The organism is Nonomuraea sp. NPDC050478, assembly GCF_044458265.1.
Classification (GTDB): domain Bacteria; phylum Actinomycetota; class Actinomycetes; order Streptosporangiales; family Streptosporangiaceae; genus Nonomuraea; species Nonomuraea ferruginea.
Genome location: NZ_JBITHT010000008.1, coordinates 257,779 through 312,405, shown reverse-complemented (window position 1 = coordinate 312,405; position 54,627 = coordinate 257,779). Strand labels below are relative to the sequence as shown.

Annotated in this window: 52 protein-coding genes and 1 tRNA gene (1 of these 53 only partly in view); 31 read left to right on the top strand and 22 right to left on the bottom strand. The window is 71.5% G+C overall.

The window, feature by feature from the left end; genetic code table 11:
* Nucleotides 1–37: 37 nt before the first annotated feature.
* Together ACIBF7_RS37235 and ACIBF7_RS37230 are read right to left on the bottom strand one after the other, a co-directional pair.
* Nucleotides 38–1,219 (bottom strand): hypothetical protein, encoded by a 1,182-nt coding sequence (locus tag ACIBF7_RS37235; RefSeq protein WP_187280929.1) that lies wholly within the window; start codon nt 1,217–1,219, stop codon nt 38–40.
* Between the two features lie 113 nt (nt 1,220–1,332).
* Nucleotides 1,333–2,967: a dolichyl-phosphate-mannose--protein mannosyltransferase gene (locus tag ACIBF7_RS37230; protein WP_271278179.1), complete on the bottom strand. Its 1,635-nt coding sequence runs from the start codon at nt 2,965–2,967 to the stop codon at nt 1,333–1,335.
* 85 nt (nt 2,968–3,052) lie between these two features.
* On the opposite strand from ACIBF7_RS37230, the gene rsmI reads away from it, so the two are divergent.
* Nucleotides 3,053–3,901, top strand: a complete 849-nt coding sequence (gene rsmI / locus ACIBF7_RS37225) for a 16S rRNA (cytidine(1402)-2'-O)-methyltransferase (RefSeq protein ID WP_271278180.1) — start codon at nt 3,053–3,055, stop codon at nt 3,899–3,901.
* Nucleotides 3,902–3,953: 52 nt separating this feature from the next.
* Nucleotides 3,954–5,498, top strand: coding sequence for a dolichyl-phosphate-mannose--protein mannosyltransferase (locus ACIBF7_RS37220; RefSeq protein ID WP_397199235.1), 1,545 nt, complete (start codon nt 3,954–3,956; stop codon nt 5,496–5,498).
* On the opposite strand, the gene ACIBF7_RS37215 is transcribed toward ACIBF7_RS37220, so the two are convergent.
* Complete coding sequence (locus ACIBF7_RS37215; RefSeq protein ID WP_364237304.1) at nt 5,392–6,888, bottom strand: hypothetical protein; 1,497 nt, start codon at nt 6,886–6,888, stop codon at nt 5,392–5,394. The two genes, ACIBF7_RS37220 and ACIBF7_RS37215, sit on opposite strands and share 107 nt — an antisense overlap.
* Before the next feature lie 187 nt (nt 6,889–7,075).
* Here ACIBF7_RS37215 and ACIBF7_RS37210 point away from each other — a divergent pair, with 187 nt between their 5' ends.
* From ACIBF7_RS37210 to ACIBF7_RS37195, 4 genes are all read left to right on the top strand, one after another.
* On the top strand, nt 7,076–8,311 hold the full coding sequence (locus ACIBF7_RS37210) for a glycosyltransferase family 2 protein (RefSeq protein WP_397199234.1): 1,236 nt from the start codon (nt 7,076–7,078) through the stop codon (nt 8,309–8,311).
* A 44-nt stretch (nt 8,312–8,355) separates the two neighbouring features.
* Nucleotides 8,356–10,137 carry a methionine--tRNA ligase gene (metG, locus tag ACIBF7_RS37205; protein WP_219549439.1) on the top strand — a complete coding sequence of 594 codons (1,782 nt, stop codon included), beginning with the start codon at nt 8,356–8,358 and terminating at the stop codon, nt 10,135–10,137.
* A gap of 4 nt (nt 10,138–10,141) precedes the next feature.
* Nucleotides 10,142–10,996 (top strand): TatD family hydrolase, encoded by an 855-nt coding sequence (locus ACIBF7_RS37200; RefSeq protein ID WP_271278183.1) that lies wholly within the window; start codon nt 10,142–10,144, stop codon nt 10,994–10,996.
* Nucleotides 10,997–11,078: 82 nt separating this feature from the next.
* Nucleotides 11,079–11,987: a resuscitation-promoting factor gene (locus ACIBF7_RS37195; protein WP_271278184.1), complete on the top strand. Its 909-nt coding sequence runs from the start codon at nt 11,079–11,081 to the stop codon at nt 11,985–11,987.
* On the opposite strand, the gene ACIBF7_RS37190 is transcribed toward ACIBF7_RS37195, so the two are convergent.
* Both ACIBF7_RS37190 and ACIBF7_RS37185 read right to left on the bottom strand, forming a co-directional pair.
* Nucleotides 11,984–13,174 (bottom strand): hypothetical protein, encoded by a 1,191-nt coding sequence (locus ACIBF7_RS37190; RefSeq protein ID WP_364237312.1) that lies wholly within the window; start codon nt 13,172–13,174, stop codon nt 11,984–11,986. The two genes, ACIBF7_RS37195 and ACIBF7_RS37190, sit on opposite strands and share 4 nt — an antisense overlap.
* Complete coding sequence (locus tag ACIBF7_RS37185) at nt 13,171–15,141, bottom strand: protein kinase (protein WP_397199233.1); 1,971 nt, start codon at nt 15,139–15,141, stop codon at nt 13,171–13,173. Before ACIBF7_RS37185 ends, ACIBF7_RS37190 begins: the two co-directional genes overlap by 4 nt.
* Nucleotides 15,142–15,232: 91 nt before the next feature.
* On the opposite strand from ACIBF7_RS37185, the gene rsmA reads away from it, so the two are divergent.
* The gene (gene rsmA, locus ACIBF7_RS37180) at nt 15,233–16,072 is read left to right on the top strand and encodes a 16S rRNA (adenine(1518)-N(6)/adenine(1519)-N(6))-dimethyltransferase RsmA (RefSeq protein WP_271278191.1); all 840 of its coding nucleotides are present in this window, start codon (nt 15,233–15,235) and stop codon (nt 16,070–16,072) included.
* A gap of 5 nt (nt 16,073–16,077) precedes the next feature.
* Here rsmA and ACIBF7_RS37175 read toward each other — a convergent pair whose 3' ends face one another.
* The 3 genes from ACIBF7_RS37175 to ACIBF7_RS37165 all read right to left on the bottom strand — a co-directional run bounded on the left by ACIBF7_RS37175 (nt 16,078) and on the right by ACIBF7_RS37165 (nt 17,464).
* Nucleotides 16,078–16,317, bottom strand: a complete 240-nt coding sequence (locus ACIBF7_RS37175; protein WP_397199232.1) for a DUF397 domain-containing protein — start codon at nt 16,315–16,317, stop codon at nt 16,078–16,080.
* A 113-nt stretch (nt 16,318–16,430) separates the two neighbouring features.
* On the bottom strand, nt 16,431–16,649 hold the full coding sequence (locus ACIBF7_RS37170) for a DUF397 domain-containing protein (protein WP_219549449.1): 219 nt from the start codon (nt 16,647–16,649) through the stop codon (nt 16,431–16,433).
* Nucleotides 16,634–17,464, bottom strand: a complete 831-nt coding sequence (locus ACIBF7_RS37165) for a helix-turn-helix domain-containing protein (protein WP_397199230.1) — start codon at nt 17,462–17,464, stop codon at nt 16,634–16,636. The genes ACIBF7_RS37170 and ACIBF7_RS37165 overlap by 16 nt, the downstream gene beginning before the upstream one ends.
* Before the next feature lie 193 nt (nt 17,465–17,657).
* Here ACIBF7_RS37165 and ACIBF7_RS37160 point away from each other — a divergent pair, with 193 nt between their 5' ends.
* On the top strand, nt 17,658–18,128 hold the full coding sequence (locus ACIBF7_RS37160) for an ATP-binding protein (RefSeq protein WP_397199229.1): 471 nt from the start codon (nt 17,658–17,660) through the stop codon (nt 18,126–18,128).
* Between the two features lie 188 nt (nt 18,129–18,316).
* A complete protein-coding gene (locus ACIBF7_RS37155) occupies nt 18,317–18,967 on the top strand; it encodes an NlpC/P60 family protein (RefSeq protein WP_397199228.1) in 651 nt (216 codons plus the stop codon).
* On the opposite strand, the gene ACIBF7_RS37150 is transcribed toward ACIBF7_RS37155, so the two are convergent.
* On the bottom strand, nt 18,940–19,878 hold the full coding sequence (locus ACIBF7_RS37150; RefSeq protein WP_397199227.1) for an arginase family protein: 939 nt from the start codon (nt 19,876–19,878) through the stop codon (nt 18,940–18,942). The two genes, ACIBF7_RS37155 and ACIBF7_RS37150, sit on opposite strands and share 28 nt — an antisense overlap.
* Nucleotides 19,879–20,023: 145 nt before the next feature.
* On the opposite strand from ACIBF7_RS37150, the gene ACIBF7_RS37145 reads away from it, so the two are divergent.
* From ACIBF7_RS37145 to ACIBF7_RS37125, 5 genes are all read left to right on the top strand, one after another.
* Complete coding sequence (locus ACIBF7_RS37145) at nt 20,024–20,503, top strand: Rrf2 family transcriptional regulator (RefSeq protein ID WP_271279492.1); 480 nt, start codon at nt 20,024–20,026, stop codon at nt 20,501–20,503.
* A 62-nt stretch (nt 20,504–20,565) separates the two neighbouring features.
* Entirely contained in the window at nt 20,566–21,753 is a 1,188-nt protein-coding gene (locus ACIBF7_RS37140; RefSeq protein ID WP_397199226.1) for an MFS transporter, read from the top strand.
* The gene (locus tag ACIBF7_RS37135; protein ID WP_397199225.1) at nt 21,750–22,145 is read left to right on the top strand and encodes a RidA family protein; all 396 of its coding nucleotides are present in this window, start codon (nt 21,750–21,752) and stop codon (nt 22,143–22,145) included. The genes ACIBF7_RS37140 and ACIBF7_RS37135 overlap by 4 nt, the downstream gene beginning before the upstream one ends.
* Before the next feature lie 107 nt (nt 22,146–22,252).
* Nucleotides 22,253–23,149, top strand: coding sequence for a 4-(cytidine 5'-diphospho)-2-C-methyl-D-erythritol kinase (locus ACIBF7_RS37130; protein WP_271279489.1), 897 nt, complete (start codon nt 22,253–22,255; stop codon nt 23,147–23,149).
* 89 nt (nt 23,150–23,238) lie between these two features.
* Nucleotides 23,239–25,035, top strand: coding sequence for an ABC-F family ATP-binding cassette domain-containing protein (locus ACIBF7_RS37125; protein WP_271279488.1), 1,797 nt, complete (start codon nt 23,239–23,241; stop codon nt 25,033–25,035).
* Here the strand turns inward: ACIBF7_RS37125 and ACIBF7_RS37120 are convergent.
* A complete protein-coding gene (locus ACIBF7_RS37120) occupies nt 25,032–25,739 on the bottom strand; it encodes a TetR/AcrR family transcriptional regulator (RefSeq protein WP_148029097.1) in 708 nt (235 codons plus the stop codon). The genes ACIBF7_RS37125 and ACIBF7_RS37120 overlap by 4 nt on opposite strands.
* A gap of 67 nt (nt 25,740–25,806) precedes the next feature.
* On the opposite strand from ACIBF7_RS37120, the gene atpB reads away from it, so the two are divergent.
* Nucleotides 25,807–26,580 carry a F0F1 ATP synthase subunit A gene (gene atpB, locus ACIBF7_RS37115; protein ID WP_148029098.1) on the top strand — a complete coding sequence of 258 codons (774 nt, stop codon included), beginning with the start codon at nt 25,807–25,809 and terminating at the stop codon, nt 26,578–26,580.
* A gap of 9 nt (nt 26,581–26,589) precedes the next feature.
* On the opposite strand, the gene ACIBF7_RS37110 is transcribed toward atpB, so the two are convergent.
* Nucleotides 26,590–27,087, bottom strand: coding sequence for a MarR family winged helix-turn-helix transcriptional regulator (locus tag ACIBF7_RS37110; protein WP_148029099.1), 498 nt, complete (start codon nt 27,085–27,087; stop codon nt 26,590–26,592).
* Nucleotides 27,088–27,155: 68 nt separating this feature from the next.
* On the opposite strand from ACIBF7_RS37110, the gene ACIBF7_RS37105 reads away from it, so the two are divergent.
* From ACIBF7_RS37105 to ACIBF7_RS37095, 3 genes are read left to right on the top strand one after another with little or no spacing between them, the layout of a single operon-like run.
* Nucleotides 27,156–27,914: a trans-aconitate 2-methyltransferase gene (locus tag ACIBF7_RS37105; RefSeq protein WP_397199224.1), complete on the top strand. Its 759-nt coding sequence runs from the start codon at nt 27,156–27,158 to the stop codon at nt 27,912–27,914.
* Nucleotides 27,911–28,258 carry a glyoxalase gene (locus ACIBF7_RS37100; protein ID WP_148029101.1) on the top strand — a complete coding sequence of 116 codons (348 nt, stop codon included), beginning with the start codon at nt 27,911–27,913 and terminating at the stop codon, nt 28,256–28,258. The genes ACIBF7_RS37105 and ACIBF7_RS37100 overlap by 4 nt, the downstream gene beginning before the upstream one ends.
* A 55-nt stretch (nt 28,259–28,313) precedes the next feature.
* Nucleotides 28,314–29,792, top strand: coding sequence for a CHAD domain-containing protein (locus tag ACIBF7_RS37095; RefSeq protein ID WP_397199223.1), 1,479 nt, complete (start codon nt 28,314–28,316; stop codon nt 29,790–29,792).
* Here ACIBF7_RS37095 and ACIBF7_RS37090 read toward each other — a convergent pair.
* The 4 genes from ACIBF7_RS37090 to ACIBF7_RS37075 are packed head-to-tail and all read right to left on the bottom strand — an operon-like array spanning nt 29,787 to nt 34,638.
* The gene (locus tag ACIBF7_RS37090) at nt 29,787–30,617 is read right to left on the bottom strand and encodes an NUDIX domain-containing protein (RefSeq protein ID WP_397199222.1); all 831 of its coding nucleotides are present in this window, start codon (nt 30,615–30,617) and stop codon (nt 29,787–29,789) included. The two genes, ACIBF7_RS37095 and ACIBF7_RS37090, sit on opposite strands and share 6 nt — an antisense overlap.
* Complete coding sequence (locus ACIBF7_RS37085; protein WP_271279481.1) at nt 30,610–32,670, bottom strand: RNA degradosome polyphosphate kinase; 2,061 nt, start codon at nt 32,668–32,670, stop codon at nt 30,610–30,612. Before ACIBF7_RS37085 ends, ACIBF7_RS37090 begins: the two co-directional genes overlap by 8 nt.
* Nucleotides 32,671–32,723: 53 nt before the next feature.
* Nucleotides 32,724–33,656, bottom strand: a complete 933-nt coding sequence (locus ACIBF7_RS37080; protein ID WP_148029105.1) for a TetR/AcrR family transcriptional regulator — start codon at nt 33,654–33,656, stop codon at nt 32,724–32,726.
* Nucleotides 33,657–33,699: 43 nt separating this feature from the next.
* On the bottom strand, nt 33,700–34,638 hold the full coding sequence (locus ACIBF7_RS37075; protein WP_397199221.1) for an acyl-CoA desaturase: 939 nt from the start codon (nt 34,636–34,638) through the stop codon (nt 33,700–33,702).
* Nucleotides 34,639–34,828: 190 nt separating this feature from the next.
* Here ACIBF7_RS37075 and ACIBF7_RS37070 point away from each other — a divergent pair.
* The 12 genes from ACIBF7_RS37070 to ACIBF7_RS37015 all read left to right on the top strand — a co-directional run bounded on the left by ACIBF7_RS37070 (nt 34,829) and on the right by ACIBF7_RS37015 (nt 46,163).
* A tRNA-Gln gene (locus tag ACIBF7_RS37070) sits at nt 34,829–34,900 on the top strand.
* Nucleotides 34,901–35,025: 125 nt separating this feature from the next.
* The gene (glmU, locus tag ACIBF7_RS37065) at nt 35,026–36,477 is read left to right on the top strand and encodes a bifunctional UDP-N-acetylglucosamine diphosphorylase/glucosamine-1-phosphate N-acetyltransferase GlmU (protein ID WP_397199220.1); all 1,452 of its coding nucleotides are present in this window, start codon (nt 35,026–35,028) and stop codon (nt 36,475–36,477) included.
* Nucleotides 36,474–37,451, top strand: coding sequence for a ribose-phosphate diphosphokinase (locus ACIBF7_RS37060; protein ID WP_148029108.1), 978 nt, complete (start codon nt 36,474–36,476; stop codon nt 37,449–37,451). The genes glmU and ACIBF7_RS37060 overlap by 4 nt, the downstream gene beginning before the upstream one ends.
* 144 nt (nt 37,452–37,595) lie before the next feature.
* Nucleotides 37,596–38,204, top strand: a complete 609-nt coding sequence (locus tag ACIBF7_RS37055) for a 50S ribosomal protein L25/general stress protein Ctc (protein WP_397199219.1) — start codon at nt 37,596–37,598, stop codon at nt 38,202–38,204.
* Nucleotides 38,205–38,265: 61 nt separating this feature from the next.
* Complete coding sequence (gene pth / locus ACIBF7_RS37050; RefSeq protein WP_148029110.1) at nt 38,266–38,850, top strand: aminoacyl-tRNA hydrolase; 585 nt, start codon at nt 38,266–38,268, stop codon at nt 38,848–38,850.
* 204 nt (nt 38,851–39,054) lie between these two features.
* On the top strand, nt 39,055–40,407 hold the full coding sequence (locus tag ACIBF7_RS37045) for a sugar transferase (protein WP_148034255.1): 1,353 nt from the start codon (nt 39,055–39,057) through the stop codon (nt 40,405–40,407).
* A complete protein-coding gene (locus ACIBF7_RS37040; RefSeq protein WP_397199218.1) occupies nt 40,407–41,171 on the top strand; it encodes a 3'(2'),5'-bisphosphate nucleotidase CysQ in 765 nt (254 codons plus the stop codon). The genes ACIBF7_RS37045 and ACIBF7_RS37040 overlap by 1 nt, the downstream gene beginning before the upstream one ends.
* 20 nt (nt 41,172–41,191) lie before the next feature.
* Entirely contained in the window at nt 41,192–42,106 is a 915-nt protein-coding gene (cysD, locus tag ACIBF7_RS37035; protein WP_148029112.1) for a sulfate adenylyltransferase subunit CysD, read from the top strand.
* Nucleotides 42,106–43,368, top strand: coding sequence for a sulfate adenylyltransferase subunit CysN (cysN, locus tag ACIBF7_RS37030; RefSeq protein ID WP_148029113.1), 1,263 nt, complete (start codon nt 42,106–42,108; stop codon nt 43,366–43,368). Before cysD ends, cysN begins: the two co-directional genes overlap by 1 nt.
* Before the next feature lie 154 nt (nt 43,369–43,522).
* On the top strand, nt 43,523–44,413 hold the full coding sequence (locus ACIBF7_RS37025) for a sulfotransferase (protein WP_271279213.1): 891 nt from the start codon (nt 43,523–43,525) through the stop codon (nt 44,411–44,413).
* On the top strand, nt 44,410–45,321 hold the full coding sequence (locus ACIBF7_RS37020; RefSeq protein WP_397199217.1) for a glycosyltransferase family 2 protein: 912 nt from the start codon (nt 44,410–44,412) through the stop codon (nt 45,319–45,321). Before ACIBF7_RS37025 ends, ACIBF7_RS37020 begins: the two co-directional genes overlap by 4 nt.
* Complete coding sequence (locus tag ACIBF7_RS37015) at nt 45,318–46,163, top strand: WecB/TagA/CpsF family glycosyltransferase (protein ID WP_364234539.1); 846 nt, start codon at nt 45,318–45,320, stop codon at nt 46,161–46,163. The genes ACIBF7_RS37020 and ACIBF7_RS37015 overlap by 4 nt, the downstream gene beginning before the upstream one ends.
* Before the next feature lie 12 nt (nt 46,164–46,175).
* On the opposite strand, the gene ACIBF7_RS37010 is transcribed toward ACIBF7_RS37015, so the two are convergent.
* The 6 genes from ACIBF7_RS37010 to ACIBF7_RS36985 are packed head-to-tail and all read right to left on the bottom strand — an operon-like array spanning nt 46,176 to nt 52,662.
* Nucleotides 46,176–47,093, bottom strand: a complete 918-nt coding sequence (locus tag ACIBF7_RS37010; RefSeq protein WP_148029117.1) for a sulfotransferase — start codon at nt 47,091–47,093, stop codon at nt 46,176–46,178.
* Nucleotides 47,090–48,349 carry a lipopolysaccharide biosynthesis protein gene (locus ACIBF7_RS37005; protein ID WP_397199215.1) on the bottom strand — a complete coding sequence of 420 codons (1,260 nt, stop codon included), beginning with the start codon at nt 48,347–48,349 and terminating at the stop codon, nt 47,090–47,092. The genes ACIBF7_RS37010 and ACIBF7_RS37005 overlap by 4 nt, the downstream gene beginning before the upstream one ends.
* On the bottom strand, nt 48,337–49,140 hold the full coding sequence (locus ACIBF7_RS37000) for a sulfotransferase domain-containing protein (RefSeq protein WP_219544107.1): 804 nt from the start codon (nt 49,138–49,140) through the stop codon (nt 48,337–48,339). The genes ACIBF7_RS37005 and ACIBF7_RS37000 overlap by 13 nt, the downstream gene beginning before the upstream one ends.
* Before the next feature lie 47 nt (nt 49,141–49,187).
* Nucleotides 49,188–50,087, bottom strand: coding sequence for a hypothetical protein (locus ACIBF7_RS36995; RefSeq protein ID WP_397199214.1), 900 nt, complete (start codon nt 50,085–50,087; stop codon nt 49,188–49,190).
* Nucleotides 50,084–51,352, bottom strand: coding sequence for a hypothetical protein (locus ACIBF7_RS36990; RefSeq protein ID WP_271279219.1), 1,269 nt, complete (start codon nt 51,350–51,352; stop codon nt 50,084–50,086). Before ACIBF7_RS36990 ends, ACIBF7_RS36995 begins: the two co-directional genes overlap by 4 nt.
* A complete protein-coding gene (locus tag ACIBF7_RS36985; protein WP_397199213.1) occupies nt 51,349–52,662 on the bottom strand; it encodes a Wzz/FepE/Etk N-terminal domain-containing protein in 1,314 nt (437 codons plus the stop codon). The genes ACIBF7_RS36990 and ACIBF7_RS36985 overlap by 4 nt, the downstream gene beginning before the upstream one ends.
* Before the next feature lie 343 nt (nt 52,663–53,005).
* Here ACIBF7_RS36985 and ACIBF7_RS36980 point away from each other — a divergent pair, with 343 nt between their 5' ends.
* A complete protein-coding gene (locus ACIBF7_RS36980; RefSeq protein ID WP_271279224.1) occupies nt 53,006–54,040 on the top strand; it encodes a glycoside hydrolase family 26 protein in 1,035 nt (344 codons plus the stop codon).
* Here the strand turns inward: ACIBF7_RS36980 and ACIBF7_RS36975 are convergent.
* Nucleotides 53,985–54,627, bottom strand: the 3' portion of a protein-coding gene (locus ACIBF7_RS36975; RefSeq protein ID WP_148029123.1) for a sulfite exporter TauE/SafE family protein. 239 nt of this gene lie beyond the right edge of the window; only the last 643 of its 882 coding nucleotides appear in the window; its start codon lies off the right edge, out of view; its stop codon occupies nt 53,985–53,987. The genes ACIBF7_RS36980 and ACIBF7_RS36975 overlap by 56 nt on opposite strands.

The following is a 54,627-nucleotide window of genomic DNA, read 5'->3' as shown; positions in this document are numbered from 1 at the left end:
CCGCCGGCGGGTGCCGGCGGCGTGGGGGAAGCTGGAGTCAGGTGGCGTTGACGTACTTTCTGGGGCGTAGCGCGTGGGCGCGTAGCGCTGCCAGGGCGGCGAACTGGCCGCCGCGGGTGAGCCGCACCGCCAGGGGGTCGGCGAAGGCGAGGTCGAGCGCCGCCAGTTGGTCGACGAGGCGGGCCAGCGCGGCCGCGACGTCGTCCGGTCCCGACGCGGGGTGCCAGCCCTCGCCGCCGACCACCTCCGCCACCTGCTCGCGGAGCTGGGCGGGGGACAGGAGCTCGCCGTCGGCCAGCAGCATGAGCGCGGCCTCCCTGGCCGACAGCTCGAACTCGTCGCCCCCGGCCAGCAGCAGCTTGGTCACCGCGTCCCACATCAGCTCCGGCGCGGAGAGCAGCTGCCGTCCGAAGCCGGTCACGGTCAGGCGGGTGCCTTCGCGGCTCAGCGCGCCCAGCTCGTGCTCGGCCAGCTCGCGCAGCCTCAGCGCCTCGGGTGACGGGGCCAGCCGGAGCGGGAGGGTGCCCTCGGACGCGGCCAGCGACAGCAGCCGGTGCAGCGCCGGGAGCGGCTGCGGGGTCACCGGCGCGTGCAGCCGCACCTCGAAGGGCTGGGCCAGCTTCCGCCTGGCCGGGCCGCGGCCCAGCACCCAGCGGTTGAGCCGCTCGCCCTGCACCCGGTGGAGCCAGCTGTCGCCGCCCAGGTCGGCGCGCGGCTCGGTGAGCCAGCGGCGGGTCAGCGCCACCCGGTCGACACTATCGCCGGCCAGGATGGAGAGCTCCAGGGCCGCCGAGCAGGCCACGTGGGCGCCCAGCTCCTCCGGCCCCATGATCATGCTCCACTGCAGCTCCGGCACGTCCGGCGGGAGCACGCCCGTCTCCTCCAGCGCCTCGTGGTAGGCGCGGGTGCCGGCGTCCTCGCCGTCGCGGGCGTACGCGCGCAGGATCCGCGTCGTGGTCTGCGAGGTGCACAGCGCCGCGTACCGTTCGAGGCCGCCGAGCTGCAGCAGCCGCCCGAGCGAACGCGCCAGCCGCTCGTGGTCACCCCCCACCTTGAGGGGCAGGGTGTACCAGAGGAACTCGCAGACATCGAGCTGCGTCACCGTCTCCAGCGGCTCGCCGCCGGTCAGCCACTCGACCGCGGTCCTGGCCTCGTCGGCGAGGTCCGGGTGGGACCGCTCCAACTCCGCCAGCAGCGCGGCGACGTCCGGTGCACTCATGCCTCGAAGTTTGCCGTATGGACCCCAGCCCTGACGATGACCGAATCCCGTGCGTATTGGGTCTAGCACAGCGACAACCCTATGAAATCACTATGTAATGGACGGTGACTGAACTAGATCCATCGTTTGTCGAAGAGCATCCTGACCTTCCACTCCGCGTAGGGGATCAGCTCGGCCGACAGTACAGGATGCAACCACCAGAAGTTGATCAATGCGAGCAAGGCGAACCCGCCGACCGCCGCCGCCCCGTACGTCCGCCTGGCCGGGATGCTGCCGTCGGCCAGTCTCGTGGCCGGGCCTATCAGCCATCCGGCACAGAGCGTGATCGCCAGGATCATGAACGGCACCATGGGGATCGCGTAGAACAGGAACATCGTCCGGTTGCTCGAGAACGCGAAGTAGAACCACGGCAGCCAGCCCATCGCGTAGGCGAGCAGCACCGCCCCGGCCCGCCAGTCGCGGGTGGCGACGTACCACGCGATCAGCGCCACCAGCGCGGCCAGCGCGCCGAACCAGATCACCGGCGTGCCGACCCCCAGCACCGCTTCCGAACAGGAGGAGGCCCCGCAGCCCGTCTTCTCGCCCTCGTAGTGGAAAGCCACCGGGCGCAGCAGCAGCGGCCACGTCCACGGCTCGGACATGTAGGGGTGGGACGTCTCCAGGCCCTCGTGGAAGGTGAAGACCTGCCACTGGTACTGGATCCAGGAGCGGGCCGAGTCGAGGATGAAGAAGAACGGGTTGCCCGACGAGGTGGCCTGGTCCCAATTGCGCCCGTAGCCGGTCGCGGTCGAGAACCAGCCGGCCCAGGTCACCATGTAGGACACGAACGGCACGGCGGCGAAGCCCACCAGCGCGTTGGGCACGTCCTTGGACAGCGCGCCGCCGTACGGGTTGCGGAGCCCGACGGCGCGGCGCGCGCCGAAGTCCCACATCACCGACATGGCGGCGAAGGCGACCGCGAAGAACAGCCCGGACCACTTGACCGACATCGCCAGGCCCAGGCACACGCCGGCCGCCATCCGCCACGGCCGCGCCCCCAGCCAGGGGCCCTGCGGCGACAGCGGCGAGGTCTCGTACCAGTCGACCAGCCGCTCGCGCGTCCTGTCGCGGTCGACGACCAGGCAGGCGAAGGCGGCCAGGACCCAGAACATGAGGAAGATGTCGAGCAGCGCCGTGCGCGACAGCACGAAGTGCAGGCCGTCGAGCGCCAGCAGCAGGCCGGCGAAGCAGCCGAGCAGCGTCGAGCGCGTCATCCGCCGGGCCACCCTGGCGAGGACGAGGATCGACAGCGTGCCGATCACGGCGGCGGCGAAGCGCCAGCCGAACGGGTTCATCCCGAACAGCCACTCGCCCGCGCCGATCATCCACTTGCCGAGCGGCGGGTGGACGACGTAGGAGGCGCACGGGTCGAGGCTGCCGTCGGCGCACTTCTGGAAGATGTCGGTGTCGCCCGCCAGGATCGCCTTGTCGGCGTCCTTGACCGTGGTGCGCTCGACGCCCCAGTTGATCAGCGAGAAGCCGTCCTTGGCGTAGTAGGTCTCGTCGAAGACCACCTCGTGCGGATGCCCCAGGCCGATGAAGCGGAGGATGCCTCCGAAGATCATGACGAGCAGCGGGCCGATCCAGCCCCACAGCACGCTGCCGCGCATCGCCGGAATCACCCGGTCACGCACGGAAAGCGCGCGGGGACTGCTCTCGTCAGACTCCGGGCCGCCGGAGGTCTGGTACGGGAAATCGGTCACCGCCATTCGGACATCGTACGGGTCTCAAGCCGGTGCTTCCCAAGAAACACGGCTCAATTCGGGCCGCCCCCGAGGCTGCCACAATGGCCGGATGACTGGTGAGGGCAGGCTCGTGCTGGCGGGGGCGCCGATAGGGCAGGCGGGCGACGTGTCGCCGCGGCTGCGCGAGGCGCTGGCGGGCGCCGACGTGGTGGCGGCCGAGGACACCAGGAGGCTGCGCAGGCTGACCGTCGAGCTGGGTGTGGAGATCGCCGGCCGGGTGGTGTCCTACTACGACGCCAACGAGGCGGCCCGCGCCGAAGAGCTGCTGGAGGCGCTCCTGGAGGGCCGCACGGTCGTGGTCATCACCGACGCGGGCATGCCGGGCGTCTCCGACCCCGGCTACCGGCTGACCCGCCTGGCCGTCGAGGCGGGCGTCACGGTCACCGCGCTGCCGGGCCCGAGCGCCGTCACCACCGCGCTGGCCGTCTCGGGGCTGCCCAGCGACCGGTTCTGCTTCGAGGGCTTCCCGCCGCGCAAGCCCGGCGACCGGGCCCGCCGCCTGGAGGCGCTGGCGCGCGAGGAGCGCACGATGGTGTTCTTCGAGGCTCCGCACCGGCTGGCCGCCTCGCTGGAGGCGATGGCCGGCGCGTTCGGCGCCGACCGCCCCGCGGCCGTCTGCCGCGAGCTGACCAAGACGTACGAGGAGGTGCGCCGCGGCGGGCTGGGCGAGCTGGCCGCGTGGGCGGAGGCGGGCGTCAAGGGCGAGATCACGGTCGTGGTCGCCGGCCACACCGCCGCGGACGAGGAGGCCGACCTGCCCGCGCTGGTGGCCGAGGTAGACCGGCGGGTGGCGGCGGGGGAGCAGCGCAAGACGGCCGTCGCCGACGTGGCCAAGGCGGCGGGCGTGCCCAAGCGGGAGCTCTACGACGCGGTTCACAGGCGTTCCGTCACCCCATAGTGTGCCCATGGTGAGGAACTGGGGGGTTTCGCGGCACCGCCTTGTCCCGCCGATGAGGGGAAGCGCGCTCTGGGGGTGGCTGGGGCCCCTCCTCGTCGCGATCTTCGGCGGCGTCCTGCGCTTCACCGGGCTCGGCCGGCCGCACGCGGTGGTGTTCGACGAGACGTACTACGCCAAGGACGCGTACGCCCTGCTCCGGTACGGGGCGGAGCGGGCCATGCTCGGCGACTCCGACAACCCCATCGCGGACAAGCGCCTCATCGCCGGCGATCTCGACATCTTCCGCCGGTGCGCCGACTACGACCAGTGCGCCTCGTACGTGGCGCACCCGCCGCTCGGCAAGTGGATGATCGGCGTGGGCGAGTGGCTGTTCGGGATGAACCCGTTCGGCTGGCGGTTCGCCGCCGCCCTGGTCGGCACGCTGTCGATCCTCATGCTCGCCCGGGTGGCGCGGCGGATGACCCGCTCGACGCTGCTGGGCTGCTTCGCGGGGTTACTGCTGGCGCTGGACGGGCTGCACTTCGTGCTGTCGCGGACGGCGCTGCTCGACATCTTCCTCATGTTCTGGGTCCTGGCCGGCTTCGCCTGCCTGGTGGTCGACCGGGACAAGGCCCGCGAGCGGCTGGTCGACTGGTGGGAGAGCGCCGCGGTCTCCACCACGGGGCCGCGGCTCGGGCTCCGGCCGTGGCGGATCGCCGCCGGCCTCTGCCTGGGCGCGGCGTGCGCGGTCAAGTGGTCGGGGGTCTTCTTCCTGATCGCGTTCGCGGTCCTCGCCTTCGTGTGGGACATGGGGGGCAGGCGTGCCATCGGACTGCGCGAACCGTACCGGGGGGCGTTCTCGCTCGACCTGCCGCCGGCGGCGGCCGCGTTCGCCGCCGTGCCCGCGTTCGCGTACGCGCTGTCGTGGACCGGCTGGTTCGTCACCGACGCCGGCTGGGGGCGCGGCTGGGACCAGGCCACCTCGTCCGGGCCGCTCTTCTTCGTCGTCGACTCGGCCCGGTCGTGGCTGAAGTATCACTTCCAGGTGCTCGGCTACCACAGCGGGCTGGACCTCCACCATCCCTACATGTCGGAGCCGTGGACCTGGCCGGTGCTCTTCAGGCCCGTGTCGTTCCACTACCCGACCGGCCTGCCGCCCTCCGCGTGCGGGGGCGACGCCTGCTCGCAGGCCGTGATCGGGGTCGGCACCCCCGCCCTCTGGTACGGGGCCGTGCTCGCCCTGCTGGGCTGCGTCGCCTGGTATGTCACCGGGCGTGACTGGCGGGCCGGGGCGGTGCTGCTGACCTACGCGGCGGGCTGGCTGCCCTGGTTCTACTACGCGATCGCGCAGAACCGGACCATGTACCTGTTCTACATGATCCCCCTGGTGCCGTTCATGGTGCTGGCCGTCACGCTCATGGCCGGGCTCCTGCTCGGCAGGGCCGACGCGCCGCCGCCGCGAAGGGCCGCCGGGGCGGCGGTCGTGGGGGCCTTCGCGCTGATCGTGCTGATCAACTTCTGGTGGCTTCACCCGGTGTTGTCGGCTGAGACCCTGACCCGGGCGGAGTGGTGGGACCGGATGCTGATGACCTCCTGGGTGACCCCCGCACCCAAGTGACGCCGTGGCGCAGCGTGATGGCCGCCGCGATGCACGCCAGCGGCACGGCGGGCAGCACGTACCGGTAGTCGAACTCGGCCGTCGCGGCCGGCGCGAGCAGCAGCCCGAACGCGCCAAGCCAGGGCAGGACCACCGGCCCGCCCAGCTTGCGCCAGCGCACCGCGATGCCGTAGAGGCCGATCAGCATGATGCCGCCCAGCACGATGCCCCGCAGGTAGAACACCTTCTGGTAGCCGCTCATGATCTCCGCCCAGGGCGAGACGATCCGCGTCTCCGGCGGCCCCTGCTCGTAGGCGAACGCGTCGGTGTCGGTGCGGCCCTGGTAGGACGGCCAGTTGGGCAGGCGCTTCGGGTTTCCGGTGCTGTCGAGCTCGTAGTACGGCTTGAACTCGTACATGTTGTAGGTCGCCGCGTCGGGGAAGCGCGGCCGGGCCCAGTGGAAGCTGCGCAGGAAGTCGCGGAGCACCACTTGCAGGTAGTCGCCCGGCTGGGAGGTGATCGCGCGCATCGCGAACGCGCTGGCCGCCTCGTTGGTGATGTCGGTGAACTTGACGCTGCCCCAGCGGTGGAGCACCTCGCCGGTGCCCTCGCCGTCGCCGCTGCCCTGACCCCACAGGTACCACTGCGCGTAGTCCTTGCGCTCGCTGACGGGGTCGTTGATGCACAGCAGGACCAGCTCGACCTCCTTGTAGGGGTCGATGCTCATCTTCTCGCAGTCGGCGAAGATCGCCGTGCGCATGTAGAGGATGAGCCCGTCGCTGTTGGTCATCGCGAACTTGCCGTACGCGGACGCGAACCAGCCCATGTAGGCCGCCACCGGGATGGCGCAGGTGGTCAGGACCGCCACGATCGGCTTCCACCCGGTGCGCTTGAGGAGCAGGTAGGCCAGCACGAGCACGAGGATCGGCAGGCCGATCGAGCGGGTCAGCCAGGTCAGCGCCAGCAGCAGGCCGACCACGGCGCCCATCCGCCACGACATCCGCCGGTGCCACAGCACCAGCGTGATCACCGCCACCACCAGCAGCGTGAACTGCGTGTCCGACATGATCAGCTGCTCGAGCTGGATCTGGTAGGCGTCGAACAGCACCGGCGCGGCGGCCAGCGTCGCCCCCCACTTGGGCAGCGCGAACTTCCGGCGCAGCAGCGCGTAGATCAGCACCGCCGTGGCCAGCCCCATCAGGTGCTGGGTAAAGGTCACCAGGGCGAAGCTGTGAAAAGGCTTGAGCAGGATCAGCCAGAACCCGTAGCCGTCGGGCCGGATCGGGTGCGGCCTCGGGTGCAGAGCAACCGACACATACTCGTACGAATCGTTGAACCACATGGCGGGCCCGTAGCCGAGCATGGTGAAGACCCGCAGCAGCGCACCCGCGGCGAAAGCTGCTGCGAACACCCGATGACGGCGCGGAAACGAGAGCACGCGCGCCATCCGGCCAGGGGCGGAGTGGTCCACAGAAGTGCCCTCCGCGACGCTCACCATGCTGTAAAGAATGCCAGTCGTTTGGATGACATGCCGCGACCATTGCCGGGCACACGGCATGATGGTGGGCTGTGAAGAGCCGTAACTGAAGGGTTGAGACGTGGAACTGACGGTGGTCATGCCCTGCCTCAACGAGGCCGAGACCGTGGAAGTCTGCGTGCGCAAGGCTCTTGCGTGCATGGAAGAGCACGGCATCGAGGGCGAGGTGCTGATCGCCGACAACGGCAGCACCGACGGCTCGCAGCAGCTCGCTCGCGACGCCGGCGCGCGTGTGGTCCACGTTGACGCGAAGGGCTACGGCAACGCGCTCATGGGCGGCATCCGGGCCGCGCGCGGCAAGTACGTGATCATGGGCGACGCCGACGACTCCTACGACTTCGGCTCCCTGATGCCGTTCGTGGAGCAGTTGCGCGACGGCGCCGACCTGGTGATGGGCAACCGGTTCAAGGGCGGCATCGCGCCGGGCGCCATGCCCCCGCTCCACCGTTACCTCGGCAACCCGGTGCTGTCGTTCGTCGGGCGGCTGTTCTTCCCGTCGAAGATCGCCGACTTCCACTGCGGGCTGCGCGGCTTCCGCCGCGACTCCATCCTCAACCTGGGCCTCCAGACCGGTGGCATGGAGTTCGCCAGCGAGATGGTCGTGCGCTCCACCCTGGCCGGCTACGACGTGCGCGAGGTGCCCACCACGCTCTCGCCCGACGGCCGCTCCCGCCCGCCCCACCTGCGCTCCTGGCGCGACGGCTGGCGCCACCTGCGCTTCCTGCTCCTCTACAGCCCCAAGTGGCTGTTCTTCTATCCCGGCATCGCGCTGATGATGATCGGCCTGGTGGCCGGCACCGCGCTGACGTTCGGGCCGGTCAAGATCGGCCAGCTGGCGTTCGACGTCGACACGCTCGTCGGCGCGTCGGCCGCGATGGTGATCGGCTTCCAGTCGGCGCTGTTCGCGCTGTTCACTAAGGTGTACGCGGCCGAGGAGGGGTTCCTGCCCGAGTCGCGGCGGGTGCGCAAGCTGATCAGCATGGTGACGCTGGAGCGCGGCCTGGTCTTGGGCGGCCTGCTCGCGCTGGCGGGCCTCGTCGGCCTGGTCATGTCGCTGGTCCACTGGCAGGTGCGCAGCTGGGGCGCGCTCGACCCGCGCGAGTCGCTGCGCATCGTGGTCCCGGCGGCCACCGCCCTCATCATGAGCTTCCAGACGATCTTCGCGTCGCTGTTCGTCAGCATCCTCGGCATCCGCCGCACCCGCGAGTCCTCCGTCGACGTGGCCGCCCGCGCCGCCGAGGAGGCGGCCGAGGCCCTCTCGCGCGAGGAGAGCGCCGCGGCCACGCCCCAGGTGTAGCGGTTCGGTTCGAGACGCGCGGCGGCGGCCCGTAGGCTTGGACCATGTCCCAGCACATTCTGACCGCCGTCGCGTGGCCGTACGCTAACGGCCCCCGCCACATCGGGCACGTCTCCGGGTTCGGCGTGCCTTCCGACATCTTCAGCCGCTACCAGCGGATGGCGGGCAACAAGGTGCTGATGGTCTCCGGCACCGACGAGCACGGCACTCCTATCCAGGTGCAGGCCGACAAGGAAGGCGTCACGGCCAGGGAGCTGGCCGACCGTTACAACCGGGTGATCGCCGAGGACCTCACCGGGCTGGGGCTGTCCTACGACCTGTTCACGCGCACGACCACGCGCAACCACTACGCCGTCACGCAGGAGATCTTCAAGGGTCTCCACGCCAACGGCTACATCTTCCCCAAGACCACGATGGGCGCCATCTCCCCGTCGACCGGGCGCACGCTCCCCGACCGCTACATCGAGGGCACCTGCCCCCTCTGCGGCTACGACGGCGCGCGTGGCGACCAGTGCGACAACTGCGGCAACCAGCTCGACCCGATCCAGCTGATCAACCCGGTGAGCCGCATCAACGGCGAGACGCCGGTCTTCACCGAGACCGAGCACTTCATGCTCGACCTGCCCGCCTTCGCCGAGGTGCTCGGCACCTACCTGCGCTCCAAGCAGGGCGAGTGGCGGCCCAACGTGCTCAAGTTCGCCCTCAACCTGCTCGGCGACCTGCAGCCCCGGGCGATCAGCCGCGACCTCGACTGGGGCGTGCCGATCCCGCTCGACGGCTGGCGCGACCAGCCCAACAAGCGGCTGTACGTGTGGTTCGACGCGGTGATCGGCTACCTGTCGGCGTCCATCGAGTGGGCCAGGCGCTCCGGCGACCCCGAGGCCTGGCGCCAGTGGTGGCAGAATCCCGACGCCCGGGGCTACTACTTCATGGGCAAGGACAACATCGTCTTCCACGCCGAGATCTGGCCGGCGATGCTGTTCGGCTACAGCGGGCAGGGCGACAAGGGCGGCACGCCGGGCTCGCTCGGCGCGCTCGACGTGCCCTCCGAGGTGGTCTCCAGCGAGTTCCTGACCATGGAGGGCAAGAAGTTCTCCTCCTCCCGGCAGGTCGTCATCTACGTCCGCGACTTCCTGGCCCGCTACGACGCCGACGCGCTGCGCTACTACATCGCCGTCGCCGGTCCTGAGAACCAGGACACCGACTTCACCTGGCAGGAGTTCGTCAACCGCAACAACGGCGAGCTGGTCGCCGCCTGGGGCAACCTCGTCAACCGGTCGATCTCCATGGCGGCCAAGAACTTCGGCGTGATCCCGGAGGCCGGCGACCTGACCGACGCCGACCGGGCGCTGCTGGAGCGCTCGCGCAACACCTTCGGCCCGGTCGGCGCCGAGCTGGCCCGCTCCCGGTTCAAGAACGCCATCACCGAGGCGCTCGACGTGGTCCGCGACGCCAACCGCTATCTCGCCGAGCAGGAGCCGTGGAAGCTCAAGGGCGACCCGGAGCGGCAGAAGTCCATCCTGCACGTCGCGCTCCAGGTGGTCGACGACGCCAAGACCATGCTGACGCCGTTCCTGCCCGGCTCGTCCAACAAGGTCCACGCGATGCTCGGCGGCGAGGGCGTCTGGTCCGGCATGCCGGAGATCCGCGAGGTCGACGAAGACGGCGGCGCCGCCTACCCCGTGATCACGGGCGAGTACGACGGCGCGGCCCGCTGGGAGCACCGGCCGATCAAGCCGGGCATCCCGCTGGCGCCGCCCGTGCCGCTGTTCAAGAAGCTCGACCCGAAGGTCGTCGACGAAGAGCTGGCCAGGCTGGAAGGCTGATCCCGTGACCAAGCCGCCCGCCCCGCCGGAGCCGCTGTCCGCGCCGGTGTTCGACAGCCACTGCCATCTCGACATCATGGTGGGCGACCGGCAGGCGTCCTCGGGCGACCCGGTGGCCCAGGCCGCGCAGGCGGCCTCGGCCACCGTGCGCGGCATCCTCGACGACGCCCGCGCGGTGGGTGTCACCCGGCTGGTGACGATCGGCTACGACCTGCCGTCCTCGCGATGGAACGCCGAGGTGGCGGCCGCCCACGCCGACGTCCACGCCGGCGTGGCGGTCCATCCCAACGAGTCGCACGCGGCCACCCCCGAGGTCCTGGCCGAGATCGAGGAGCTGGCGGGGCGGCCGGAGGTGCGCGCCGTCGGCGAGACCGGGCTCGACTACTTCCGCGACTGGGCGTCCAGGGACGACCAGCACGCCAGTTTCCGCGCGCACATCGAGATCGCCAAGCGTACGGGGAAGGCGCTGGTCATCCATGACCGGGAGGCGCACGACGACGTGCTGAAGGTGCTGGCGGCCGAGGGGGCGCCGCCGGTGGTGGTGTTCCACAGCTTCTCCGGCGACGCCGATATGGCCAAGAAATGCACCGACGCCGGATATTTCATGTCATTTTCCGGGCCTGTCACGTACAAGAAGAACGACGCGCTGCGGGAGGCCGCCCGGGTGGCGCCCGCCGAGCTGATGCTGGTCGAGACCGACGCGCCCTACCTGCCGCCGGTGCCGCACCGCGGCAAGCCCAACGCCCCCTACCTCGTCCCGATCACGCTGCGCTGCCTCGCCGAGGTCAAGAACGTCCATCCTGACCGGTTGTGCGAGGCCATCAGCGACAACGGAGTCACCGTTTTCGGCGAGTGGTGACCATGTTCCGGTGAAGCGGTGATGGCGGCGTGGCGGCCGCCACTACTGTCGGGCGCCTCAGGAGACGTACCGGAGGTCCCCCGTGCGAGGAAAGAGACGTGCCCCGCGCCCCCGGATCCCGTGGCGCTCGCCGTGGACGCCCCTGGCGTGCCTGGCGGGCCTGCTCGCCACCGGCGCCATCGCGGTCCTCGGCGGCATGGCCAAGGACGTGGTGCTGATCGTCGACGGTCGGCGGCAAGAGGTGCGCAGCTTCGCCGACTCCGTCCACGAGTTGCTCGCCGACCATGACGTGCCCTTCGGCGACGGCGACCTGGTACGGCCCGGCGCGCGGGCGCCGCTGGCCGACGGGGTGCGCGTCGAGGTCCGCCACGCCAGGCCCATCACGCTGACCGTCGACGGCCGCACCAGCCGCCGCCTGGTCACCGCCACCACCGTGCGCGACGCGCTCGCCGAGCTGGACATGGCCGCGCTGCGGGGGAGGCTGTCTGCGCCCAGGTACGAGCCGGTGCCGCTGTCGGGCATGGCGCTGATCATCTACACCCGGCGGACCGTGCACATCGTCGCCAACGGCACCCGCCGCGACGTGACCACCACCGGCAGGACCGTCAGGCAGGTGCTCAAACGCGCCGGGATCTCGTACGAGCCCGGGTCGCTGATCCGGCCGCCGCTGCGCGCCTTCCCCGGCGAAGGCTCGGTCATCACCGTGCTGCCGCCCCGCACCGAGCCCGTCGGGGACGAGGTCATGCGGCTCGACTGGGACGCGCTGGCCATGTGCGAGTCCGGCGGCGACCCCACCGCCTACAACCCCAGCGGCCCCTACTACGGGCTCTACCAGTTCAGTCTGCCGATGTGGCAGCTCGTCGGCGGCACCGGCATGCCGCACGCCTGGCCGCCCGAGGAGCAGACGTACCGGGCGCAGCTCCTCTACCAGCGGGTCGCCGGCCGGTGGCAGGAGCAATGGCCGAACTGCGGAGCCCACCTGTTCGGCTAGCCGAGCGAGACCCCGAAGTCGGCGCCCTTCGGCGGCTGCACGGCCCGCAGGTCGTCGGAGTTGCGGGCCGCGACGGTGACCTTCCCGTACGGGGCCGCGTCCGGCTGCCCGACGAACAGCTTGTTGCCGCTGAACGCCAGCGACCAGCCGAACAGCCCGTCCGCGGGCGGCAGCCGCCTGTCGTCCTTGCCGTCCGCGGCCGTGACCACCCGGACGCCGCCGCCGTACGGGGCGCCGATGGCCAGCCTGCCGTCGGCCGAGGCGGCCAGCGAGAACCCGAACGCCTCCTCGCCCTCCTGCCGCACCCGGGCCTTCGGGGCCAGCTTCTCGTCGTAGAGCTGCACGTACCCGGCACCCGGGGCGCCCACGGCCGGCCCCGCCCCGTCGACCCAGGCCACCGCGTACCCGTACTTGTCGCCCGCCTTGTCCGTGGGCGAGTCCAGCTTGGTGCTGACGATCTTCTCCGCCAGCACGTCCTGGATGACCACCACGGAACCCGAGTCCACCTTGCCGGAATCCACCTGCTGGCCCTGACCGTCGTCGTTCTCGTACGGCACGCCGACCACCACGCCGTTGCCGGGCCCCATGGCCAGCGAGTAGCCGAACTGGTCACCCACCTCGCTGTTGCCCCGCACCTCGACCGTCGCCTGCGTGACCCGCCGCAACGCGCCGCCGCCCTTGAGCGCGTAGATCGCCCCGGCGTCCGCCAGGTCGCCGTCGTCCTCGTACGGCGCCCCGATCACCACGAGGTCGCCACGCGCCGCCAGTGACCAGCCCAGCCGGGCGCCGCGCTGCGGCTCCGCCGCCACCAGCCGCCGCGGCTCGAGCGCGCCGCCGCCGTAGATCACGTACGCGGTGCCCGCGTCGGCGTTGCCGTCCACATCCGTGTACGGGGCGCCCACGACCAGGTCGGCGCACTCGTCGGCGTTCACCTTCGCCAGCCGCACCGACCAGCCGAACGCGTCACCCTCCGCCAGCCCCTGCACGGTCACCGGGATGGAGGTGTCGCCGGAGAGCACGTGCACCGCGCCCTTCTGGCCCTCGGCGAAGGGGTCGCCCACGGCGACGTCGTCCACCCCGTCGCCGTCGAAGTCGCTCACCCCGGCGCAGGCCGTGCCCGCCGCGTACGTGACCCCCTGCCCTGACACACCCAGCAGCACCGCCAGCAGAATCGCGCGGATCTTCACAGTTTGACCTCGATCTGCTCGCCGTCCTTCAGCATCGTCGCCGACAGCTCCACCGGCTTGCGGTACGGCGGCAGGTCGAACACGAGCACCCCGTCGATCCGGTCGCCCGGCGCGATGGCCGCCGGCGCCGCACCGTCGTCGATCGGGTCGTGGCGGCCGCCCCGGTCGTCGCGCAGGGTCACCACGGGATTGCCGATCTCCCACAGCCGGCCGCCCGGGTTCAGCATCACCCAGCGCACCACGCACAGCTGGCCCTGGGTCTGCGTCCTGCCCTCGTACTCCCGCAGCCCGCACCGCGGCGCCTCCGGCACGATCACCATCGGGTCGTCGAACGCCGGGCCGAGCGCGAACCGCCGCCCGACGTCGTTGGGCTGTGCGGTGGCGGCGGCGGGGGAGCCGGTCGCGGTGGTGCCGGCCGGGGTGTCGCGGCCCGACGTGACGATGAGCACGGCCCCGGTGACGGTGATCGCCAGCAGCGCGGCCGCGGCGGCGATCAGCCACCGGGTGCTGCGCGGACGCTGGTAGCCGGGGTCGGTCGGTTCGCCGCCGGGCGGCGGGATCGTCGTCGAGCCCTGCTGGGGGAGTGCGGCGGGCTGCCAGCGGGCCAGCTCCTCCCGCGCGGCCAGCTCCTCCCGCCTGCCCAGCTCGGTCACGGAAACCGGCTCGCCCGTATGGTCCTGCTGTTCGGGAGGGGCGTCCGTCGTGGTCGCGTACGGATCGCCTGGGGCGCCTGCCCCTTGAGACGGCGCAGGGCTGCGCTGCGTGGTCTGCTCGCGGGCGGGCGCATGCGCCTCGTCGCGTGGGGGAGCGCGGTGCTCTGCCGGCGTCGGAGGGCGCTCGCCCGCGCCGGTGGGTAAGAGCGCTCCACCCGGAACGGCGGCCCCGCCGGGTAAGGAGCCGCTCTGAAGGGCCGCCGGCGGTGAGGAGTCCTGCGAAGGGGGACCCTCCTGGCCGCGGGACGGGATGAGTCCCGCGGGCCGCTTCCCCGAAGGGTCCCGATCCACCATGGTGTCACTGGGCGGGGGCGTCGTGAAGGTCGCGGTGATGTCCGGTTCGTCGACCACGTTCCTGGGCGGCTCCCACTCCGCCATCAGGTCGGTCGCCACCAGGGTCGGCGGGTTCACCGTCGCCGCCGGTGCGGGCGCGCTCCCGCCGACCAGCGCGATGAGCAGCTCCTGAGCCGTGGGCCGCTGCTCCGGCTCCATCGCCGTGGCCCGCCGCACCAACTCGTTGAGCGGCGCGGGCAGCGCACCCAGGTCAGGCTGGCTGTGCAGCACGCGGGTGGCGAGCGTGATGGGGTCGCCCCGGCCGAACGGGTGCCGCCCGTTGCCCGCGTAGGCCACCAGGCAGCCCCACGCGAAGATGTCGGCCGCCGGAGTGACGATGTGTCCCCGTACCTGCTCGGGAGCCCACCACCCGGGGCTGCCCAGCAGCTCCCCGGACATGGTGAACCCCGTCTCCCTGTCGAGCGCCCTGGCGATGCCGAAGTCGATCACCCGCGGCCCCGACAGCGAGAGGATCACGTTGGCCGGCTTGAGGTCGCGGTGGACCAGCCCGGCCACGTGGATCGCCGCCAGCGCCGCCGCCACCCCCAGCGCCACGCCGTGCAGCGGCCCGGGATCCAGGGCCCCGTAGGTGGAGATCTGGTCGGACATGGGCGTGCCGGCGATGTACTCGGTGACCATGTAGGGCCGGCCGTCGCCGGTGTTGCCGTTGTCGAGCACCTGCGCCGTGCAGAACGACGCCACCCGCCGGGCGTTCTCCACCTCGGCGTGGAAGCGGGCCGCGAACCCCTCCTGGTTGGCGAACTCGGCCTTCACCACCTTGACCGCGACGAACCGCCCCGTCGGCGCGCGGGCGAGGAAGACAGTCCCCATGCCGCCTTCACCCAGCCGCCCGAGCAGGCGGTACGGCCCGATCTCCCGTAAGTCCGTCGGGCGAAGCGGGGCGGCGCCCGTTGGCTCCATGAGGGATGTCCCTTCCTGTTCCACCCATCCTCCCCTCACCCGGCCCCCGTGCGCCATCGCAGGTTCTTCGATGCGCGACACTTATTGGATGATGAGGCTCCTGGGCCCAGCAGAAATACGTATTTTGGCGAACAAGCTAGATCTGCGACCCACAAAAAAGCTAGGCCAGAACTTCGTGATCGACGCCGGCACCGTCCGGCGCATCGTCCGCGTGGCGGGGGTGACCTCGGACGATGTGGTCATCGAGGTGGGCCCCGGCCTCGGTTCCCTCACGCTGGCGTTGCTGCCGGAGACCCGTCACGTGGTGGCCGTCGAGATCGACCCGGTGCTGGCGGCGCAGTTGCCGAAGACGGTCGCCGAGCGGGGCCTCGCCGACAAGCTCACGGTGATCCAGGCCGACGCCATGAAGGTCACGCCTGACGACCTGTCCGGCCACACCCCCACGGCGCTGGTGGCCAACCTGCCCTACAACGTGGCGGTGCCGGTGGTGCTCCACCTGCTGGAGGTGCTGCCCTCGCTGCAGAGAGGCCTCGTCATGGTCCAGGCCGAGGTCGCCGACCGGCTCGCCGCCGCGCCCGGCTCCAAGGTGTACGGGATCCCGTCGGTCAAGGCCGCCTGGTACGCCGACGTACGCAGAGCCGGCCCCGTCGGCCGCACGGTCTTCTGGCCGGTGCCGAACGTCGACTCCGGCCTGGTCTCGCTGGTGCGCCGCGACCCGCCGCCGACGACGGCCACGCGCGAGGAGGTGTTCGCGGTGATCGACGCCGCCTTCGCCCAGCGCCGCAAGACCCTCCGCGCCGCTCTCGCGGGCTGGGCGGGCAGCCCGGCTGGGGCCGAGCAGGCGTTGCGGGCGGCGGGGGTGGACCCTTCGGTACGGGGCGAGCAACTGGACATCCACGCCTTCGCCCGCATCGCGGAACACAAGCCCTGATCGGCTCAGGGGAGGTCGAACTCCCCCTTGGACACCCCGTCCAGGAAAGCCCGCCACTCGTCCGGCCCGAAGGCCAGCACGGGTCCCTCGCCCTGGTCCTTGGTGTCCCGGAGGAGAACGCTGTCATCGGGTCGCCGCATCACCTCGACACAGCTCCCGCCGTTTCCTCCGGATGCCTTGGCTTTGGTCCACACACCCACGGGCAGGCCAATCCGCAGGAGGCGGTCAACACCGGTGGAGGTCATGCCTGCGATCCTAGGTCGGTTGTGGTGTCCGAAGCCTTCGGTGACACACATGTCTGTGTCGTTGGAAATGGGGGAGGGCCTGACGACGGGCCAGGCCCTCGTGGGGTATCTGATCAGGGGGAGCGGTCGAAGACGCCTCGCTTCACGCCCTCGCTGAAGGTTTCCCAGACGGGGCCGCGGACCACCCATGGCTCCAGGTCCGGCCGCTCCGTGTCGCGGATTCCGACGCGGTCCCCGCTGAGGAATGCCACCTCAAGGCAGTTGCCGCCGTTGTCGCTCGATGCCGTGATCCATTCGGCGTCGGTGAGCTCTCGTTTCAGCTCCAGGTCCATTCTTCCTCCAACCTATTCTTAATCATTTCGATGGAATTGCGCTGAGAATGCACCTCTGACCTGATGTGGTCCATTCTCCGCTTGAGAATGTCCACGTCGTCGCCGGTGTCTCGGATCTGTCCGTGGAGAGAGCCCTCGATGTAGGCCGCATCCGGCTCGTCCGGGACCTGAGCGAGAGCGAAAGCGCCGCCTATCCCGATGGCGCTCATGGCGCTGTACGGGAGGATCTGGATCGTGATGTTGGGCCGTTCGGACATCTCGACGAGATGTTCAAGTTGCTTTCTGGTGATGGCCTCGCACCCGATCGGACGATGAAGAATGGATTCGTCCATAAAAGCCCATAGCAGCACGGGATCGTCGCGGGTGAGGATGGCCTGGCGCTCCATCCGCGCCGCCACTTCTTCCTGCACCTGGCTGGGACTCTTCCCTGGTCTGGCCCGAAGGATGATCTCGGCGTACTCGCGGGTCTGGAGCAGGCCGGTCACGATGACCGGCTCCCAGGTGTAGATGGCCCTGGCCGAGCGTTCCCTGAGCTTCCAAGGGCCGAACCACTTCGGCGCGGCTTTCGAGGGTTCCTCCGGCAGCCATCTGACGAGTTCGCCGGGTTCCAGCCTGAACAGTTCCTCGCACGCTTGCGCGAGCTTCAGGTGAGGACGACGTGTGCCGAGCTCGAATGCGCCGATAGTGGTGGGGGCGAAGCCCAGCCGATGTCCCACTTGTGCCTGTGTCATCCCCTTGGCTTCACGTTCTCTACGCAGCTCGTACCCGAATCTCGCTGCTTGGCCGGCGTCAGGGTCCAGCTCTTTTGGGGGCATCTGTCGACTCCTGGGACCTGGCGTGGATACATATAGCGCCACACACGGAATGTGGGGTCGTTTCGTGTGGTGAATGTCGGGTGCTTTCGCTGCTCAACGTAGCGTCTGGCTGGCACTCTGGCCAGTGATTCAAGAGCGCGCGACGATTCACCGCACATGCGCGAACGATCTTTGTAGAGGTGAGGAAAAGCGCGTGCAGACCGAAATCGAGGTCGTACGCCCGGCCCCCGAGGTGATTATGCGAGTGACAGTGCCGGAGCACCCGTGCGCAGGTATCAAAGTGTGGTTGCTCAGCGAAGTCGGCAAGCGTGAGCTGGTTGCCGCGCTGGCGCGTAGAGAGCTTCGGGGGTGGATGGGTGACCACCAGGCCCTGGCCGACCTTCAGCTCATCGCATCCGAACTGGTGACGAACGCGGTGGTTCACGGCGGCGGCCCCTGGGTGAGGATGAGCCTGATCGCGGTGGAGGAGAGGGAGAGGCGCTACTGGCGGTTGAGCGTCGTGGATTCCGGCGTATCGGGGGGTGTTCCGCTGCCCTCGATGCCTGGCCCCGAGGAGACGAGAGGTAGGGGCCTATGGGTTGTGGACGACCTCACCAACGGATGCTGGGGCACCGACCGCACGCAAGTAGGCGAACGAGTCGTGTGGGCCCTCATACCGCGCTGACCCTTCACAGCGAGGTCAAGACTCGGCTGCGACGCCATGCTCGACCTCAGTCCGTGGGTTGACGTGTCGTCCAAGCTCCGTCCGCATGACTGTGGACAGCTCGACATTGTCCCCAGAACCCCGTTCGGCCCGTTGGCGGGCATGCCGTGCGGATGATCCTGGCCTCCCCGATCACGAGGAGGCCGACCATGAAGTCACGTACCCGTCTGATAGGGCTCGCTCTCGCCGGTGGGCTCGTCTCCGTGCCCGTCCCCGCCCACGCCGCCGCTCTGTGCCCCGCGCCGCGCAGCGGCTTCTTCGACCACCCGTCCCTGTGCCGTCTCTCTCTGCCCGAGGTGAGCGGCTTGGGCGAGGCGGAGCGCGCCACGAAGCCGGACAGGGCCACCAGACCGGACACCGGCTCCAAGCCGGACACGGTCACCAGGCGCCTCAAGGGCGAGGTCGCGGCGGCCGCCGCCCTGGCGCGGATCGGCACTCCCTTCTCCTGGGGCGGCGGGTCCCGCTCCGGCCCCACCAGGGGCATCGGCAGGGGAGCCGCCACCGTCGGCTTCGACTGCAGCGGCCTGACCATGTACGCATGGGGAAGGGCCGGGGTCCGGCTCGGTCACTACACCGGCACCCAGTTCCGGCAGGGGCGACGCGTCCCCCTGTCCCGGCTCCGCTCGGGCGACCTGGTCTTCTTCGGCGGCGGGACGGGCGACCCCTCCCACGTCGGCCTCTACCTCCGGGCGGGTCTCATGGTCCACGCCCCCAAGACCGGCGACGTGGTCAAGGTCGTCCAGTTCCGCCGCTCGCCCTACTTCGGGTCGGTCTACCGTGGCGCGGTGCGTCCGGGCTGACCGGCACACGCCTCGACCAGCGCCTTCACCACGGGCGCGAGCACCTCCCGATCCTCGGGCCGGCCGGGCTCGTACTCGGTGATCCCGAGCCCGGCCACCTCGAACCGCTCGCCCAGAGCCGTCACCATGCGCACGAGTTCCTCCGGCAGGAACCCGCCCGGCACCGGGCTTCCCACGCTCCCGAACACCTCCGGCTCCAGCACATCGAGGTCGACATGCACGTAAACCACCGGGTCGCGGTCCCCGGTATCCATGTCGTGCGCAAGCGGGCCGCTCGCGTCCCCCGGACCGGACGCGGGGAACCGGCCGGAGGAGTCGGCGCCCGGCAGACCCGCCGCCGTCACCGCCTGCACGAGCGCGTCCGGGTCGGCGGTCCTCACGTGCCCGACCCCGGCCTCGGCCACGAACGCGGCCTCGCCGGGGTCGAGATCCCGAACCCCGGCCAGCACCACCCGCCGGGGATCGACGCCGGGGTCGGCGGTCAGCCCTCGCGGCCCCTCGTCCACCAGCGCCCGCAGCACCATCCCGTGGAACGCCCCCGAAGGCGAGGACTCGGGAGTGTTCAGATCCCCGTGCGCGTCGAACCAGACCACGACCAGCCGATCTCCGTACGCGCGCCGCGCCGCCGCCACCGGCTCCAGCTCCACCCCGCAGTCGCCGCCCACGGTCACCACGAAACCGCCGCCGCTCCGCGCCCGAGACGCGGTCACCACGAAATCGTCGCCTACCGCCGCCAGTGCTTCCCGCACGCGCGACGCGGTCACCGCGAGGTCGTCGTCGGCCTCGACCCGCACCCGCCTGTCCGCCGGCACCATCTCGCCCAGCAGCCGGGCCCCTTCCACCAGCCGCTCCGCCGTCGCCGCCCCGGACCCACGCCACTGCGGCACCTCGATGACCGTCACTCCACCCACGACGCATTCCTTCCATGAAGTCGCCGTCGATCAGATCGGGCGGCGACCGGCCTCCACCCCAGGATTCACGGCGGGCGGTCGTCGCGGCTATCTGGTTTCAAGTTGCGGCAGCAATCCTGGATACGTAATATCCAGGATTGTGAAGATGAGCGAGGGCGTGGAGTGGGCGCTGCACACGTGCCTCAACCTGACGTGGATCGAGGACGGCCGCCCCGTCCCGGCCGCGGTCCTGGCCGACTACTTCAAGCTGCCTCCGGCGTACCTCAACAAGCAGTTGCAGGCGCTGGCGAGGGCGGGGATCGTGTCGTCGGTCTCCGGCCCGCGTGGCGGGTTCCAGCTCGCCCGCGACCCTCGGAAGATCACTGTGCTGGACGTGGTGGTGGCGATCGAGGGGCCGGAGGACGCGTTCCAGTGCGCCCAGATCCTGCGCGACGCCCCGGACGGCGAGCCGGGGATCGACTACCGGGAAACCTGTGTGATCTCCCAGGTCATGCGGAAAGCGGAGCTGCTCTGGCGGGCGGAGCTGGCCGCGCGGACTCTCGCCGATGTGAAGGCCACGGTCGAGTCGCGGTTCCCCGGCGCGCCGAACGAGACCCGCCAGGGGTTGCGAAGCCGGCGAGCTTGAATCCGCGCCCGCGAAAGGGAGGGGCTCCTCTCCCGAAGCGGCTTTCTTTGGAGAAATTCTAGATGTTTCCTATCCAGTTAGAGGAAAAGGTGCGAGGGTGGTCAGCGGTCTCGGCGGTGACGCTGGGGATCTTCGTGTTGATGACCTCGGAGCTGCTTCCCGTGGGCCTGCTCACACCGATCGGCGAGGCACTGGACGTCTCGCCGGGCACGGCCGGGCTGATGGTCACCGTCCCGGGGCTCGTCGCCGGGCTGGCCGCCCCGCTGCTCACGGCGCGGGCCGGAACGGTGGACCGGAAGGTCATGCTGGCCGGGCTGATCGGGCTCATGGCGGTGGCGAACCTGGTCTGCGCACTCGCCCCGCACTTCGCCGTCGTGCTGGTGGCACGGCTCGCCGTCGGGGTGAGCGTCGGAGGCTTCTGGGCCATCGCGGGCGGGCTCGCGGTCCGCTTGGTGCCGCCCGGACAGGTCGCCGCCGCGACCGCCGTGATCTTCGGTGGCGTCTCCACCGCGTCCGTGCTCGGCGTCCCGGCCGGGACGCTGATCGGTGAGCTGACCGGCTGGCGCGGCGGCTTCGCCGGCGTCGCGATCCTGGGGCTGGTGGCGCTGGCCGCTCTGCTGCTTCTGGTGCCTCGCCTGCCGGCGCAGCGCACGATCGGCCTGCCCGACCTGCCCGCCCTGCTGCGCGCGAACACGGGTGTCCGGATCGGCGTGATCGTCACCGCCCTGCTGATCACCGGGCACTTCGCCGCCTACACCTTCGCCCGCCCTCTGCTGCACGACCTCGCCGGGATCGACGACGGCTGGATCGGCGCGTTGCTGATGGCGTACGGGCTGGCGGGCGTAGCCGGCAACTTCCTCGCCGGCCACCGGGTGCGCGCGCACCTGCGCGGCACGCTCGTCCTGATCGCCGCCGTCCTGTCCGCGGCCACTGCTCTGTTCGCGCTGACCGGGGGCCCGTTCGCGGGCACCGTCCTGCTCGTCGTCTGGGGACTGGCCTACGGCGGGGTGTCGGTGACCCTGCAGACCTGGATGCTCAAGGCCGCGCCCGAGATGACCGAATCGGCGTCGTCGCTGTTCGTGGCGGCTTTCAACCTGTCCATCGCCTTCGGCGCCGTGCTCGGCGGGTTCACCGCTGACGGGGTCGCCGTCGCCGGTGTCCTGTGGGTGGCCTCCGGGCTGGCCCTGGCCGCCGCGCTCATCGTCGGCGTCAATCGGACGCGGCATATCCAGAAAGGAACACGATCATGAAACCCACCATCATCAACCCCGGCACGCTGCACGACCCCACCGGTTTCGGTTACAGCCACATCGCACGAGCCTCCGGGGACCTCGTCCTCATCGCCGGCCAGTACGCCTCCGGGCCCGACGGTCACGTGACCTCCGGCGACTTCGCCGAGCAGGTCAGGCAGTCGTTCGCGAACCTCGGCACCGCGCTCGCCGCGGCCGGCTCGGACTACGGCCACGTCGTCCAGATCCGGACGTACATCGTCGGCCACGACGCGGGCAAGCTGGACATCCTCTTGGAGGCCGTACGGGAGATCTGGGGCGACCTGCCGCCCACGCAGTCGCTGATCGGAGTGGCCGCGCTCGCCCTGCCCGACATGCTGTTCGAGGTGGACGCCGTGGCGGTCGCCGGCTGAGCGCCGTCCCGCCGGTGCGCGCCCCGCGTCCGGCACGCGGAGTGTGCGGGCGCGGATACGATCGAGTGTCCTCGACCCTCGCAGCGACGGAAGTGGCAGAAGATCTGATGAGCTCGGTGACCGTACGGGTGCCCGCGAAGGTGAACGTGCAGCTCTCCGTCGGCCCGCTGCGGGAGGACGGCTTCCACGACCTGGTCAACGTCTTCCACGCCGTGTCGATCTTCGACGAGGTGGTGGCCAGGGAGGCCCGCTCGATCACGGTCTCGGTGACCGGCGGCTGGGCGGCCGAGGTGCCGCTGCACGACGGCAACCTGGCGGTCCGCGCGGCCCGTGCGCTGGCCGCGCGGGCGGGTCTCGATCGGGGCGCCGAGCTCGTCATCCACAAGACGATCCCGGTGGCGGGCGGCATGGCGGGCGGCAGCGCCGACGCGGCCGCCGCGCTGGTCGCCTGCGACGAGCTGTGGGGGCTCGGCCTGCCCCGCGAGGAGCTGATGGAGATCGGCGCCGAGCTGGGCAGCGACGTGCCGTTCTCGCTGATGGGCGGCACCGCGCTCGGCACGGGGCGCGGCGAGCGCCTGGCCCCGCTGCCCGTCGGCGGCCCCTTCCACTGGGTGTTCGCGGTCGCCGACACCGGGCTCAGCACCGCCCACGTCTACAAGGAGTGCGACCGCCTCAGGGAGGGCGCGCCCGTCCCCGAGCCCCGGCCCGACCCGGCGCTCCTGGCCGCGTTGCGCGACGGCGACGCCGCCGAGCTGGGCCGCCGCCTCGCCAACGACCTGGAGCCGGCCGCGCTCGCGCTCCACCCGCCGCTGGCCGACACCCTGCGCGCCGGTCGCGACGCGGGAGCCCTGGGCGCGATCGTCTCCGGCTCCGGCGCCACCTGCGCCTTCCTTGCCGGTGACGCCGCGCACGCCGCGGAACTGGCCCGCGCGCTCGCCACCACCCCGGGCACCCGCGCCGCCGTCGTCGCCGAAGGCCCCGCCCCGGGCGCCACCCTCGTCTGACCCGCGCCCGCGCACTCACCGGGTGGCGGCCCGACGTCCGTCCCGCGCCGGGTGGTGTGCTCGTCGCGAGCCGATACCCTGGGGATGCGATGAATCTGGTCAATCTCGAGTCGGTCTCCCACGCCTACGGGCCCAAGCCGCTGCTCTCCGACGTCTCCCTCGGCATCGAGGACGGCGAGCGCATCGGCGTGGTGGGCCGCAACGGCGGCGGCAAGACGACCCTGCTCCGCGTGATCGAGGGCGGCGTGAGCCCCGACAGCGGCCGCGTCACCCACACCCGCGGCCTGCGCGTCGGCTTCCTCTCCCAGCAGGATCCGCTCGACCCCGGCATGACCGTGCGCGACCTCGTCCTGGGCGACATGGCCGAGCACGAATGGGCCGGCGACCAGCGCGTCCGCGAGATCCTCGGCAACCTGATCGGCGACCTCGACCTCGACTCCAAGGCGGGCGACCTGTCCGGCGGCGAGCGCAGGCGCACCGCGCTGGCGCAACTGCTCATCGTCGAGCACGACCTGATCATGCTCGACGAGCCCACCAACCACCTCGACATCGAGGCCATCGCCTGGCTGGCCGGCCACCTGTCCGGCCGCAGGAGCGCGCTGGTCGTGGTGACGCACGACCGCTGGTTCCTCGACGCCGTCTCCACCCGCACCTGGGAGGTCGTCGACGGCCGCGTCGAGCGCTACGAGGGCGGTTACGCCGCCTACGTGCTGGCCAAGGCCGAGCGGGCGCGTGTCGCCCAGGCCGCCGAGGAACGCCGCCAGAACCTCATGCGCAAGGAGATCGCCTGGCTGCGCCGCGGCCCGCCCGCCCGCACGTCCAAGCCCAAGTTCCGGGTGGACGCGGCTCAGGCGCTGATCGCGAACGAGCCGCCGCCGCGCGAGACCGTCGAGCTGCTGAAGTTCGCCAGCGCCCGGCTCGGCAAGACCGTCTACGACCTCGAAGACGTCACCCTCCACGCGGGCGGCCCCGGCGCCGGCCCGAAGGTGCTCGACCGCTGCACGTGGCAGTTCGGCCCGGGCGACCGGGTCGGGCTGATCGGCGTCAACGGCTCCGGCAAGTCGTCGGTCCTGCGCCTGCTCGCCGGCACCGTCGCCCCCGACTCCGGCCGCGTCGTCGAAGGCCGGACGGTCCGCCTCGCCCACCTGTCGCAGGAGCTGGCGGAGCTCGACCCCACCCGGCGGGTGCTGGAGACGGTCGAGGAGATCCGCAAGTACGTCCAGGTCGGCAAGAAGGAGTGGACCGCCTCCCAGCTGCTGGAGCGCCTCGGCTTCAAGGGCGAGGCGCAGTGGAAGGTGGTCGGCGACCTGTCCGGCGGCGAGCGGCGCCGCCTGCAACTGCTCAGGCTCCTCATGGACGACCCCAACGTGCTGCTGCTCGACGAGCCCACCAACGACCTCGACATCGAGACGCTCAACGAGCTCGAAGACCTGCTCGACGGCTGGCCCGGCACGCTGATCCTGGTCTCCCACGACCGCTACTTCCTGGAGCGGGTGACCGACCGCAGCGTGGCCCTGCTCGGCGACGGCAGGCTGTCGCTCCTGCCCGGTGGGGTGGACGAGTACCTGGAGCGGCGCGCCGCCGGCACCGCGCAGACGGCCCGGGTGGCGGCCCAGCCGGAGGCCCGGCCCGAGCCGTCCGCCCCCGCGGCGCCCCAGGGGCTGTCGGCCAAGGAGGAGCGGGAGCTGCGCAAGGAGCTCAACCGCCTGGAGCGGCAGCTCGACAAGCTGGCCGGCCAGGAGGCCAAGCTGCACGCCGAGATGGCCGGCGCGGCCGGCGACTACGAGAAGCTCGGCGACCTCGACGCGCGGCTCCGCGACCTGCTGGCCCAGAAGGAGACCGTCGAGGCCGAGTGGCTGGAGACCGCCGACCGCCTCGGTGACTAGCCGCCAGGGAGCGCGGCGGCGATCCCGTCGAGCAGGCGGTCCAGGCCGTACGCGAAGCGCTCGTCCGGGTCGGCGAGCTCACGCCCGCTCTCGGCGACCACCCGGGCGAACAACGGGTGGTCGCCGCTCTTGAGCAGCGTCTCCAGATAGGGGGCCTGGCGCGCCATCCACTGCTGCACGTCCAGGCCGGTGCGCCGCCGGGCCTCCAGCTCGCCCATCTCCGCGGCCACGTACCCGTTGACGTAGGCGAACACCGACCCCACCAGGGCGAGCATGACGTCGATGCTCAGGCCCAGCCCGTCGACCACGGACAGGGCGCGCTCGAAGGTCCGCACGCCGTTGGGGCCGCTGGACTGCCGGGTGGCGGTCACCCGGGCCATCCACGGGTGCCGGTGCATCGCCTGGCGGCCCTGGATGGCCAGGGCGCGCAGGTCGGCCCGCCAGTCGCCGCTGGGGACGTCAGGCGGGAGAAACTCCGCCGAGACGGCGTCGACCATCAGGTCGATCACATCGTCCTTGCCCGAGACGTACCGGTAGAGCGACATCGTGCCGGAGCCGATCTCCGCGGCGAGGCGGCGCATCGAGATCGCGTCGAGCCCTTCGGCGTCGGCGACCCGCAGCGCGGCCTCGGTGAGCTGAGCCCTGCTGAAGCCGGGCCGAGGCCCCCGAGCGGGCCGCTCGGGCCGCATCCACACGTTTTCCATATTGCGTACACCGTACCGGGCTGGAAAACTAGGTACACCGTACCCGGTTGTCCCTGAAGGAGCATGCATGGCCGCCGCCCCCGACTTTCGTGCGCCGTCCCCGGACGACCTGTTCGAGTTTCCCGCGCTGTGGCAGGGGTGGGTGACCAAGCCGGTGCTGCTCGCCGTCCTCGGGGCGCTGGCGGTGTGCGCGTTCGCCTGGGCGGCCTACTCCCGGCCCAAGCTGGTGCCGCGCGGCGTGCAGAACGTGGGCGAGTACGTCTACCTGTTCGTGCGCGACCAGATAGCCAGGCCGTTTTTAGGCCGGGACGCCGACCGCTGGATGCCGCTGCTGCTCAGCCTCTTCCTGCTGATCCTGGTCTGGAACCTGCTGGCGGTCGTCCCGCTGCTCCAGTTCCCCGTGACCGCGCGGGCGTCGTTCCCGTGGGTGCTGGCGATCGCCGTCTACCTGGTCAAGCTGTATGTGGCCTTCACGCGGCACGGGGTGTTCCGTTATCTCAAGGGCATGATGTTCCCGCCGGGGCTGCCCAGGGCCCTGGCGATCGTCCTGTACGCGCCGCTGGAGCTGGTCTACTTCTTCGTGACCGCGCCGTTCACGCATGCCGTGCGGCTGCTCGCGAACATGTTCGCAGGGCACACGCTGCTGGCGTTCTTCAGCGCCGTCGGGTTCTGGTTCCTGATCGAGCGGCCGACCCTGCCGGGTTTCGCCGTGGGCGTGCTCGGGGTGGCCATGACGATCGTGCTGACGGCGTTCGAGATCTTCATCCAGTTCCTGCAGGCCTACCTGTTCACCATGCTCGCCGCCATGTACGTCGGCTCGTCGCTGCGGCCCGAGCACTGACCTCCGCGATCAGGTGTCGAAGGGCGCCAGCATCGTGCGCAGCAGCCCGGCCAGGGCGTGTTGCTGGTCCGCTTCCAGACTGCTGAGCAGCGTGTGCTCGCGCCTGATCAGGTCGGTGAAGGCGGCGTCGACGCGGGCGAGCCCGGCGTCGGTCAGGGAGACCAGGACGCCGCGGCGGTCCTCGGGGTCGGGGCGGCGCCGTACGAGACCCGCCTGGGCGAGGCGGTCTATGCGGTTGGTCATGGTGCCGGAGGTGACCAGGGTGGCGCGCAGCAGCGCGCCGGGGCTCAGCTCGTAGGGCTGTCCGGCCCGCCGCAGCGCGGTGAGCACGTCGAACTCCCAGGGCTCCAGCCCGTGCTCGGCGAACGCCGCGCGCCTGGCCCGGTCGAGGTGCTTGGCCAGGCGGGAGATCCGCGAGAGCACCTGCAGCGGCTCGACGTCGAGGTCGGGCCGCTCCGCCCGCCACGCCGCGACGAGCCGGTCGACCTCGTCCTGCGCTTCCGTCATGGCCCCGAGTGTACTGTCTTGACATCGAGATAAATAGCTCGATATCAATTATCTCTATGTCAAGAGATATGTGGGACCCTGACACGTACGCCCGCTACGGCGAAGAACGGTCGCGCCCGTTCTTCGATCTCGTGGCCAGAGTACGGGCCGAGAGCCCGGCATATGTGGTGGACGCCGGATGCGGCAGCGGCGAGCTGACCACCGAGCTGGGCCGGCGCTGGCCCGGGGCGGAGGTGCTGGGCTTCGACTCCTCGCCTGCCATGATCGCCAAGGCGCGGGAGCTGGGCGGCGGGGTCTCCTTCGCCGTCGCCGACGTGGCCACCTGGCACCCTGACAGGCCGGTCGACGTGATCGTCTCCAACGCCGCGCTCCAGTGGGTGCCCGAGCACCGCGTCGTCGTCGAGCGGTGGGTGGACGCGCTGAGCCCCGGAGGCTGGCTGGCCTTCCAGGTGCCGGGCAACTACGACGCCCCGAGCCACGCCGCCATCCGCGAGCTGTGCGCGTCCCCCGGCTGGGTGGACCGGCTCGGCGACCTCGATCGGGGCAGGCCCGTCGGCGACGCGGTCGAGTATCTGGACCTGCTGAGCGGCTTCGGCTGCCGGGTGGACGCCTGGGAGACCACGTACGTGCACGTGCTGGAGGGGGAGGACCCGGTGCTCGGCTGGGTCTCCGGCACCGCGCTGCGGCCCGTGCTCGACCGGCTGGACGACCGCGAGCGCGCGCGGTTCACGGCCGAGCTGGCCGAACGGCTGGCGCGGGCCTACCCGGCAGGGTCGTACGGGACGCCGTTCCCGTTCCGCCGGATCTTCGTGGTGGCGCAGAAATGATCACTGGCCTGCACCACGTCCTGCTCGCCGCGCCGCCCGGCAGCGAACCCGAGCTGAGGGCGTTCTACGCCGGGATTCTCGGCCTGCGTGAGGTGCCGAAGCCGCCGGAGCTGGCCAAGCGGGGCGGCGTCTGGTTCCGCGGCCCCGGATTGGAGGTCCATCTCGGGATGGAGGAGGACTTCCGCCCGCCGCGCAAGGCGCACCCGGCGTTCCTGGTGGACGATCTGGACGCGCTCGTGGCCCAGCTCCCCGGCGCGGTGCCCGACGACCTGTTCCCGGGCTTCCGGAGGGTGTACGTCGAAGATCCGGTAGGGAACAGGATCGAGCTGCTTCAGGCCATGTGACGAGCCTGCGTAGAGTGGCATTATTGTCCGAAATCCGACCTTTTTGTGAGGTGTCGTGGGCATCGAGATCGAGGACAAGTTCGACGTCACCGCCGATTACCAGCTGCCTGACCTGAGCGGCCTGGCCGAGGTCGTCGGCCCGAAGAGCTTCCAACTCGTCGCCCTCTACTACGACACCCCCGACCTGCGGCTGGCCAGGCGCGGCGTCACTCTCAGACGCAGGCGCGGCGGCGCCGACCCCGGCTGGCACCTGAAGCTGCCCAAGGCCAAAGGGGTACGGCAGGAGATCGCGATCCCGCTGACCCGCAGCACCAAGGTCGTCCCGGCCGAGCTGGCCGAGCTGGTGCGCGCCTACACCCGGGGCGCCGAGCTGGGCGTGGTGGCCGAGCTCGACACCCGCAGGAGCGTCACCCTGCTCAAGGACGGCGACCGCAAGCTGGTGGAGATCGCCGACGACCGGGTCAAGGGCACGGTGTACGGCACGGACCCGCCGGCGGTGATGCGCTGGCGCGAGGTCGAGGCTGAGCTGCTGGAGGGCGACGAGAAGCTGCTGGCCAAGACCGGCAAGCGGCTCAGGAAGGCGGGCGCCACGCCGTCGCCGGCCACCAGTAAGCTGGCCAAGCTCCTCGACCCGCCGCCCGCCCCCCACGCCGGCCTCGAACCGGGAACCGCGGGCCACACCGTCATGGCCTATCTGTCCGGCCAGGTGACGGCCCTCCTCTCCCAGGACCCCCGGGTGCGCCGCGAGGAGGAGGACGCGGTGCACCAGATGCGCGTCGCCGCCCGCAGGCTCCGCAGCGCGCTCAAGGCGTTCAAACCCGTCGTCAGGAACACCAGCGAGATCCAGGACGAGCTGCGCTGGCTCGGCGGCGTGCTGGGCGAGGTCCGCGACCTGGAGGTGATCAGGGCCAGGTTCGCCCGCGAGCTGGCCGGGCTCCCGCCCGAGCTGGTCGTCGGCCCCGTCCGGGCCCGGCTCGGCGACGACCTGCTCAGGCGCGAGCGGGAAGGCTACGACACGATCAGGGAGACGCTCGGCGGCGACCGCTACTACGCCCTGCTCGACGCCCTCGACGCGCTGGTGTCCGAGCCCGAGCTGGGCAAGGCCGCGGCCGACCCGGCCGAGACGCGGCTCGCCGACGTCGCCGCCGCCAACTGGAACCGGGTGACGAAGGCGTACGAGACCGCCCAGGCCATCGACGACCCCGAGCAGCGCGAGATCGCCATGCACGACGTGCGCAAGGCGGCCAAGCGTGCCCGCTACACCGCCGAGGCGCTGCGCGACACGCTCGGCAAGCGCATGGGCACGCTGGCCAAGCTGGCAGAGGACGTGCAGGAGGTGCTCGGCGCCCACCAGGACGGGGTCGTCGCCCAGGAGACGCTGGCCGAGGAGGCGGGGTCCGCGCGCCGGGCGGGTGAGGACACCTTCACCTACGGCGTCCTGGCCGGGCTGGAGCGCGCCGCCGCCGACCGGGCGCACGAGGACTTCCCCCGCGTCTGGTCGGAGACCATGGCCGGCGTCGAGAAGGTGCTATAGCCCGTACCGCTCCGCGCAGACCACCCGCTCGCCCACCCGGTGCAGCACCGCGAACGCGCCCTTGCGCAGGCGCACGTCCCTGCCGCTGAGCGCGGCGATGAGAGGGGGCAGCACCTTGCCGTGGCTGCACACGGCCGCCCGCTCCGTCAGCTCGCCGACCAGGGCGGTGGTCTTGCGCGGGTCCTGCCCCTCCTCGCTGAGCAGCGGCTCCAGCCGCAGGTGCGAGCTGTACGGCGCGAGCGTCTGGACGCACCTGAGGCTGGGCGAGCTGAGCAGGACGGCGGGCCGGTACGCGGGCAGCACGGTGGCCAGCGCCGCCGCCTGGGCCTGCCCTTCGGCGTCGAGCGGGCGCAGCGAGTCCGCGCCCTGCCAGGTCTGGCGCGACCCGGCGGAGGCGTGCCGTACCAGCACCAGGGGGACGGTGGCGAGCGGCGCGGCCGAGAGCGCGCGCAGCAGGCCCGCGTCCCACTCGTAGGTCAGCAGCTCGCGGGCCCGGTCGACGGGAAGCCAGCGCAGTTCGTCGACCTCGTCGCCGGCGGCGAACGGGCCCTCCTCCGCCACCCGGCCCGCCCAGTAGTCCACCCGCTTGAGCCGGGTCCCGTGCAGGTAGTGCACGGGCGGCAGGGCGCGGTCGAGCGCCACGGTCAGCCCGGTCTCCTCGCGCACCTCGCGCAGCGCGGCGGCGATCACGTGCTCGCCGGACTTCAGCTTCCCCTTCGGGAAGGTCCAGTCGTCGTAGCGGGGGCGGTGGACGAGGGCGACCTCGGGGCGGCTCTCCTCGCCGCGCCAGATCACGGCTCCGGCGGCGCGGAGCGGGTCAGTCATCAACGCTCCTCCAGCGGCGCATCCCGATCAGGCGGCTCTGCAGGTCCTCGCCCGGGTGGCGGACCCAGTTCCCGTCGCCGTTCAGCCACCAGGTGTTCGTCGTGTCGGCCATCACCCGGTCCATCAGGTCCACGAGGTACGCCTTGTGCTGCTGCGCGGTCACCTTGACCAGGGCCTCCACCCGGCGGTCCAGGTTGCGGCGCATCAGGTCGGCGCTGCCGATCCACACCTCCGGCCGCCTGCCCAGGCCGAACTCGTACACCCGGGAGTGCTCCAGGAACCGGCCCAGCACCGAGCGCACCCGGATGGTCTCCGACAGGCCCGGGATGCCGGGGCGCAGCGTGCACACGCCGCGCACCCACAGGTCGATCGGCACGCCGGCGCGCGAGGCGCGGTAGAGCGCGTCGATGATCGGCTCGTCCACCAGCGAGTTCGTCTTGATCCTGATCCGCGCGGGGCGGCCCGCCCGCTGGTGGGCGATCTCCCGCTCGATCCTGGCCAGCAGCCCGCCGCGCAGCGAGTGCGGGGCGACCAGCAGCCGCCGGTAGGCCGAGTGGTGGGAGTAGCCGGTCAGGTGGATGAACAGGTCCGTGACGTCCTCGCCGACCAGCGGGTCCGCGGTGAGCAGGCCGAAGTCCTCGTACTGCCTGGCCGTCTTGGGGTTGTAGTTGCCGGTGCCGATGTGGCAGTAGCGGCGCAGTTCGCCCGACGGCTCCTGCCGCACCACCAGTGCCAGCTTGCAGTGGGTCTTGAGCCCCACCACGCCGTAGACCACGTGGCAGCCGGCCCGCTCCAGCTTGCGCGCCCAGGAGATGTTCGCGTGCTCGTCGAACCTGGCCTTGATCTCCACGACCACCACGACCTGCTTGCCGGCCTCGGCCGCGTCGATGAGCGCGTCCACGATCGGGGACTCGCCGCTGGTGCGGTAGAGGGTCTGCTTGATCGCCAGCACCCGCGGGTCGGCGGAGGCCGCCTCGATGAAGCGCTGCACGCTGGTGGCGAACGAGTCGTACGGGTGGTGCAACAGCACGTCGCGCTCACGCAGCACCGCGAAGACGTCATCGGCGGCGCCGATCGCCTCGGCCGGCACGAAAGGGCGGTAGGCGAGCTCACCGCGGTCCAGGTCCGCGATCACGTTCAGGCCGGTCATGTCCAGCGGCCCGGGGATCCGGTAGATCTCGTGCGGATCGAGCTCCAGCTCCTCCACCAGCAGGTCGAGCACCTCCTGGGAGATCGTGTCCTCGACCTCCAGCCGCACCGGCGGCCCGAACCTGCGGCGGCGCAGCTCCTTCTCCAGCGCCTGCATGAGGTTCTCGGTGACGTCCTCGTCGACCTCCAGGTCCTCGTTCCTGGTCACCCGGAAGACGTGGTGCTGGACGATCTCCATGCCCTTGAACAGCTGCCCCAGGTGGGCCGCGATCACGTCCTCCAGCGGCACGAACCGGTTCGGTGACGGCTGGACCAGCCGCGGCAGCTGTGAGGGCACCTTGACCCTGGCGAACACGGTGTGGTCGTTCGACGGGTTCCGCACCACGACGGCCAGGTTGAGGCTCAGACCCGAGATGTACGGGAACGGATGCGCGGGATCGACGGCCAGCGGCGTCAGCACCGGCCTGATCCGCTCCCTGAAGAGCTTGCGCAGCTCGGTGCGCTCCTCGCGGCCCAGCTCGTCCCAGCGGACGATCTCGATGCCCTCGGCGGCGAGCCGCGGGCGGATCTGCTCGTGGAAGGCCGCGGCGTGCCGTTTGGCGAGCGCGTCGGCCACGGTGGCGATCCTGGCCAGCTCCTCGCTCGGCTTGAGCCCGCTCTTGGTGCGCAGCAGCAGGCCGGTGGCCATGCGGCGCTTCAGGCCCGCGACCCGTACGCGGAAGAACTCGTCCAGGTTGCTGGCGAAGATGGACAGGAAGCGGACCCGCTCCAGCAGCGGCAGCGACGGGTCCTCGGCCAGCTCCAGGACCCGCTCGTTGAACTGCAGCCAGCTCTCCTCGCGGTTGAGGAACCGCTCTTGCGGAAGGGGCAGGTCGTGGTCGGGTGGGAGTGGCTCAACGGACATATCTGAAATATGCCCACTTAGGTTGAACGGGACGTTAACTCTCCCGCAACGACTTATTCGGGTGGTTCGCCCTGCCCGAGCCGGGCGGCGCGCTCGGCCAGCCGGGCCTCGCGCTGGCGCAGCCGCTCCTCGCGCTCGCGGGCCTTCTCGGCCTCCTTGAGGACCTTCTCGCGCTCCTTCTCGGCCTCCTTGAGCTGGCGCTCGCGCTCCTTGAGCTCGCGGAGCCTGGCCTTCTCCGCCTCGCGCAGCTCGCGCTGGCGGGCCTTCTCGGCCTCCTTCAGCTCCTTCTCGCGCGCCTTCTCCAGCTCGCGCAGCTCCTTGTCACCGGCGCGCGGCTTGGCGGGCACCTGCTGGCGGGTGGTCGCGGAGAGCGCCGGCTGCGGGTTCAGCCCGGTCAGACCGTTCCAGGCCAGGTTGACCAGGTGGGCCGCGACCTCCTCGCGGGCCGGCTTGCGCGCGTCGAGCCACCACTGGCCGGTCAGCGCCACCATGCCGACGAGCATCTGCGCGTACATCGGCGCCAGCTTCGGCTCGTAGCCGCGCTCCGCGAACTCGTCGGCCAGCACGTCCTCGACCTGGCTGGCGATCTCGCTGATGAGGCTGGCGAACGTGCCGGTGCCGGAGGCCGCGTGGGAGTCGCGGACCAGGATGCGGAAGCCCTCGCTGCTCTCCTCGATGTAGCGCAGCAGCGCCAGGGCGGCGCGCTCCAGCTTGACGAGGGCGTGGCTGGCGGAGAGCGCCTCGGTGATCATGCTCAGGAGCTTCTGCATCTCCCGGTCGACGACCACGGCGTAGACGCCTTCCTTGCCGCCGAAGTGCTCGTAGACCACCGGCTTGGAAACCTGCGCCGTCGCGGCGATCTCCTCTATCGAGGTCCCGTCGAACCCCTTCTCGGCGAACAGCGTGCGACTGATCAGGATCAGTTGCTCTCTGCGCTCTCTACCGGTCATACGCCTGCGCGAACGGGATTCGGTCACGGTTCCCATAATGGCGGTGACAGGCGGATCACCGGCCACCGCCGTCGAAATATCAGACAATCCGCTTCGCCGCCAGCCTCTCCGGCGACGGCCAGCGGACGTCGTGGGCCCAGCCGAGCTTCTCGAAGAGCCGGATGATGGCCGCGCTGATGTCGATCTGGCCCTTCAGCACGCCGTGCCTGGCGCAGGTCGGGTCGGAGTGGTGCAGGTTGTGCCAGGACTCGCCGAAGGACGGGATGGCCAGCCACCAGACGTTGCGCGACTTGTCGCGGACCTGGAACTCCTCCTCGCCGAACACGTGGCAGATCGAGTTGATCGACCAGGTGACGTGGTGCAGCAGACCGATGCGGACCAGCGTGCCCCAGAAGAAGGCGGTCAGCGCGCCCTGCCAGGACCAGGTGACCAGGCCGCCGATGACGGCGGGCAGCACGATCGAGGTGAGGGCCAGCGCGCCGAACCACCGGTGCAGCCTCATCACGTCCGGGTCCTTGACCAGGTCGGGGGCGTACTTCTCGCGGTTGGTGCGCTCGGCGTCGAACAGCCAGCCCATGTGGGCGTAGAGCAGGCCCTTGGACATCGACCTGAAGCCGGGCCCGAAGCGCCAGGGGGAGTGCGGGTCGCCCTCCTTGTCAGAGAACTTGTGGTGCTTGCGGTGCGTCGCCACCCAGTCGAGCACGGACATCTCCAGCGAGAGGCTGCCGGCGACGCCCAGAGCGATCTTGAGCGGCCGCTTGGCCTTGAAGGAGCCGTGCGTGAAGTAGCGGTGCAGCCCGACCGTGACGCCGAGCCCGGAGACCACGTAGAAGACGCCGGCGATGACGATGTCGGTCCAGCCGAGACCCCACCCCCAGGCGAAGGGGACCGCCGCCGCGATCGCGACCAGGGGAAGCCCGACGACGAGCGCGAAGGTCACGAGTTCGGCTTTGGTGCGTGGTTCTGGTTCGAAGTCGGGCTTCGGGCCGGGTGTCGAGCGCTCGGCAAGAACGGTCATGGGCAACCTCTCTGGATCTTTCCGGGACTAATGTCCTTCCTACGTCACCGTAACCTACGCAAACGTAAGTTAGGAAGACTTCAGTGTCGAACGATTGGGACTGCCCCGGCGTGTAGGCGGTATTCGGGGCGCGGACCCGGGCGCGGGGTCGGTATCGTAGGAACGTGTCGGGCGCCTGGCGTCTGACCGGTCCCGGATCGTCTAATCGGCAGGACAAGTGGTTTTGGTCCACTTTGTAGGGGTTCGAATCCTCTTCCGGGAGCTTTACCGCCGCTCCCCCCATAGGGGCGCCACATGGCGGGCAGGTATTCTCACGGTGTCGGGAGGGTGGCGGTGCGGTAGCCGCGCCTTTGCCCTGATCAATCAATCCACAGGGAGCCTCAGTCCGTGAGTGTGCCGCGCCCGGCAGCAGTCATCGTCCTCGCCGCGGGCGAGGGCACCCGGATGAAGAGCCAGACCCCGAAGGTCCTGCACGAGCTGTGCGGCCGGGCCCTGGTCGACCACATGCTCGCCGCCGCCCGTGACCTCGGCCCCGAGCGGCTCGTCGTCGTCATCGGCCACGCGCTCGAACGCGTCGGCGGCCACCTCGCCCGGACCAGCCCCGACGCCCGCGCCGTCGTCCAGCGCGAGCAGCGCGGCACCGGCCACGCCGTCCGCACCGTCCTGGAGGAGGTCGGCACGATCTCCGGCACGGTCCTGGTCACGTACGGGGACGTCCCGCTGCTCCGCGCCGAGACCATGGCCGAGCTGCTGGAGCGGCACGAGTCCGACGGCAACGCGGTCACCGTGCTCACCGCCGAGGTCCCCGACCCCACCGGCTACGGCCGCATCGTGCGCGACGCGGACGGCGCCGTCATGGAGATCGTCGAGGAGAAGGACGCGAGCCCGGAGCAGCGCGCGATCAGGGAGATGAACTCCGGCATCTACGCCTTCGACGGCGAGCTGCTGGCCGACGCCGTCAAGCGGGTCTCCACCGACAACGCCCAGGGCGAGGAGTACCTCACCGACGTGCTGGCGATCCTGCGCGGCGACGGCCACCGGGTGGGCGCCTGCACCGTCGCCGACCACACCGAGGTCGAGGGCGTCAACGACCGCGTCCAGCTCGCCTTCGCCCGCAAGGTGCTCAACCGGCGGCTGCTGGAGCGCCACATGCGCGCCGGCGTCACCGTCGTCGACCCCGACACCACCTGGGTCGACGTGGACGTCGTGATCGAGCCCGACGCCGTCATCCACCCCGGCACCCAGCTCCACGGCCGCACCGTCGTCGAGGCCGGCGCCGAGGTCGGCCCCGCGACCACGCTGACCGCCACCCGGGTCGGCGCCGGCGCCGTCGTGCGCAACGCCGTCGCCGACCAGGCCGAGATCGGCCCGGAGGCCAGCGTCGGCCCCTACTGCTACCTGCGCCCCGGCACGGTCCTCGGCCGCAGGTCCAAGGCCGGCACCTTCGTCGAGATGAAGAACTCCAAGGTCGGCGAGGGGTCCAAGGTGCCACACCTGACCTACGCCGGCGACGCCGACATCGGCGACGGCGCCAACATCGGCGCGGCCGTGGTCTTCGTCAACTACGACGGCGTCGAGAAACACCGCACCACGGTCGGCGACGGCGCCTTCGTGGGATGCGACACCATGCTCGTCGCCCCGGTGACGATCGGCGACGGCGCCTACACGGCGGCCGGCTCGGTCATCGACGGCGACGTGCCACCCGGGGCGATCGGGGTGGCGAGAGCGCGTCAGCGCAACATCGAGAAATGGGTCTTGCGCAGGCGCGCGGGCACGAAGTCGGCAGCGGCCGCGGAGCGGGCGCTGGCCGAGCAGCAACAGCGGGAGAATGGCTCATGACCAGCATCAAGCAGCCCGGAGAGAAGAACCTCATGCTCTTCTCCGGGCGAGCGCACCCGGCGCTGGCCGAGGAGATCGCCGAACACGTCGGCGTCTCCCTCACCCCCACCAAACTGACCGACTTCGCCAACGGCGAGATCTACGCCCGCTACCTCGAATCCGTACGAGGCTGCGACGCCTTCGTGATCCAGGCTCACACCGAGCCGATCAACCAGTGGATCATGGAACAGCTCATCATGGTCGACGCGCTCAAGCGGGCCTCCGCCAAGCGCATCACCGTGGTCATGCCGTTCTTCGGCTACGCCAGGCAGGACAAGAAGGGCCGCGGCCGCGAGCCCATCACCGCCCGGCTGATGGCCGACCTGTTCAAGACCGCCGGCGCCGACCGGCTCATGTCGATCGACCTGCACACCTCGCAGATACAGGGCTTCTTCGACGGCCCGGTCGACCACCTGTTCGCCATGCCGGTGCTGGAGAGTCACCTGAAGAACCGGCTCGACCTGGCCAACACCACCGTGGTCTCGCCCGACACCGGCCGGGTGCGGCTCTCGGAGCGCTGGGCCGACACGCTCGGCACCCCGCTGGCCTTCATCCACAAGCGCCGCGACCTCGACGTGGCCAACTCGGTGAAGGTCAACGAGGTCGTCGGCAAGGTGCGCGGCCGCACCTGCGTGCTGATCGACGACATGATCGACACCGCCGGCACCATCTGCAAGGCCTCCGACGCCCTCTACGAGCAGGGCGCCACCAACGTGATCGTCGCCGCTACCCACGCGGTCTTCTCCGACCCCGCGGTCGACCGGCTGAAGAACTCCCGCATCTCCGAGGTCATCGTCACCAACACGCTGCCCCTGCCGCAGGAGAAGCAGTTCGACAAGCTGACCGTCCTGTCGATCGCGCCGCTCATCGCCCGCGCCATCACCGAGATCTTCACCGACGGCTCGGTGACCAGCCTGTTCGAGGGCGACTCCTAGCCTCCGGCGGCGGGCCCGGCAGCCGACGCTGACGGAGCCCGCCGCGCGACGCTATAGACTGACCAGGTTGCGCTCGTAACGCCTTCCGCTAGGGCGGGTGAGGGGGAGCGCAGTAATCCGATCTCTGCATCCCTAGGAGATGTCGTGTCTGAAGTCCGTATCGCCGCCGAGCCGCGCACCGTGTTCGGCAAGGGCGCCGCCCGCAAGATCCGCCGTGACAACAAGGTGCCCGCCGTCCTCTACGGGCACGGCATCGAGCCCAAGCACCTCACGCTGCCCGGCCACGAGGTCCTCCTCGCGCTGCGCACCGCCAACGTGCTGATCCGCCTGGAGGGCGACGGCGTCAACGAGCTGGCGCTGCCCAAGGGCGTCCAGCGCGACCCGATCAAGGGCTTCGTCGAGCACGTCGACCTGCTCCTGGTCAAGCGCGGCGAGAAGGTCACCGTCGAGATCCCGGTCAACACGGTCGGCGTCGTCAACCCCGAGGGCCTGCTCGACCTGCAGTTCACCACGCTGTCGGTCGAGGCCGAGGCCACCAACATCCCGACCGGCGTCGAGGTCGACGTCGAGGGCCTGGAGGTCGGCGCCTCGATCACCGCCGCCCAGATTCAGCTCCCGGAGGGCGCCTCGCTCAAGGAGGCCGACCCGGAGACCGTGATCGTCCAGGTGATCGCCAAGCCGACCGAGGCCCCGGCCGAGGAAGAGGGCCCCGTGGTCGAGGAAGCGGCGACCGCCGAGGCCGCCGCCGAGTGACGTCCGGTGACGGGGCAGCGGGCCGTGCGCCCGCTGCCCCGTCCCGTTCTGAGAGGAACACATGGACCGCTGGCTGATCGTCGGGCTCGGCAACCCCGGTCCCGGCTACGCGGGCAACAGGCACAACGCGGGCTTCATGGTGCTCGACGAACTGGCCGCCCGGGCGGGCGGGCGGTTCAAGGCGCACAAGAGCCGGGCCGAGGCGCTGGAGACGCGGGCCGCCGTCCTGGCCAAGCCGCTGACGTACATGAACCTTTCCGGCGGGCCGGTCAAGGCGCTCGCGGACTTCTACAAGATCGGGCCTGACCGGCTCATCGTGGTGCACGACGAGCTCGACGTGCCGTACGGCGCGCTCCGCGCCAAGCTGGGCGGCGGCGACAACGGCCACAACGGACTCAAGTCCATCACCAAGAGCCTCGGCACCCGCGACTACCTGCGGGTCCGGTTCGGCATCGGGCGCCCGCCCGGCCGCATGGACCCCGCCGCCTTCGTGCTGAAGGACTTCGCCACCGCCGAGCGCAAGGACCTGCCCTTCCTCGTCGACCGGGCGGCCGACGTGGCCGAGTCGCTGATGGAACGCGGGCTCGAAGCCACCCAGAACGACTTCCACCGGTCAGATCTCAAGATTTCCGGCCCTCCTCGCTGATCCCCGCATAGAGACGTTCGCGGGCGGCGCCCCTCACCCACCGCTACGATCTGGTGACTATGTGTCAACTATCGGTCACGGGGAGGGCGCGTGCGTGAGGGATCTCGTGGCGAAGGGCTGGCCGTCGTCGAAGCCGGCCCTTCCCTCGCCTGGCCTGCGGGGCCCAGGCGGCCCACCTGGGTGCGCGGCTACCAGATCCGCGCCATGGCCGCCGACCTGCTCGCCGCCTGCCTGGCCGCCACCGCCGCCTTCTGCTGCAGGTTCGGCGACGTCACCGCCTACGCGCTGCCGTACCTTCTGCTCAGCGCGGTGCTGCCGGCGGTGTGGGTGTGCGCGGTCGCGCTCAACCGGGCGTACGAGCCGCGCATGATCGGCATCGGCTCCGAGGAGTTCCAGAGAATCGTGCGGTGCGGCGTCGGGCTCACCGCGGCCCTCGCCGTCGGCTCGTACCTCACCAAGGCCGACGTCGCCCGCGGCTACGTGGTGCTCGCGCTGCCGCTGGTCACCCTGCTGACGCTCGGGTTCCGGTACGCGCTGCGCCGGAGTCTGCACCGGCGCAGGGCCGGAGGCGCCTGCATGCGCAGGGTCCTGGCCGTGGGCCACGGGCCGTCGATCGACGAGCTGGTGCGGCTGTTCCGGCTGGAGCGCCACCACGGGCTGGACGTGGTGGCGGCCTGCCTGCCCGACGGCGCGTCGCCCGGCGGCGTGACCCAGGTGCCCGTGGCCGGCCACTTCAGCGACGTGCCGCTCGTCGTCGACCAGGTGCAGGCCGACACCGTGGCCGTGCTCGCCTGCCCCGAGATGGACGGTGTGGCGCTGCGCCGGCTGGCCTGGCGGCTGGAGGCGACCCACACCGAGCTGGTGGTGGCCCCGGCGCTGATGGACGTCGCCGGGCCGCGCACCACGATCAGGCCCGCGGCAGGGCTGCCGCTGCTGCACGTCGAGCACCCCCAACTGGCCGGCGCCCGCCAGCTCGTCAAGAACGTGTTCGACCGCCTGGTGGCCGCCTCGCTGCTGGTGCTGCTTTCCCCGCTGCTGGCCGGGCTGGCGATCGCGGTGCGCGCGACCAGCCCGGGGCGGGCGCTGTTCCGCCAGACGCGGGTGGGGCGCGACGGCCGGCTCTTCACCATCCTGAAGTTCCGCACCATGCGGCGCGGGTCGGAGCGGCAGAAGCTCACGCTGGTCAGCGACGGCGACGGCCCGCTGTTCAAGGTCCGCCACGACCCCCGGGTGACCCCGCTCGGCGTCTACCTGCGCCGCTACTCGCTCGACGAGCTGCCCCAGCTCATCAACGTGCTGCTCGGCCACATGTCGCTGGTCGGGCCGCGTCCGCCGCTGCCCGAGGAGGTGGCGCGCTACGGTGACGACGTGCGCAGGAGGCTGCTCGTCCGCCCGGGGCTGACCGGGCTCTGGCAGGTGAAGGGCCGGTCCGACCTGTCCTGGGAGGAATCCGTCCGACTGGACCTGCGTTACGTGGAGAACTGGTCGCTCACGCTCGATCTCCAGATCCTGTGGAAGACTTGGTCGGCCGTCGCACGTGGGCAAGGAGCATATTGATGACGAATCGCGACGACCACACCGTCGCAGCCGATCTGGCGACCGAGGCGGGAGCTCTCCTGCTGGCGGTCCGCGAGCGCGAGGGGTTCGGCGACCCCGGCGCGCTGCGCGCGAAGGGCGACAGGGCCGCCCACGAGTTCCTGATGGAGGCGCTGGCCCGGCTCAGGCCCGACGACAGCGTCCTGTCGGAGGAGGCCACCCGTGAGGAGCGGCTCGACCCGCGCAGGCTGAGCGCCGACCGGGTGTGGATCGTCGACCCGCTCGACGGCACCCGCGAGTTCTCCGAGGAGGGCCGCGCCGACTGGGCCGTGCACGTCGCGCTGTGGGAGCGGGGCCGGCTGGCGGCCGGCGCCGTCGCCCTGCCCGCCCAGGGCCGCACGCTGACCACGGCCGAGCCGCCCAAGCTGCCCGCCGCCCCCGAGGGCCGCTTCCGCATCGCGGTGAGCCGCACCCGCCCGCCGGAGTTCGTGCGGCGGCTGGCCGACCGCGTCGGCGCAGACCTGGTGCCCATCGGATCGGCGGGCGCGAAGATCTCCGCCGTGCTGACCGGAGAGGTCGAGGCCTACGTGCACGCCGGCGGCCAGTACGAGTGGGACTCCGCCGCGCCGGTGGCCGTCGCGCTCGCCGCCGGGGCGCACGCCAGCCGCATCGACGGCACGCCCCCGGTCTATAACCAAGCCGACCCCTCACTACCCGATATCCTGGTTTCCCTACCCGACTTGGCGCGATCACTGCTCGCCGGGATCCGGGACCTGCACCGCTGAACCGCCGGAGGAAGACCCTCATGCTCCAGCGCGACTACACGACGTCGCAGCTCGACGTACTCGAAGCCGAGGCCATGCACATCATGCGCGAGGTGGCGGCCGAATTCGAGCGACCCTGTCTGCTCTTCTCCGGCGGTAAAGACTCGATCGTCATGCTACGCATCGCCGAGAAGGCGTTCTGGCCCGCGCCCATCCCGTTCCCGCTGATGCACGTCGACACGGGCCACAACTTCGAGGAAGTGATCGAGTTCCGCGACCGGCGGGCCGCCGAGCTCGGCGCCCGCCTCGTCGTGGCGAGCGTCCAGGACGCCATCGACAGCGGGCGGGTCACCGAGGACACCGGCAGGCGGGCCTCCCGCAACCGGATCCAGACCGTCCCCCTGCTCGACGCCATCGAGGAGCACGAGTTCGACGCCGTCTTCGGCGGCGCCCGGCGCGACGAGGAGAAGGCCAGGGCCAAGGAGCGGGTGTTCTCCTTCCGCGACGACTTCGGCCAGTGGGACCCGAAGAGCCAGCGCCCCGAGCTGTGGAACCTCTACAACGCCCGCATCCGCAGGGGCGAGCACATCCGGGTCTTCCCGCTGTCCAACTGGACCGAGCTCGACGTCTGGGACTACATCCGGCGTGAGGGCATCGAGATCCCCTCCATCTACTTCGCCCACACGCGCAAGGTCTTCGAGCGCGACGGCATGCTGCTGCCCGACAGCGACGTGGTCCAGCGCGGCGACGACGAGCCGCTCTTCGAGGCCGTCGTACGCTACCGCACCGTAGGCGACATGACCTGCACGGGCGCCGTGCAGTCGAAGGCCGCCACGGTCGAGGAGATCATCGAGGAGATCGCGGTCACCCGGATCACCGAGCGCGGGGCCACCAGGGCCGACGACCGCGCCTCGGAGGCCGCCATGGAGGACCGCAAGCGGGAGGGCTACTTCTAATGGACATTCTTCGCTTTGCCACTGCGGGGAGCGTCGACGACGGCAAGTCCACCCTGATCGGGCGGCTCCTGTTCGACTCCAAGGCGATCTTCGAGGACCAGCTCGAAGCCGTCGAGCGCACCTCCCGCGACCGCGGCACCGAATACACCGACCTGTCGCTGCTCACCGACGGCCTGCGCGCCGAGCGGGAGCAGGGCATCACCATCGACGTGGCCTACCGTTACTTCGCGACGCCGCGCCGCAAGTTCATCATCGCCGACACCCCGGGTCACATCCAGTACACCCGCAACATGGTGACCGGCGCCTCCACCGCCGACCTGGCGATCATCCTGATCGACGCCCGCAAGGGTCTGCTGGAGCAGTCGCGCCGCCACGCCTTCCTGGCCTCGCTGCTGCGGGTGCCCCACCTGGTCCTCGCGGTCAACAAGATGGACCTCGTCGGCTACTCCGAGGACCGCTTCGAGGAGATCCGCGAGGAGTTCACCGCCTTCGCCTCGAAGCTCAACGTGGGCGACCTGACGTTCATCCCCATCTCGGCGCTGCACGGCGACAACGTGGTGTCCCGCTCCGAGAACATGCCCTGGTACCAGGGCTCCTCGCTGCTCCACCACCTGGAGAACGTGCACATCGCCTCCGACCGCAACCTGGTCGACGTGCGCTTCCCGGTGCAGTACGTGATCCGTCCGCAGAAGGCCACCGACCACGCCTTCCATGACTACCGCGGCTACGCCGGCCAGGTGGCCGGCGGCGTGCTCAAGCCCGGCGACGAGGTCGTCCACCTGCCGTCCGGGCTCACCACCCGGATCGCCGCCATCGACACCTTCGACGGGCCGGTGGAGGAGGCGTTCCCGCCCATGTCGGTGACGCTGCGCTTCGAGGACGACCTCGACATCTCGCGCGGCGACATGATCGCCCGGCCCAACAACCAGCCACAGGTCGCCCAGGACCTGGAGGCGATGATCTGCTGGATGGGCGACGGGGCGAAGCTGGCGCCGCGCTCCAAGTTCGCCATCAAGCACACCACCCGCACCGCCCGCGCGCTGGTGCGCGACCTGCAGTACCGCCTCGACGTCAACACGCTCCACCGTGACGAGGAGGCCACCTCGCTGGGTCTCAACGAGATCGGCCGCGTCACGCTGCGGGTCACCCAGCCGCTGTTCGTCGACGACTACGGGCGCAACCGCCTCACCGGCGGCTTCATCCTGATCGACGAGTCCACCAACGGCACGGTCGGCGCCGGCATGATCATCGACTCCCGCTGACCTTCACGTCGCGCCGACACGGCGGCCCGGGCCTTCCGCCGAAGGCCCGGGCTTTCTGTCGCGGTGGGTAGATCCTTTTTACGTTTCGCGATCGTACGATTACTCTCCGCGCTAGAGTCTCCACGTTCCGTGTCCGCGAGGTGGAGCTCCGTCCGTGACCCCACGTGTGATCTTCCTGGGCGGCCTCGGCCGCAGTGGCACCACCCTGCTCGAACGCCTGCTCGGCGAGCTGCCCGGGGTGGCGCCGCTCGGTGAGGTGGTGCACCTGTGGGAGCGGGGTGTGCTGGCCGGTGAGCCGTGCGGGTGCGGGAGGGCGTTCCCGGCCTGCCCGTTCTGGCGGCAGGTGGGGGAGAAGGCCTTCGGGGGGTGGACTCCCGGGCTGGCCGGGCGGGTGATGGCGCTGCGCCGCCGGGTCGACCGCACGCGCCGGCTCGGCCGCGCCCACGCCGACCTCCCCGAGTACGTCCGGGCCTACCGCCTGCTCTACGAGGCCGCGGCCGGCGTCGCGGGAGCCGGTCTGGTGGTCGACTCCAGCAAGCATGCCTCGCTCGCGTACTGCCTGCTCGAAGGCGGGCTGGACCCGCACATCGTCCAGGTCGTGCGCGAGCCGCGCGCCGTCGCCCACTCCTGGGGCAGGACTGTCGAGCGCCCGGAGAACGGCAGGCCGATGACCCGCTGGGGTCCCGTGCGCACCGCCGTCCACTGGACGGCCCAGAACCTCGCCCTGGAGCTGCTCGCCCGCCGTGGCGCCCGCGTCACCCGGATCCGCTACGAGGACCTGGTGGCGGCGCCCGGCGACACGCTCGGGGCGCTGGCCGGCGAGCTGGGGCTGCCGCCGTCCCGGCTGCCCTTCCTGCACGGCACCACCGCCCACCTGACCACCGCCCACACGGCGTCCGGCAACCCGATGCGGTTCGGGGCGGGGCCGATCGAGCTCTCCCGCGACGACACCTGGCGCCACGGGCTGCCGCGCCGCCGCCAGAGCCTGGTCGCCGCCCTCACCTGGCCGCTCAGAGCCCGCTACGGGTACGGGAGCGCGACATGACCCGGCAGACCGGTTCTTCGAGGGGTCCGTCGGTCGGTGTCGTGATCTGCACCCGGGGCGACCGGAGTGAGTGGTTGCGGGAGGCCGTCCGGGGGGTGCTGGCGCAGGACTACGCGGGGGCGTGCGACGTGGTGGTGGTCGCGGACGGGGTCGACGTCCGCGTGGTGGAGGACCAGGTGGCGGGGCTGCCGGTGCGCGTCCTGCCCAACCGGCTCAGCCCCGGGCTGCCCGGGGCGCGCAACACCGGGATCGCCGCGTGCGGCAGCGACCTGGTCGCCTTCTGCGACGACGACGACGTGTGGCTGCCGGGCAAGCTGACCGCCCAGGTGGCGGCGATGGACGCCGGGGCGTGGTTCGCGAGCTGCGGGATCGAGGTCGAGTACGGCGGGCGGGTGGTGCCCAGGCAGACCGGGACCGAGACGGTGACGGCGGCCGACCTGGTGAGGTCGCGGATGGTCATGGTGCACTCCTCGACGTTCCTCTTCAGGCGCGGGGTGATCTGGGTGGACGAGAGCGCGCCCGGCGGCCAGAACGAGGACTGGGACCTCGCCCTGCGCGCCGCCAAGAGCCGCCCGATCGCCTGCGCCGACCGGCCGCTGGTCCGCGTCCGCTGGGGCGGCTCCCACTACGCCTCCCGCTGGTCCGACCGGATCGCCGGGCTGGAGTGGATGCTGGCCCGCCATCCCGAGCTGACCGGCGACTCCCGCGGCGCCGCCCGGGTCTACGGCCAGTTGGCCTTCGCTCACGCCGCGCTGCGCCGCCGCCGCGCCGCCGCCCGCTGGGCCGCCCGCACCTGGGCCGCCCGCCCCGCCGAACCCCGCGCCCTGCTGGCCCTGGCCGTCGCCGCCGGTCTCCTGCCGGCCTCCGCGGTCCTCTCCCTTCTTCACCGGCGAGGACGTGGCATTTGACCGCCCAGACCCGGTCCCGTACGCCGGAGACCCTGAAGACCCGTGCCCACGGAGCGGCGCCGCCTCGTGCGCCGAGGGTGGTCGTGGGCGGGGTGGGGATCGACCCCGTCGGCGAGGACGAGGTCGTGGCGTGGGTGGCCGGCGAGCTGGCGGCGGGGCGCGGAGGGCGGATCGTGACGCCCAACGTGGACATCTGCCGGGCCGTGCGACGGGATCCGGGGCTCGCCGAGCTCGTGGCGGGGGCCGACGTGGTGGTGGCCGACGGGATGCCGCTGGTGTGGGCGGCCCGGCTGCGCGGGACGCCGCTGCCGGGGCGGGTGACGGGAGCGGATCTGATCTGGTCGTTGAGCGCGATGGCGGCGCGCGCCGGCTGGCCGGTCTACCTGCTGGGCGGGCCGCCGGGAGTGGCCGAGGCGGCGGCCGGGGAACTGGCGCGGCGCTGTCCCGGCCTGGAGGTGCGCGGGGTGGACGCGCCGCCGTACGGGTTCGACCGGACGGCGGAGGGACGGGAGCGGGTGCGGCGGAAGGTCGTGGCGGCGCGGCCGGCGATCGTGTTCGCCGGCTTCGGGTTCCCCCGGCAGGACCTGCTCATCGCCGAGCTGCGGCGCGACCTGCCCGAGGCGTGGTTCCTGGGGTGCGGGGCGGCCATCGGGTTCGCGGCCGGGACGGTGTCGCGCGCGCCCGCCTGGATGCGCCGCCGAGGGCTGGAATGGCTGCACCGGCTCATGACCGAGCCCCGGCGGCTGGCCAGGCGCTACCTGGTGGACGACCTGCCCTTCGCCGCGCGCCTGCTCGCCACGAGCGCGCTGCGCCGCTGCCTGCCGCGCGGACGGCGCGCGTAGCGGCCGGGCGACTCAAGCTCGGACGGTGGTCGTCTCCGGGCCGGTCAGCTCCCGGACGCGGGCGATCTCCGCCTCGGTGAGGCCGCGGGAGCCGGAGCGGGCGGCGAGGCGGGAGTCCATGGGACGGTACGCCGTGCGCGAGAGACCCGACCAGGCGAAGCCGCCGGCGGGCGGGCCGCCGCCGGTGCACGCCTGGACGATCCGGCGTTCGGCGGCGGGGCTCCAGCGCAGGCCGGCGTACCCGTACAGGTCGCGGAAGCCCGGCACCGGGTCGGCGGCCAGGTCGTCGTAGGAGGTCACCAGGATGCCGGGGACGCGTGACAGGATCGTGCGCGTCACCCGCCACAGCGCCGCCGCCTTGGCCACCCGGTCCTGAGAGCCGACCAGGGCGCGCAGGCGCAGCACCTCGGGGTGGTCGCGGACGAGCAGCGGTTGTTCGAGCAGTTCGTGGAAGTAGATCGTCCAGCCGAGCCGCTGCCAGCTCGCCACGAACGCCACCGGGTCGCGGACCAGGGCGATCACCCGGCACCCCAGCCGCTCGGCGAACCAGGCCGACGACAGCACCGCGAACGGGTCGTCCAGCAGCGCCCGCCGCCCCGTCAGCTGCCCGAGGGTGAACGCGGCACCGTACCGGACCATGCGCGCCAGATCGTACGGCGTGCGGTTGACCCGGAGTTCGGCGGCCCAGCCGTAGCGCAGGGCCACGGTGGCGCGGAAGGCGGGCAGCCAGGCGGCGGAGTTGTCGTCGCAGATGTACTGGAAGCGGTGCGAGACCCGGGCGCGCAGGACTCCGGGGCAGCGGCCCGGCGGGTGCTGCGGGTTGAGCGGCTCGTTCACGTAGACCAGCTCACCGCCGGCCGCCAGCATCTTGCCCGTCCAGCTCGTCCCGCTCCTGGGCAGCCCGGTGACCAGCACGGGCGGGCCGCTCACGCCGCCGCCCAGGTGCGCGGGCGGAGCGCGGCCAGGCTGTGGCGGCCGAACGGGCGCAGGCCGTAGCGGTGGTGGAGCTGCCAGAGCGGCAGCGCGTTCTTGACCAGCACGCCGCCCGCCCAGCCGATCGCCGCCCCCAGCGCGCCGTGAGAGGGGATCAGCGCCAGGTCCAGCGCGAGTGTGCAGGTGACGGCGGCGGTGAGGTTGAGCAGGCTGGCGGTGGTGTGTCCGGCCGCGGTGAGCACCACGTCGACCATGCCGCACCCCGTCGCCGCCATCATCGTGGCCGCCAGCACCAGCGCCACCGGCACCGCCGAGGCGTAGCCGGGACCGAAGACGCGCAGCAGCCACGGCGCCAGCACGGCGTACCCGAGCCAGATCGGCCAGGTCGCCAGCACCAGCCACATGGTCGTCACCTGGTAGAGCTCCCTGACCCTGGACAGGTCGCCGTCGGCCAGCGCCTTCACCAGGCGGGGCTGGGCCGCCTGCGCGAGGCCCTGGCCGGCGAGCTGGCCGACGACCTTGAACCGGGTGGCGGCGGTGTAGACGGCGGCCTGGACCGGGCCGCCGAGCGCGGCCACGATCACGATGTCGAGCCGCTGGAACACCGCCTGGATCGCGCCCGCCGCCGACCGGGGCGCGGTGTGCCGCCACAGGTCGCGTGCCGTTCCCGGCAGGTAGGGGGTGCGCGGCGCCCGGCCGCGCAGGGCGAGCGCCGCCAGCGCCACGACGGGCAGGTACGGGAGCGCCCAGGCGAGGGGGAGCGAGGCGCCGGAGAGCCCGGCCATGGCCGCGGCCGAGACCAGGGCGAGCTGGGAGAGCGGCAGCAGCACCCCGTCCAGCAGCACCGTCGGGCGCATCGAGCCGAAGCCCCGGCAGGCGGCGAGCAGCACGTCGGCCACGGCGATGGCGGGCGGCACGAGCGCGAGCACGCCGAGCACCGGCCACAGCAGGAGGCCGGTGGCGGTCGCGACGACCGCCACCGGCACCAAAGCCGCCCTGACATATCCCGAAACGCCGTGATATCCGTAGGTCTCGGCGCGGGCGATGAAGAACACCAGCCCGTTCCCCGCGTCCAGCTTCGCGACCCCGGCCACCATCAGCGCCAGCGCGATCGAGGTGAAGAACGCCCCGGCGACCTCCACCGGATAGGCCCTGGTCACCACCACGACCAGGAGGAACTGCGCCAGCGCCCCCACCGCCGCCCCGGTGACCCCGGCCAGCCCGCCCCGGGCGACCCGTCTCAGCGCCGCCACGACGGCTCACCGCCCAGCCAGCGGACCAACCTCCGGTCGTGCTCCTCGAACCCGTCCATGAGCTCCCGCCGCAGCGAGTCGGGCAGCTGCTTGGGCCGCGGCCGCCAGTTGTGCCGGGAGAAGCCCGGGTAACCGAACCGCGCCACGCCGAGGAAACGCAGCAGCCGGTCGTAGACGGGCTCGGGCTCGGCGAAGAACCGGTGGCTGTCGATCACCATGATCCGCTCCCGCCCGAACAGCGGCTCCAGCCGTTCGAGCTGGTCGGCGTAGCGGCCGCGGGCCAGGTAGGCGAGGTGGCGGTGGGCGTGGTGCACGGCGTGCGGGCCGGTCCGCAGCAGCTCCTCGGCCCCGGCCACCCGCTCCTCCTCCAGCTCCAGCGCCCGCTCGAAGCTCTCCTCGGTCTCGAACCCGCGGGCCAGTTCGTGCGCGTGCGCGGAGCAGGCCCGCTCGACCGGGTCGCGCACCAGCACGATCAGCTTCACCCCTGGCAGATCGGCGGCGATGCGCTCGGCCGCCAGCGGGTGGAACAGGTAGTAGGGCGACGACTCGAACGCCTGCGGAAGCCCGCCGAACCGGCGGGTGAGCAGCGCCGTGCCGACCTTCAGCGGGAAGTGCGCCCGGTACCACTGCAGCCCGCGCCAGTAGTCGGTGTCGAAGTAGTGCACGCCCTTGCGCAGCACCGGCTTGTAGAGCAGCGGATGCTGCGCGAGCGCCCGGTACATCGAGGTCGTGCCGCACCGCTGGGCGCCCATGATGAGGAACGACGGCAGGATCCGCGCGGCGGAGGTCATCCGCCCGGTGGTCCTGGACACGGACAGCGCCGTCTGCTTCGCGGTCTTCACAGCAGGGCCTCCTGATAGTCGACGAGGGGGTTCAGCCAGTGGCCCGGCGGGCCGAGCGGCTCGTGGCCGTCGGCGGCGTGCCGGTCGGCCAGCGCGATCAGGTAGCGCAGCGCCGTCTGCCTGGCCTGCGCCGCCGACAGACCGAGCGGGGCCAGCGTCCGCCCCGACCGGGCCAGGCAGGCACGCGCCGCCGTGGCCGGGTCCATGCGCCGCAGCGCCCGCTGGAAGAGGTGGTGCAGGGCGTCGAACCCGTACGGGACGCCGGTCTCGTACCGTTCCCAGTCCCACACGAGCAGCCGCCCGTCACCGGAGGGCGCGAGGTTCCACGGTGAGAGGTCGCCGTGCCAGGCGTGCCCGCCGGCGTCGCCGGTGGCCGCGATCTCCTCGACCGCGCGGGTCAGCAGCGAGGCGGGCACCCGCCCCCGGCGCACCGGCAGCGGCGACAGCGCCAGCACGGTGAGACCGTGCCAGCTCCCGTGGTGGAGCACCGAGGGCACGACGACGGTCTTCAGCGCCCGGCCGGCGAGCCGGTCCAGCGCGGCGGCCTCGTTGGCGACCAGGGCGCGGCTCCGCGCGGTGTCGCCGATCTTCACGTACGCGATCCGCTCGCCCTCGCGGTACGCCTCCAGCACCGGCTTGCGGTTGGCCCGGCGCGCGGGCCGTACGTGCACCACGGTCTCCACCGGTGCGCCGAACACCTCGCCCAGATGCTCGGCGATCGACCCGTGCGTGGGCAGCGCGAGCGGCCGGCCCGGATGCCACCAGCGGCGCGGCGCCAGCCGGCGCGGCAGCCGGGCGTGCGGCAGCAGGGTGTAGGCGCGCTGCCCGCCGGGACCGGGGTAGAGCAGGTCGATCGTGCCGGCCAGGTAGATCAGCCGGATCCGGGCGTCGTTCATGAGGTGTTCCTCCACAGCAGCGCGAACGAGATCGCGTAGAGGCTCAGCGGCGTGACCAGGCCGTCGTAGACGAGCATGTAGAAGAGGACCAGGCACATCACCAGCACCCCGGCCAGCCCGATCGGCGAGCGGTCGGCCCAGTGGCGGCGGATCGCCCCGGCGAAGAACGCCACGTAGAGCACCGCCCCGGTGAGCCCCTGCGAGATCAGCAGCAGCCAGAGCTGACCGTCGCTGCCCAGCGGCGGGTGGCCGCAGCCGGGGCACCACGAGGTCTTCCCGGTGGTGATCGAACGATGGCTGCCCATGGCGCGCCGGGTGTTGCCGTAGCCGATGACGGGGGAGTGGCCCGTCGCCGCGACGGTGGCCGAGACGGTGAAGGCCCGGATGTCGTTGGAGTGCGGGCTGTCCAGCCGCTTCGCCACCAGGGGAGCGAGCGGGCTGAGCACGAACGCCAGCGCCGCGGCGGCCGTCACCGCGCAGAGCGCCATCCGGGTCCGGCCCCCCACCCGCAGGGCGAGATAGAACACGGCCAGCCCGAGCGCGATCCACAGCCCCCGGTTGAGCGAGTAGACGATCGGCACGGCCGCCACCGCCACCAGCGCCACGGCCAGCATCCGGCGGCGGCGCGAACCGTACACCCACCAGCCGACCACGAACCAGATGAGCAGCACCGACAGGTTGCCGCCCCAGGCGTTCGCCCACTCGAAGGGCGCCTCCGGCCTGGGAAGCGCGTGGCCGAGCACCTTCTGCGTCTGCCCGGCGGTCGGATGGACGAGGTTCTGCACGAACGGGTGCTCGGAGATCCAGTCGGGCAGCACCAGCTCCAGCGGGGAGGTGAAAGAGAGGCCGGGCACGAACACGCCGAGCAGCCCGCCCGCCACCGCCGTGAGGAACAGCACGCCGAGCATCCGCACCAGCCGCAGCTGCGGCAGCTCCCGCTCGGTGAGGTTGCCCAGGTAGACCACCAGGATCAGGGCCGCCACGTACAGCGCCAGGCGCATCCCGTAGCCGATCAGCCGGCCCGCGCCCAACTCGCCATAGGTGCCGGGCGGCATCTCGTCCAGCATCAGGCCGCTCAGCAGGTAGCCGGCGATCAGCAGCACCCACAGCCCGAACCCGGGCGGCACCCTGACCGGCCTGCGCCGCCACAGGATGACCGCCATGGGCACGGCCAGCACGACCACCGACAGCCCGCCGAACCCCAGCGCCCACCAGAGCGGGTAGCCGAGCAGCAGCGCCGCGACGGGCCATGCGGGTCCTCTCACGTCGCCGAGCCGGGGGGCCGCCGCATCGGGTGCATGGGCGCGGTGGTCCTGGCGCCGATGCCCGTCTCGATCTCGCCGCTGGCGACGAGCTTGCCGAGCGAGGTGTGCTGGCCGCGCGGCGCCCGGACGGGCTCGGGCGTCAGATCCGTCGTGGTGACCGCGCCGATGATGGGCACGCTCTGCCTGCTGAGCAGCCGTACGGTGGACGCCACGTCGGAGGCGTCGGCCCCGTCGAGGCCGATCAGCAGGAGCGCCGCGTCCGCTCGGGCCAGGTCGCCCACGTCGGTGCCGTCGAGCACGGCCAGCGGCACGTTCGCGGCCAGCGGCACGGCCACCGGCGTGCCGCCGAGCGCCGGGGGGACCGCCTTGACCAGCAGCCGCTTGCCGGGGCACGAGGCGAGCACGGCCGAAGACAGCTCGTGCAGCGCGCCGTGGTCGAGCGGGCGGGTCACGTCGGCCAGCACGGGCAGCCCGGTCAGCCGTTCGACGTCGGCCGCCGTGCGCAGCCGGGTGTCGAGCCGGTCGCGCGCCTGCGCGGCGGCCGCCCCGATCAGCAGCCCGGCCATGAGCCCCGACCCGAGATGCAGCGGCAGGCTGGGCGAGCTGGGGTCCTGGGGAGGGGTGGCGGCGCTGATGACCTCTCCGGGCGTCACCGTGACCGTCTTGAGCGCGTCGTACTTCTGGGTCAGCACGGCGACCTGCCGGGAGAGCACGGTCTGCCGGAGCGCCGCGCGGGTGTGCTCGGGACCTCCTCTGGGCAGCGCGGGGAGCTCGCCTATGACCGTGGACAGGGCGGCGTTCGCCTGCCGCAGTTTGACGGCCACGAGCTGCTGCTGCGCCGCGATCTCCGCGCGCGCGCTGTCGGCGCGGTGTTCCAGGTAGGCCTGCGCGTACGCCCGTGACTGCAGCGCGGCGTCGCCGGGCTCGGCGGCGGTGACCGAGATCGTCAGCACCGACGAGTTGGGCGGGACGGACACCTCGACGGGTTCGAGGTCGGCGGTGCCCGCCTGCGCGGCGGCCCTGGTGGCGACCACCGCCGACTGGGCGATCTGCGCCTCGGTGTCGAGGTTGAGCTGCTCGCGCTGCCGGCTGGTCACCTGGTTGCCGGGCTCCGGGACGCCCACCGAGGTGACCAGCACGTAGGTGGTGGCCGTGTAGGCGGGCGGGGTGACGCGCATGATCGCCAGCCCCACGGTGCCGCCCGCGAGGAAGCATCCCAGGAACAGCAGCCAGCGCCGGCGGAGCAGGGCGAGATGGTCTCCCAGATCGGCGCCGGAACGGTGAACCGGACGGTCCGGCGGCAGGCTCATGAGGCGAGTCTCCCTGAAGTGTGTGCGGATAGTCGCTTACTGACGACTCTGCGTCACGCGCCGTGGTGTGCGCCCACTATAGGGGCGCGGGTTATCGGTCACGCGAGATCCGCAAGATTTTCTCTCGTACGGGCGCGGAATCGTACCTTTATAAAGCGATTTTTCGGCGTTTGTCGGGGCGGTCGGCGGGTGGGTTGAGCTGGGAGGAGTTCGGCTCTGGCTGAAGTTCCGGGAATGGCGTGGCAAGGTTCAGGTTTGATAGGGCGGGGGTCCTGGGAAAAAGGGGGCGACGATTGTGGCTCGACGGGTATTTCCGTATAGAGCAGCTTTCTCCGGATTGGCGGTGGGGCTGGCCGCCGTGCTCGCCGCCTGCTCGGCGGGGCCGGGCGGCGCCGTTCAGAAACCCGCCCGCGCAGGGAACCCCCCGCTCGTCGCCGACTCGCCCGACTGCGCGGTCACCGGCCGGCTGATCCCGTCATGCGGCGCCTGGTGGGGCATCGCCCCGGAGATCTTCACCGGGCTCGACGTGGTGGAGGCGGTGGCGAGCGCCGAGCGGCGGATGGCCGCGCCCGCCGACATCGTGCACGTCTACCACCGGGGCAAGGAGCTGTTCCCGAACGAGAAGGAGATCCGGCTCGCCCGCGATCCCGAGCACCCGCGGCTGCTGCTGATCAACTGGAAGCCGTCGCTCACCCACACCTGGGCCGAGGTCGCCGGCGGCGCCGTCGACGACCGGATCGACCGGCTGGCCGACCACCTCAGGCGGACGTTCCCCGAGCGGTTCTTCCTCACCATCCACCACGAGCCGGAGAACGACGTCGGCTCCGCGGCGGGCTCCGGCATGCGGGCCAAGGACTATGCGGCGATGTTCCGCCACGTGGTGCTCCGGCTGCGCCACAAGGGCGTCAAGAACGCGGTCACCGTCATGACCTACATGGGCGCCCCCAACTGGGCGGTCAAGCCGTGGTTCGAGGAGCTCTACCCGGGCGACGACGTGGTCGACTGGGTGGCCATGGACCCCTACGCCGACCACCGGGTGCAGGACTTCGGCTCCCTGGTGAACAAGACGCGCGCCGACTTCGACGAGTGGCCCGGCTTCTACCGGTGGATGCAGTGGCGCTTCCCCGGCAAGCCGGTCATGATCGCCGAGTGGGGGGTGTTCGAGCGGCCCGACGACCCGGCGTTCAAGCGGGCGTTCTTCGAGTCGGTGCGCCACCAGATCCGCCGCTACCCGCAGATCAAGGCCATGGTCTACTTCGACTCGCCGCACGCGCCGCGGGGCGACACCAGGTTCGACACCGCCGAGACGGCCGGCAAGGCGTTCACCGAGCTCGCGAGAGATCCGCACTTCCGCGCGACGCGCGTGCCGCGGCCCTGACCCGCAGGCGCCAGCCGACCACGATCACCACGGTGGCGACCGCCAGGGCGGCCAGCGTGATCATGTTGTCCACGTTCAGCAGCTTGAGCGCCGAGGCCAGCAGCACGATCGCCAGCATCGCCCTGATCAGGCCGCCCGGCGCGCGGGACGAGATCCGCGCGCCGAGATAGACGCCCGGGATCGAGCCGATCAGCAGCGAGACGGTCAGGTCGAACTGGAAGTCACCGAAGAGCAGGTGGCCGAGCGCGGCCGAGACGACCAGCGGCACGGCCTGGACGAGGTCGGTGCCGACGAGCTGGTTGGCCTTGAGCGCCGGGTAGAGGGCCATGAGCGCCACGATGATCAGCGAACCGGAGCCCACGGAGGAGACTCCCACGATCAATCCGCCTACCATACCGACCAGTACGGTCGGGATGGGGCGCACGCGGATCTCGTTCGCGCCCGCCGTGCCTCCCCTGTCGCCCATCAGCGTCTTGGCGGCCAGCCCCGCGACGGCCAGCAGCAGCGCCACCCCGAGCGCGTACTTGACCCCGTCGCCCACCGCCCACGCCCGCGCCAGGAACACCCCGCAGAACGCCGTCGGCACC

Excerpts from the sequence above, each read along its gene's own strand:
- ACIBF7_RS37235 (WP_187280929.1), bottom strand. The coding sequence starts at position 1,219 with ATGAGTGCACCGGACGTCGCCGCGCTGCTGGCGGAGTTGGAGCGGTCC.
- ACIBF7_RS37230 (WP_271278179.1), bottom strand. The coding sequence starts at position 2,967 with ATGGCGGTGACCGATTTCCCGTACCAGACCTCCGGCGGCCCGGAGTCT.
- rsmI (WP_271278180.1), top strand. The coding sequence starts at position 3,053 with ATGACTGGTGAGGGCAGGCTCGTGCTGGCGGGGGCGCCGATAGGGCAG.
- ACIBF7_RS37220 (WP_397199235.1), top strand. The coding sequence starts at position 3,954 with ATGAGGGGAAGCGCGCTCTGGGGGTGGCTGGGGCCCCTCCTCGTCGCG.
- metG (WP_219549439.1), top strand. The coding sequence starts at position 8,356 with ATGTCCCAGCACATTCTGACCGCCGTCGCGTGGCCGTACGCTAACGGC.
- ACIBF7_RS37185 (WP_397199233.1), bottom strand. The coding sequence starts at position 15,141 with ATGGAGCCAACGGGCGCCGCCCCGCTTCGCCCGACGGACTTACGGGAG.
- rsmA (WP_271278191.1), top strand. The coding sequence starts at position 15,233 with ATGAGGCTCCTGGGCCCAGCAGAAATACGTATTTTGGCGAACAAGCTA.
- ACIBF7_RS37175 (WP_397199232.1), bottom strand. The coding sequence starts at position 16,317 with ATGACCTCCACCGGTGTTGACCGCCTCCTGCGGATTGGCCTGCCCGTG.
- ACIBF7_RS37170 (WP_219549449.1), bottom strand. The coding sequence starts at position 16,649 with ATGGACCTGGAGCTGAAACGAGAGCTCACCGACGCCGAATGGATCACG.
- ACIBF7_RS37165 (WP_397199230.1), bottom strand. The coding sequence starts at position 17,464 with ATGCCCCCAAAAGAGCTGGACCCTGACGCCGGCCAAGCAGCGAGATTC.
- ACIBF7_RS37155 (WP_397199228.1), top strand. The coding sequence starts at position 18,317 with ATGAAGTCACGTACCCGTCTGATAGGGCTCGCTCTCGCCGGTGGGCTC.
- ACIBF7_RS37145 (WP_271279492.1), top strand. The coding sequence starts at position 20,024 with ATGAGCGAGGGCGTGGAGTGGGCGCTGCACACGTGCCTCAACCTGACG.
- ACIBF7_RS37140 (WP_397199226.1), top strand. The coding sequence starts at position 20,566 with ATGTTTCCTATCCAGTTAGAGGAAAAGGTGCGAGGGTGGTCAGCGGTC.
- ACIBF7_RS37135 (WP_397199225.1), top strand. The coding sequence starts at position 21,750 with ATGAAACCCACCATCATCAACCCCGGCACGCTGCACGACCCCACCGGT.
- ACIBF7_RS37130 (WP_271279489.1), top strand. The coding sequence starts at position 22,253 with ATGAGCTCGGTGACCGTACGGGTGCCCGCGAAGGTGAACGTGCAGCTC.
- ACIBF7_RS37125 (WP_271279488.1), top strand. The coding sequence starts at position 23,239 with ATGAATCTGGTCAATCTCGAGTCGGTCTCCCACGCCTACGGGCCCAAG.
- ACIBF7_RS37120 (WP_148029097.1), bottom strand. The coding sequence starts at position 25,739 with ATGGAAAACGTGTGGATGCGGCCCGAGCGGCCCGCTCGGGGGCCTCGG.
- atpB (WP_148029098.1), top strand. The coding sequence starts at position 25,807 with ATGGCCGCCGCCCCCGACTTTCGTGCGCCGTCCCCGGACGACCTGTTC.
- ACIBF7_RS37110 (WP_148029099.1), bottom strand. The coding sequence starts at position 27,087 with ATGACGGAAGCGCAGGACGAGGTCGACCGGCTCGTCGCGGCGTGGCGG.
- ACIBF7_RS37105 (WP_397199224.1), top strand. The coding sequence starts at position 27,156 with ATGTGGGACCCTGACACGTACGCCCGCTACGGCGAAGAACGGTCGCGC.
- ACIBF7_RS37100 (WP_148029101.1), top strand. The coding sequence starts at position 27,911 with ATGATCACTGGCCTGCACCACGTCCTGCTCGCCGCGCCGCCCGGCAGC.
- ACIBF7_RS37090 (WP_397199222.1), bottom strand. The coding sequence starts at position 30,617 with ATGACTGACCCGCTCCGCGCCGCCGGAGCCGTGATCTGGCGCGGCGAG.
- ACIBF7_RS37085 (WP_271279481.1), bottom strand. The coding sequence starts at position 32,670 with ATGTCCGTTGAGCCACTCCCACCCGACCACGACCTGCCCCTTCCGCAA.
- ACIBF7_RS37080 (WP_148029105.1), bottom strand. The coding sequence starts at position 33,656 with ATGGGAACCGTGACCGAATCCCGTTCGCGCAGGCGTATGACCGGTAGA.
- ACIBF7_RS37075 (WP_397199221.1), bottom strand. The coding sequence starts at position 34,638 with ATGACCGTTCTTGCCGAGCGCTCGACACCCGGCCCGAAGCCCGACTTC.
- ACIBF7_RS37060 (WP_148029108.1), top strand. The coding sequence starts at position 36,474 with ATGACCAGCATCAAGCAGCCCGGAGAGAAGAACCTCATGCTCTTCTCC.
- pth (WP_148029110.1), top strand. The coding sequence starts at position 38,266 with ATGGACCGCTGGCTGATCGTCGGGCTCGGCAACCCCGGTCCCGGCTAC.
- ACIBF7_RS37045 (WP_148034255.1), top strand. The coding sequence starts at position 39,055 with ATGGCCGCCGACCTGCTCGCCGCCTGCCTGGCCGCCACCGCCGCCTTC.
- ACIBF7_RS37040 (WP_397199218.1), top strand. The coding sequence starts at position 40,407 with ATGACGAATCGCGACGACCACACCGTCGCAGCCGATCTGGCGACCGAG.
- cysD (WP_148029112.1), top strand. The coding sequence starts at position 41,192 with ATGCTCCAGCGCGACTACACGACGTCGCAGCTCGACGTACTCGAAGCC.
- cysN (WP_148029113.1), top strand. The coding sequence starts at position 42,106 with ATGGACATTCTTCGCTTTGCCACTGCGGGGAGCGTCGACGACGGCAAG.
- ACIBF7_RS37020 (WP_397199217.1), top strand. The coding sequence starts at position 44,410 with ATGACCCGGCAGACCGGTTCTTCGAGGGGTCCGTCGGTCGGTGTCGTG.
- ACIBF7_RS37000 (WP_219544107.1), bottom strand. The coding sequence starts at position 49,140 with ATGACCTCCGCCGCGCGGATCCTGCCGTCGTTCCTCATCATGGGCGCC.
- ACIBF7_RS36995 (WP_397199214.1), bottom strand. The coding sequence starts at position 50,087 with ATGAACGACGCCCGGATCCGGCTGATCTACCTGGCCGGCACGATCGAC.
- ACIBF7_RS36985 (WP_397199213.1), bottom strand. The coding sequence starts at position 52,662 with ATGAGCCTGCCGCCGGACCGTCCGGTTCACCGTTCCGGCGCCGATCTG.